Below are 57671 nucleotides of genomic sequence, written 5' to 3' on the forward strand. Positions count from 1 at the left end.
CGGCCCCGGCTTCGACGTCACCCTCCACCCCGACTCCCTCACCGTCCCCTACGGCTGGAAGAGCCCGCGGGTGGTGTTCGTCAACTCCATGTCCGACCTCTTCCACGCCCGCGTGCCGCTGGACTTCGTCCGACAGGTCTTCCAGGTGATGGCCGACACCCCGCAGCACACCTACCAGGTGCTGACCAAACGGGCCCGCCGCCTGCGGCAGGTCTCCGGCAGGCTTCAGTGGCCGGCGAACCTGTGGGTGGGCGTCTCGGTCGAGTCCGAGACCGAACTACCGCGCGTGGACGACCTGCGGCAGGTGCCGGCCGCGGTGCGGTTCCTGTCCTGCGAACCACTGCTGGGCCCGCTGCCGGAGCTGAACCTGGACGGGATCGACTGGGTCATCGCCGGCGGCGAGTCCGGCCCCGGCCACCGGCCGATGGGTCAGGCGTGGGTGACCGGCATCCGGGACGCCTGCCAGGAACAGAACACCTCCTTCTTCTTCAAGCAGTGGGGCGGCCGCACCCCCAAGGCCGGCGGCCGCGAACTGGACGGGCGCACCTGGGATCAGATGCCGCTGTCCGCCGCGGCAGTGTGACTCACCGCCGCGGCGGTTCGACGACCAGGTCCCGGATCTTCTCCCTGTTTCTGCTCACCCCGGTGCTGGGCGTCTTGCCCTGGTGGTGCAGGTGCTTGATGGCCGCGCGGGCGGCTACTTCGGTCACCTGCCCGTAGTAGTCACCGAAGACCTCCAGCGTGTGGTCGACCAATTTGACCGGTCGGCCACAGCGCAGGAGCCGTTCCATGTTCTGGGCCATGGCTGGCACCGCCGCCTTGGCGACCACCTCCGGGTCGGGACGGATCAGCGAAGCGGTGGAGAACAGCACGTCCGGATCTCCCTGTTCCTCTACCACTTCCAACTTCTCCCACCACGCGTCACGGGCCCGGGCGGCTGCGTCGCCGAAGACCCACAAGCCGTGCTGGCGCCAGGTGCCGTACACCAGGTGGTAGACCGGCTTGTGGTGCGGGGCCTTCGCCACCGGCACCGACCGCACCAGCATGCCGGTGGCGGCCGCCAGCCGGCGGGCGTACTCGGCGGCCACCGCCTCGTCCGCATCCGGGGCCGGCTCCTTCCCGGCAGGGAAGAAGTCCCGCCACCACCGGCCCCCGCACACCTCGTCGAACCGTTCCGAGGACCGCTCCACGCCTTTGGCCGACCGGGCGTTGCCGCCCAGACGGCGTACCGCGACCATGCTGAAGTTCATCAAGAACTCCGTCGGCCGCCGGTTCGCCGTCCGGCGCAGCGCCATAGCCTGCGTCAGCCGATGCCAGGGCAGACCCAGCCCGCACGGATCGAGGAACAAAAACAGCGGCAGGCCGGCGGCGGTGCGCAGCACCTCGTCCAGGACCTGGTCGACCTCGCCGTGGTGCACCCGAACGTCCACACCCTGCCCCCGGTAGATCGCGGCGATCTCCTCCAGACGGGTGACCGACTTGCGTTCCCGCTCGGTGAAGAAGCAGGTCCAGCGCAGCCCGTGCCGGGACAGGTGCTTGGAAGCCACCCGCATCGCGATCTCCGCCGACCCGGCCTCGCCGCTTTCGTACCGGCCCTCCCCGGCGTATCCGTCCAGGTACACCACCCGGCCGTCCCGTGAGCCGGTCATCCCGCCGAACTGCGGGATGTACCGCCCCAGAAGACTGTGCTTGAACACGCTCGGCAGCGCTTGCTCCGCCCAGTACGCCCCGCTCGTTCCCGTCGACATGCCAAGCCCCCCTCAGCCCTTCGACACCTCGGTTACCGATGGTGAATGCTTCGTTGTACTGCGTAAAGAGCGCGTCGGGGTGTCACCTCGCCCCCGCGCGCCTGGCGCCTTACGCGGTGCCCGGGCCCGCTGTCCAAAGTGACGCGCTGACCACTTTGTCCTCACCGGCGATGAACGTTGACGGTGACCTGCAGGGTCCCTCCTGCCAACGCGGTCACACCGAGCGTGGCCACCGAAGCGATCTCGTCTGTGCGCCCCACCGCGATAAGGAGCACTATCCCGATCGCCGACATCAGAGCCACCATGCCGGGCAACCATCGAAGGACGCGCGAGAGTCGGTGTCCGCGAGTTACCGCACCATCGTTTGTTGTCTGGTCAACCACTTGTGCTCCACATGCTGCTGGATCTGTAGACCTTGAGCCGGGGACGGTCCTGCTGCAGCGGCACCCTTCGTGTTCCAGAGGGTTCGAGAAACAGGAGCCGTCCCACCGGGGCTCTGAGAAGGTAATGAGAGGGTTCACCTTCAAGCTTCGCTAGCTGGATAGTTGGGCTTTATCCCGGAGACAACGCAGGGTTGTTCGGCGACAACCCGGATAGGGGAACGGCAGACGTGGGGGGAGAATCGAGGCGTCGGGGTCGCCCATGGGCGCCAGCACGAGGTTCGTGTGTGGAGATCAACGAGCTGGTGCACCTCGTCAGATCGTGGCTGGACCATGCCGCGGTGTCGGTTGCGGTCTTACACCATCGGCTGACTCCCGATCATTTCCATGACGGCAAGGTGCCCGAGCTCCGGAAGCTGCGTGACCTGCTGGCGGGCGACGGGCTCGCCTGGGACCTGGTGGAAGCGATCGCGGACGTCTGTTTCCCGCACGAGATGCACCAGGAGGCCACCCGACAGCTCTCCCGGGCGAGAAGCCTGTGGGAAGCCGCGCAGAACGAACCGACCCCCCTGGTGGCCGGGACAAACGAGCCTGCGGTCACCTCCCGGGAACTCATCGAAGCGCAAGAGCGCACCATCGCGGCCTACGAGGAGATGAACCGGGCCAGGCAGGCCTACGAGGCCAGCGAGCGGGGGCGTGCGCAGGCTCTTCAGGTGGCCACCTGGGTCTTTGCCCTGCTGGGTCAGGCCCAGGCCACGATTGCCGACCTGACTCGCCAGATCGACGCGCTGCGTTCCAGGCCCGCCTCCGCCACCGGGGAGCTGGGGATCCTGCAAAAGCGCCTGCAGCGGGCCAAGGACCAGGAACACGGCCTTCGCGAACAACTGAGCCGCGCCGAGCAGGAGCGGGATACCGCCCAACAGGTGGCCGACCACGCCGCGCGCCGCATCCAGGCCCTGGAGGAGGAACTCTCACGCCTGAAGGTGCGCACCGGCCAAGCGCAGGCCTCAACGCCTCCTCCCGGACCGGCGGCCGATCTGTCCATGCCCACAGCCTGGGGCCCCGACCCGGACGATGTGGCTCTGGACAATGTCGACAGAGCCCTGCAGAAGTTCCGCTCGGTCTTGGACCAAGAGCACGAGGCCGTCCAAGAGGCCGCCGACGAAGTGGGCTGGCACGCCACACCGCAGTCCGCCACCGGCCACACGACCATCGTCCCAGGCGAGGTAGTACACCACCACGAACCATCCGCCGCCTCTGCCGCCGGCCCAGCGCATACGGCAGGCGAGTCGCCTGCCGCCGGAGGGTTGTCCGGGACAACCTCGAACAACCTCCAAGAAGGTCGCGCTCCAGGGGACAGGTCACCCGTCCTGGCCCGAGAAGCCAAGTGGCAAAACCACATGCGGTTCGCGAGTGCAGCCAGCCGCCGCATCGCCCGCGGCGTCGATCTGGACGAGACCGTGCTCGGGCTGTGCCGTGCCAGCGTCCCGGCGTTCACCGACGAAATCCTGGTCTATCTGCGCGATCCGCTGCCGGTGGGGGACGAGCGGCCCACCGGGCCCTTCCTGCTGCGGCTGCGCCGTACCGACCGGCTGGCCGACCATGACGTCGCCCCGGCCTCCGCCGACGGTGACCCCTCCGAGACCAACGAGCGTGCCATGCCGGTGCTCGTCGGCCCACCAGAGAGATCCTTGTCCGGGGTCCCGGAGATGATCGAGGTACGCGGCGGCGGCCCCCTCGCGGAGGTGCTGCGCGGAGTACGTCCCGTACTAGGCAGCTCAGCCGTCGGATCGGCAGCGCTGACTGAGCTGCTCAGCTCCCACAACTCCAAGCATCTGGGGCCACACGTCATCCTCGCCCCGCTGCGGGGCCGCCGCCGGGTCATCGGCGCGGCCGTGTTCCTGCGCCGCACCGACCGGGCCGCCTTCGAGGGCGACGACCTGCTGGTGGCCGCGCAACTGGCCACCCAGACCGCGCTGGGCGTGGACAAAACAGTGCTCTACGGACGCGAGACGTACATCGCCGACGAACTCCAGCGCACCATGCTCCCCAACGAGCTGCCCCATCCCACCGGGGTGACGCTGGCCAGCCGCTACCTCCCCGCTTCTCAGACAGCTCGGGTGGGCGGCGACTGGTACGACGCGATACCGCTGCCCGGCGGCCGGGTGGCCCTGGTCGTCGGCGACGTCATGGGCCACTCCATGACCTCCGCGGCGATCATGGGCCAGCTGCGCACCACCGCCCAGACCCTGGCCGGACTCGACCTGCCGCCGCAGGAGGTGCTGCACCACCTCGACGAGCAGGCCCAGCGCCTGGGCAGCGACCGCATGGCGACCTGCCTGTACGCCGTCTACGACCCCGTGGCCCACCGGATCGTGGTGGCCAACGCCGGGCACCCGCCGCCGGTGATGCTGCACCGCGACGGCCACGCCGAGGTGCTGCGCGTCCCGGCCGGAGCCCCCATCGGGGTGGGGGGCGTGGACTTCGAGGCGGTGGAGCTGGACGCCCCGGCCGGCGCCACCCTGCTGCTCTACACCGACGGCCTGGTGGAGTCCCGCCACCGGGACGTGTGGACCGGGATCGAGCAGCTGCGCGAGAAGCTCACCGACACCGCCGGGCTGACCCGCCCCGACACCCCGCCGCCGCTGGAACCGCTGTGCGACGAGGTGCTGGACATCCTCGGCCCCGGCGACCGGGACGACGACATCGCGCTGCTGGCCGCCCGCTTCGACGGCATCCCGCCCAGCGACGTGGCCTACTGGCACCTCGACCCAGACAACCGAAGCGTGCCCAAAGCCCGTCGCCTGGCGCGGTGCGCGCTGGAGCGCTGGGAGCTGACGGATCTGATGGACTCGGTGGAGCTGCTGGTCAGCGAGGTGGTGACCAACGCCGTCCGCTACGCCGAGCGGCCCATCACGCTGCGGCTGCTGCGCACCGACATGCTGCGCTGCGAGGTCGGGGACGACGTGCCGCAGCTGCCCAGGCTGCGGCAGGCCAGGGCGACGGACGAGGGCGGCCGGGGCCTGTACCTGGTCAACCGGCTGGCCCGGCGCTGGGGCGCGACGAGGCTGAGCACCGGCAAGGTGGTCTGGTTCGAGCTGGACCTTCCTTTTCGGCCTCGTGCGCGATAACGACCTCATGCCTGCTGAAGTGCGATTGGTGGTGTTTGCCGTCTTCCGGTCGGTCCTTCAGAAGCGCGGGAGGCGTCGGCCGGCTACTGCAAGGGCGGGCCGCCTGCCAGGCTGCCCGGCCCGAACACCGGGCGGGCCCGGTCATCGCGGCCGTGCGGCAACGGCAGACCAAGGCCTGCTGGAGCAGCGCGATGCCGCCTTCGCTTGGAGATGGGCAGTGGAGTACTGAACTTGAATTCGTGATGTCGGTCAGTCGTTGAGAGTCAGGCCGGTGCCGGCGAGGCAGCCGTCGACCACGTCGAGCCGGTACTGGACCTTCTCCTCGGCGCGCTCGGGGTAGGCCGCGAGGCCGTGGCCTTCATCGAGGACCAGGAGGGCGACCCGCCCGGCTGACCCCTTTCCCGCCTCCGGCGGCGCACGGCCACAGGGCCCCGACCCTTTTTGAGGGCGGCCCTGCGCAGCAAGGCCTGCCCCCAAAGCGCTCGCAAAGCCCGCAGACCACGATGGCGTGGGACGACCAAGGCACCACTCCGGCCTTCGCCACTACGGCCGGGCCGATCGAGGAGGTCAGTGCACTGCTGCGGTCTCCAGTGGCTGCCAGTGGGGGCCGTCCGGGTCGCCGCTCCACATCCACTGCTCGTGTTCGGTGCGGGTGAGGCCGAAGTCGTACAGCCCCGGCGCCCCGCGCTCCTCCCACACTGTCCAGGCGCGCAGTACTTCGTCGGCCAGGCGGCGGGGGCCGCCCTGGCGGGCCACTACGCCCGCACCCGGGCCGGCGTCGGTTCCCGCGCGGGGGGCGAGGGTGGCCCAGGAGGTGTGGCCGTCGTGCAGCCACGCGGTCACTCCGCCTCTGTCGCCGGTTTCGGTGGTGATGTGTACCTCGGGCAGAAGTACCCGCAGGGCGAACAGCAGGTGCCCGCCCTCCGGCCCGGCCAAGGCATCCAAGGAGCGGGGGAACGGCCCCTCCACCTCCAAGGGATGCCGGTCGCGGATGCGGTGGAACGGGGCGCCCTGGCCGGTGCCGCGGGCGGGCATGAACATTCCCAGCCCCTGCATCCACCCCGACGCCGCCCGCCCACCGTCCGCGACGGTGAGAGCGACGTGCCCCAGCCGCCCCCAGGGGGTGACGATCCGCCCACCCGGCCGCGTCTGCTCCACCCACGCCCACGGCACCTCCTCGACGGCGTAGGTGGCGATCACCCGGTCATACGGCGCGTCCTGTGCCCATCCGGCCGTACCGTCCCCGACCTGGACGGCCACCTGCGCGCCAGCCGCTACCAGCCGTGCCTCGGCGCCGGCGGCCAGGGATGCGTCGACCTCGACGGAGGTGACCCGGCCTGGTCCGGCGCGGTGGGCGAGCAGGGCTGCGTTCCAGCCGGTGCCCGTCCCCAGCTCCAGCACCCGCCGGCCGGGTTCCAGCAGCAGCGAGTCGAGCATGTCCACCACGACCGCCGGACACGACAGACTCGAGGACGCCCGGCCGCCGGTGATCTGGGTGACGGCCGGGGCGTCCGGCCCGGCGTAGACCTCGGCCGCCCACCGCCCCGGATCGGCCGCCCGGTCCACCGGCACGTAGACACCGGCGGACCCGTCCCAGGACCACAGCCGGTCGGGGGCGAACCGGTGCCGGGGCAGGTCCTCGACGGCCCGGCGGATCCACGGCGCTCGCTCGGGCCACAGACCACGCTCCGCCATGGCCTCGGCCAGATGGGCGTGCTGCTCGTCGAGGCGCACCGGGTCAGTCCTTCTTGTGCTTGCCGCCGCCCGGCGGCGGGGTGGGCACCTGCCCGTCGGCGTTCCCCGGCGGCGGAGTGCCCTGCCCGGGGTCGGGCTCCGGCTTCCGGTGATCACCCACAGCAACCTCCCATGTTGGAGAAGTGACGCACCATCATGGCCCAGTGTCCGGCCCCGGGGCCGCCGTATCCGCAGATCCGGCCGAAAACCCCACCCCGCCGCGCGGCTCCGACCCCGCCGCGCGTCCGGCAAGGCGGGGCGGCCCTGCCGGATGCGGGGCAGACCAGCACGGCTGGACGAAGTGCGGGCAGGAGCACCCGTGCGGCCGCAGGAGGACTGCGACACCAACCGCCGGAACATCACCGGCCCGGCGGACGTGTCCGCCGGCGGCTGCGAGCGAGCTGCGTCTGCTCGCGCAGGGTGCGGGTCCAGGTCTCCATGAAGCCGGTGGCGCGGGTGTTGTCTCCGGGCAGGCAGAACGGGTCCGGGTCGGCCTGGAGCTGATCCGTCAGGGCTTGGTGGAGGTCGTGCCATATCGGGTCCAGGCAGGTCAGGAGCGTGTCGGCGAACTGCCGGGGGCCGGTGTCGGTGGAGATCATCTGGGTGAGGAGCGGGCCCAGGCCGCGTTCGTCGATCCGGGCGCGCAGGGCGGCCAGGGCGGGGGTGTCGGGCATGAACAGGCCGTGCATCACATACAGGGCGTAGAAGGGCCGCAGCCCGGTCAGCACGGTGCGGGCCTGTATCAGCTCTTCCCAGCTCGCCTGCCGGGCCTGCTCCAGCGGGAGGGCCACGCGGCCGAGCGGGCTCCAGTCCACCGCGGGCGCCTCACCGAGCTCGGCCGCGCCCAGTATCTGCGTCCAGTCCTCCGCGGTCAGGCCGAACATCCCCATCGCGGCGAACGCCTCGGCCAGGGCGTCTGCGCCGACTTCTTCCGGGCCCAGGCCGATCGCCGCGGCCAGGTGCACGATCGCCGCCGGCAGCGGCCCGTCGTCGGGCAGGTCCTCATCGGCCCACAGCGCTGCCCGCACCCGGCCAGGATGCGGCGGAAGGTGATACGGCCGGGAAGCGACCAGCTCCTCGGCGACTGTATAGAAGGCATCCGGGCCCTCTTCGCCCCTACCGGCAGCCTTCCGGGCCAGTTCCATCAGGTACTGCGACGGTGAGGTGGCCGCCGCCCAGGTGAGAGCCTGACGGACCGCGGCCTCGGGCGGCTCGGGCACCACCGCCGCACCGGGCAGCCGGGGCGCGCCGGCCTCGGCGAACCAGGCGAGCACCGCCAGCCGCCGGTCACGCCCCTGCCGGGTGTGCCGGGCCAGCGCGGCCGCACTCTCCACCACCATCGGGTCAATCGCGTCCACCGCGCTTCCCCGCCCGCGCCCCAGCCCCCGCCGCCGGTGCCGCTGCAGCAGCCCTTCCCGACGCCAGCCCTCCAACCGCGATGCCGTCACCACCAGCTCACATGCGGCGAGTTCATCGATGACCTGCTGATCGGCCCAGCTCGGCGCTCCCCGTACCACCTGGCCATTACAACCCCGGGAAGTGCCCCCGCGCAGCAGGAAAAGCATCTGGCTCACTGGTGCCCACCAGCAGCCCCGCCCCCGAGATGGGCCACGACCGCAAGGGAGCCATCCCATGACCGACCGCCAGCGCAGGCGCATCCGCACACGGGCCGCCGCCGCCCTGACCACCATCACCCTCGCCCTGCTCCTGGCCGGCATCACCCACCCCGGCCACCTGATGCGACTCCTGCTCGCCCTCACTGCCCTGCTGGGTGCCATCACCGCCGTCATCGCCCTCGCCTCGGCCTTCGCCCGCACCCCCGCCACCCGCACCGCGGCCAGATGCACCCTCGACCTCCTGCTGCGCCTGGTGCCCTGGTACACCCCCCGGAACTGACCCCACCTCACCCCGGGACACGGAAGCGAGCCCGGGCAGAGACACGGGCTCCATACCCGGAAACACGGAAACTGACTGACCCGTCCTGGCCCGGGCATCGAGGGCGGTTACCGTGTACGAAGTGACCCTGCCCCGGACCCGCCACGGTGGGGCTGGGGTGAGGCCGGAAGGGGACTGGTGCGGCAGGTGGTGGAGGGCTGGGTGTGGGGCCGTAACGTGCGGCCGCTGATCGTGGAGGCGGCCCTGTCCGCCACCGACGACGAGCGCGACGACGGCTGGTACTCCTACCCCCTGGCCGGCCCCGACCGGACCGTGCGGGTGCGGTTGGCCACCGCGGTCGGCAGCGACGTGGTTTGCGTCGAGATCTCCGGTGTGCAGACGGCGGAGCTACGTATCAGGGCCGACACCCTGCTGTCCGCCTTCGCCACCACCTGAACTCCTCGCGGGCCGTCAGGCGCGTATCCGCGTACTCCTGAACGGCCGCCCCACCGCTGTCGGCTCGGCGCCCTCGTGAAGACCAGCAGCTGCGCGTCATCGCTGCCGAGGGCCTCGGTGAGGCGGTATTTCCGCGACGGAGGCCGCCGCGCCCGCGGCTTGGACGTGGAGTTCACCGACGTGGAGCATCTGGAGTTCGAGCTGCAGCAGCCACACCGCACAGTTGTGAGCCCCGGACGAATGGGTGTTGTGGTCCGGAGCTTGCCCACGCATGTGCGGTGATCGGATGTCATGCGGCTGCGCGACGACCTCGGAGCCCGGCTTGTCTTTGTCTGGTTCTGAGTTGCCGGTGCATCCACGCCAGTCCCGCGTGGGGATGCTTCTTCATGAGCGGGGTGGTGGCGCGGGGCGGGTGGCGAGGTGGTCCTGGAGTTCACGATGACGGAACTGCCATGCCGTTCCGGACACGCGCAGGATGCCGAGTTCGTAGCAGATGTCCAGGAAGCGGCCCAGTCGCCACGGCAGCTTCCTGCGCGTGTGCAGGAGGAGCACGAAATACCGCAGGGCTGCCGACCCTCCTGCGGCAGGGATGCCAAATATCAAGATGCCGATCATTAACCCCATGAAAAAAATACCCAAAGACCGAGCATTCCAGCTGCCGGACAGGAGTCGATCTGCGGACAAGGGCATAAGCACGACCCCGGACCATGTCACGGGACCGGACACGATTGCGGCGGTGAGGTCCATGCGGATGAGATGGCGCGGACCGGCTCCCACATGATCCTGCTTGGTCATGATTCCGCGAGCGAGACCAATCACAAGCCCGATCGGGAGCCCGAACAAGACCCCGAAATATAAACCCGCTCCGAGGGCGTATTCGGGCATCCGTTGAGTATCAGCCATCGCGACCAGGCCGCCGATGATCAGGAAAACGATAGCGAAACCGACCGTGGAGCTCACTGTGAGAGCGCGTCGGCCGGCAGAGGTGCGAAGACGGCCAAGGTCGATCCGCCGTGGCTTGGGCCATGCTGGTCTGTCGAGCACCGCGAAGCAGAGGAGGAACGACACCCCGCCAGTCACCACGACGGAGGATTCTCCCCACAGCAGCGGCCCGAACAGCGCCGTGAGTAGCGCTGTGATCAGGGCTCGTTCGGTCACCCGTGGTCGGTACTTCCCGGCCAGGGGCCACAGTTCGTGGAGGACCAGGTCGGTGCTGCTCAGCGCGCGGCCTGCGACGCGGCGGGGTGAGCCGTCTGCCGGGCCGTTGTTGTCGTTGAGGTAGCGGGCGAGGAGTGCCAGGCGGCGCCAGGTGGCGTCGGCATCCAGGCGTGGACGGGTGTCGGTGCCCGGCGGCCGGGAGATGTCGTCCGCTCCCCAGTGAGGTGCGGCCACCGCGGCACCGATGTACTGGTTTAGAAGGTACTCGTAGAGGTGCCCGCCCGTGGCCAGCGCGAGGAGATCGGCGGGGTCACGCACGTATCGCCCGTCGGTGGTGCGCTCCTCGAAGACGGTGGCGGCCAGGGTCAGTCGCCAGGGCGTGTCCAGCGTCTGGGCCAGCAGGGTGTGTTCCGCTGGAACGGGGCCGGCCGGATCTGCCGCCACGGTGTCCAGGGCGGAGAGGACCGGCTGCCAGCGGGCCCGGCCCCGCTCCGTGCCGGCGACGCGTTGCGACAGGTAGCGGTGAGCGCGGGAGGCATCGACGCGGGCCACGGCGATGCGTGCCACGATCCGAGGTTCCGTCCCCGCTTCCACCAGGGCCTGGTAGTGGGCGTGCCGGCAGGTCACGACGACCGGGCAGTGTGCACCACCGTGCTCGAACCGCTCCATGCAGCGCAGGAGGTCGGCGGCACGTGAGGTGTAGCCGGGAGCCGTACCCCGGTCCATTTCGTCCAGACCATCGATGACCGGCAGGACGAGATTGGCCTCCACCAGGCGGGCGGCTTCACGGCGGGAAAGACGGTAGACATCGGCCAGGTGCGTCCGTAACCAGTCACGGATCTCATTGCCGGGCCAGGACGCCGCGGACAGTCGTACCGGCACCGGCTCCTGCGGGGAACGCTCCCTGGCCAAGCCCAGGATCAGGGACAGGGCGAGCACAGTCTTACCCGTTCCCGCGTCACCGCCACTCCGCCCGCCCCGGCCACCGGACGGCGTACCGGTGATGACCATCCGCCCAGGCCGCAGACCCCGGTAATAGTCAGCGATCCCCTCCAACGTCCCCTCGGCCCGCGAACCGCTCACCCCCGTGGCCGTGGCCGTGAAAGCGAGATCGATCCGCCCGTCCGGCGCCGCCAGCCCGCTGCCCAGCAACTGCCGGTACTGCGCACCCTCCGACCGCGCCACCAGCCCGGCGAGTCCCTCCGCGATCACCAGGGCCGTGCGCTGGGACTGCAGGGCCCGGATTCCCGCCCACACTCCCCACCCGCCGAGGACCGCACCCACCAGGCTGGGCAGGAAGGCCAGCACCCCCGCCGGGTCGGACTCCTCCTCCGCCCCCGACAGCGCCTTCACCGTCCACCACAGGCCGGCCAAGCACACCGCAACGCTGAACACCACTGCCGAGACCACCCCGGCCCGCCCCCGACGCATCATGAGCACATCCTGCCGCAGAGAACAATCGCTCGCCCCGGCGAGGGCTTCACCTATGCCACCGCCGAATGCATCGGCAGGCTATCCATGGGGAAGGGTTCGAACCCGTTGGGTCCGGGCCCCCTCGGCTACAGCACTCCCAGTTCCTCCAGTACGGCGGCGTGTTCGGCGTTCAGCCGGTTCCGTCGTTGGCGTTGGTTGCTGATCCACACCCCGAGTCGGATCGGGTGTTCCTGCCCGGCTTGGTCGTGGATGGTTTCGATCCATTTGCGGGGCACCCTCACGTGTCCTTCCCGTGCCTGGTATTGGCGGAGGGCGGCGAGTGCGCGGTCCCAGGCAGAAGCACCGGCGGGTACTACCACTACCGCCGTCCCCGCTGTCTGGTCTCCGGCGCCGGCCTGGTCGCCCGGTGCTGTCGCGGTTGGCTGGGCGCCCAGCGCTTCCAGGCGTTCGCGTTGTCCGTCGGCCAACTGCTCCCACTGGGTGCGCTGCCGGGCCAGCCAGAGTCCGACGTCCTCTCCGCCGACGGTGACGCCGGGCCGGATCTCCTCCAGGGTGGCGCCGCCGTGGATACAGGCCCGCACGGCTGCGTACTGCCGCTGCCAGTCGACCGTCCAGCCGTTTTCCGCGGGGTTCCAGTCCGGGTCGATCTGGGCCAGCCGGGCGGCCCGCTGCGCCGCCCGCTGCGGGTCTTTGCCGAGCCCTTGGGGTCGGCGGCAGTTGGTGAGCCACTGCCCGATGGGCCGGCCCTGCGCGACGGCGGTCCGGGGCGCGCACAGGGTGCCGTGCACGGCGTAGTAGGCGCGGGCGGCGGCGAGGTTCTCCTCGAAGGCGGCGTCCGGCACCGACCACACCATGCCGGCTTCCTCCAGCAACTCCACCCGCCATTTCGCCAGCGTCCCAGCCCGGTAAGCACGCCGCTGCTCGCTGATCCATGCCCCCAGGGGGAAGGTGCCGACGCGGACATCGAGCGGCACCGCTACCGGTGTGCGGGCCGCGCCGGCGGCGCGGCCCTTTCCGGCTTCCTCGCCCTTCCCACGGTTGTGGTGTTCCCGGTTCCCGTTGTCGTCGTCGTGTTCGCACGGGGCGGTCTGGTGGTCGCCGTGCTGCTCCTGGTCCCTGCGCACGCTGTCCTGGCCCTGCTCGTGCCCCTTACCACCCTGGCTCTCGTGCTCGCCGCCGTGCTCGAAGTCCTCGTTCCCGTTCCCGTCCCTGTCCCCGTGCTCGTTTTGTTGTTGGTGCCATTTCCGTAGGGCGTTGAGGCCGGTGAGCCAGACCTGGGATTCGGGCCGGATGACGCGGGTGCGCACGAACTGCGCGACCAGCTGCGGGTCGCGGGGCGTGGAGAACCGCAGCAGTGGCACCTCCTCCAGTGCTCCCTCATCCCCACTCTCGCCACCACTGCCGCCGCGTGCGGGGTCGAGGTCGGCCACCGACGCGGGCCGGCCACGGCTGGGCGCGGACGCGACCGCCAGCTGCTCCACGACCGCCTCCGAGTGACTGCGCAGCCCCTGCAGAACAGCCACCAGCGGTTTGTAGGAGGCGGAGGCGAGCATGTCGTCGGGTGCCTCCCCTGGCTCCAGGAACACCGGCACGACCAGCCGTGCGACCTTGCCCTGGCCGGGCTTCTGGCGTAGCGCCCGGCCGACGGCTTGGACGATGTCGACGGCCGAGCCGCGCACGTCCGCGAAGAGGACGCCGTCGACACCCCGCCTGCCGGTGATGTCGACGCCTTCGCCCAGGACGCGGACGTTGGCCAGCACTGCCAGTTCGGTCTCCCAGCCCTGCTCATCGACCCCGTCGGCGAACCGGCCCAGCACCGTCCGGCGGTGGGCGGGCTCGTGTTCTCCGCACAGCCAGTCCGCCCACACCCGCCGCGGATAGGTCGCCGGATCCTCCTCGTGCAGCCGCGCCGCGGTCTGTGGCAGGGCTCGCGCGAACGCCATCGCCTCCACGGTGCGGTGGTGGAAGCTGATCAGCGACCGCACCCCGGTGGCGGCTGCGTGTTTGACCAGCGCGGCCTGCAAGGCGGCCAGGCGCCGGCCGCGCTTCTCCTCCTCGCTCCCGCCTACACCCAGATCTGGCGGGCGGATCTCGAGGACGTCGATCTCGAACCGCGCCAGGACACCCCGGTCGATCGCCTCGGTGAGGGAGAACGTGAAGACGTGCGGCTGCGGCCCGTAGAGCCGCTCATCGTCCATGCTCGCGACCAACTGCCCGGGGACAGCCGCAACGGCCTCCGAGCGGCCTTCTGCGGCCTCCTGGGCTCCGTTCCCGCCCTCTGCGGCCTCTGTCCCGCCCGAGCGTCCGGCAGGCTCCCAGATGCGTGGTGTGGCGGTGAGGTACAGCCGTCGCGCTGCCGGGATCCGTGCTTGGTCGTGGATGGCGGCCCAGGGCTTGGCCAGATCCCCACTGGTTCGGTGCGCCTCATCGACCACCGCAAGCCCGAACGGTGCCAGTTGCTGCCCGTACGCGCCCTGGAGGGCGGCCTCCAGTGGTCCGGGCACCTGGACCGGCTCCCCGCCCGGATCGTCCGGGCTGGGGTCCTGGCGGGGCGCGAGAGAGGCGTAGGTGGCGAACACCGTGACCGGCCCGCTCCCGGCCCACAGCGCCAGCCGGATCGCGTTCGTGGTGCACCGCACCCCCAACGCCTCCAAGGCCGTGTCTCCTTCCAGGGAGCACACCGCGACCGCCGGGCCGGTGTGGCCGGCCATCCGCCACGCCTGGACGGTCTGGGTGAGCAGGTCCAGGGTGGGCACCATGACCAGCACCCGACCCCGCGGCTCCAGGCGACGGGCCGCCTCGGCGGCGATCAGGGTCTTGCCCGCCCCGGTGGCGGCCACCGCGGTGGCCCGCAGCCCCTCCGCCGGCACTTCGCGTCCTGCGCGGTATTCCAGCGTGCGGACAATCGCGTCGACCGCTTCCACTTGATGCGGCCGAAGCCTGATACCCGCCACGAAGATCCCTCCCGTCCTTTTCCTTTTCCCCTTGATGCGCTCTGCGTTTTCCGTGTCCGGAAGTCGATGCGAATGCGTTCTTCGAAAGAACAGGCTTGAATTCCTGTCAGGTCACCTCTCGGTGTCACTCGCGGCGAACGGCGCCACCTCGATCAGCCCTTCGCTGGTGGTGCGGGCGCGCTCGGCGAGCAGGCCGACCAGGCGCTGCGGGGTGACGCCCTGAGCGGCGGCATAGGTCCGCAGCCGCCGGGAGGTCTCCGCATCCAGCGGGAAATCCAGCATCAGCTCGTCGACACGATCCTGCCGGGCCTGCGCCCGGCGCTCCCGCTCGGCCTCCTCCCCTCGAGCCCGCTCCAGGCGAGCGGCCTGCCCCTCGCGCGCCCACCGCACCGCCGTGGGATCACGCTCCGGCTCGTAAGTCCCCAGCCCCTCTTCCTCCATCACGTATCCGACGCGGCGCCATTCGGTGTGCTCGGCCACCGCGATACCGATAGCGCGGGCATCCTCGTCACTCTCGCAGACCTTTGAGCGAATCCGCTCCCGCATGCACGCCTCGTCCGTGGCCTTCTCGACCTGCTCCACCGTCAGGCCCGTCGCCCTGCGCCGCACCGCAGTGCGTGCGCGGATTTTCGGTCCCTCCCACCTGTCGTGCACGGTGCCGTTCCTCGCTCTTTCGGGGGTGGTGTGTTTTCCCAGACTCTACACACTGATGCATCCCCAAGCATCGGGAACCCGCCAACCCAACCAGCCTCACCCCCGCGCCCCGTGACCACCCGTCACCCACACCACCGCCCCCGCACCCCTCCCTCCCCGTAGCCAGCCCGGCCCGCGCAGCGGGCCCAACCCCCACTCACCCGCTGACGGCCACCCACCCCAGCCACCCCGCGCGGGTGGCTGGGGGTGGAGCGCAGCGGAACCCCCTCGGCCCGCAGCGCGGGCCGCTCTTGGCCGCCGGGAAGCGCAGCGGCGGCGGCCGGCCCTGGCGCGCAGCGCCAGCCTTCGGCTCCCGCAGCGAAGCGGAGGGAGCCACCCGTGCGCAGCACGGAGCCGAAGCGCAGCGAAGGCCCGACGCGAAGCGTCGAGCGGCGAGCGCAGCGAGCCGCAACCGCGGCGCGCAGCGCCGCGGTTCGCTGCTCCGCGCGCCAGCGCGAGGGTACCTCCGCGCTGGCGCGCGGAAGCAGCGAACCGGCGGCTGCGCCGCCGCGGTTGCGGCTCGCTTGCGCTCGCCGCTCGACGCTTCGCGTCGGGCCTTCGCTGCGCTTCGGCTCCGTGCTGCGCACGGGTGCTCCCTCCGCTTCGCTGCGGGAGCCGAAGGCTGGCGCTGCGCGCCAGGGCCGGCCGCCGCCGCTGCGCTTCCCGGCGGCCAAGAGCGCCCCGCGCTGCGGGCGAGGGGTTCCGCTGCGCTCCACCCCCAGCCACCCGCGCGGGTGGCTGGGTGGGTGGCCGTCAGCGGTGATGTGGGGTTGGGCCCGCTGCGCGGGGCCGGGCTGGCACGGGAGGGAAGGGTGCGGGGGCGGTGCTGGGTGACCGGGTGGTCACGGGGCGCGGGGTGAGGCTGGTTGGGTTGGCCGGTTCCCGATGCTTGGGGATGCATCAGTGTGTAGAGTCTGGGAAAACACACCACCCCCGAAAGAGCGAGGAACGGCACCGTGCACGACAGGTGGGAGGGACCGAAAATCCGCGCACGCACTGCGGTGCGGCGCAGGGCGACGGGCCTGACGGTGGAGCAGGTCGAGAAGGCCACGGACGAGGCGTGCATGCGGGAGCGGATTCGCTCAAAGGTCTGCGAGAGTGACGAGGATGCCCGCGCTATCGTATCGCGTGGCCGAAGGCACACCGAAATGGCGCCGCGTCGGATACGTGATGGAGGAAGAAGGGCTGGGGGACTTACGAGCCGCGAGGCGTGATCCCCACGGCGGTTTGCGGTGGGCGCGCGAGGGGCAGGCCGCTCGCCTGGAAGCGGGCTCGAGGGGAGGAGGCCGAGCGGGAGCGCCGGGCGCAGGCCCGGCAGGATCGTGTCGACGAGCTGATGCTGGATTTCCCGCTGGATGCGGAGACCTCCCGGCGGCTGCGGACCTATGCCGCCGCTCAGGGCGTCACCCCGCAGCGCCTGGTCGGCCTGCTCGCCGAGCGCGCCCGCACCACCAGCGAAGGGCTGATCGAGGTGGCGCCGTTCGCCGCGAGTGACACCGAGAGGTGACCTGACAGGAATTCAAGCCTGTTCTTTCGAAGAACGCATTCGCATCGACTTCCGGACACGGAAAAACGCAGAGCGCATCAAGGGAAAAGGAAAAGGACGGGAGGGATCTTCGTGGCGGGTACTCAGGCTTCCGGCGCATCAAGTGGAAGCGGTCGACCGCCGATTAGTCCGCACGGCTTGGAACTACCGCGGCAGGACGCGAAGTGCCGGCGGAGGGGCGCTGCGGGCTCAACCTGCCGGGTGGCCGCCGCCCCGGGGCGCGGCAAGACCCTGTGATCGCCGCCGAGGGCGGCCCGTCGCCTGGAAGCCGCGGGGTCGGGTGCTGGTCATGGTGCCCACCCTGGACCTGCTCACCCAGACCGTCCAGGCGTGGCGGATGGCCGGCCACACCGGCCCGGCGGTCGCGGTGTGCTCCCTGGAAGGAGACACGGCCTTGGAGGCGTTGGGGGTGCGGTGCACCACGAACGCGATCCGGCTGGCGCTGTGGGCCGGGAGCGGGCCGGTCACGGTGTTCGCCACCTACGCCTCTCTCGCGCCCCGCCAGGACCCCAGCCCGGACGATCCGGGCGGGGAGCCGGTCCAGGTGCCCGGACCACTGGAGGCCGCCCTCCAGGGCGCGTACGGGCAGCAACTGGCACCGTTCGGGCTTGCGGTGGTCGATGAGGCGCACCGAACCAGTGGGGATCTGGCCAAGCCCTGGGCCGCCATCCACGACCAAGCACGGATCCCGGCAGCGCGACGGCTGTACCTCACCGCCACACCACGCATCTGGGAGCCTGCCGGACGCTCGGGCGGGACAGAGGCCGCAGAGGGCGGGAACGGAGCCCAGGAGGCCGCAGAAGGCCGCTCGGAGGCCGTTGCGGCTGTCCCCGGGCAGTTGGTCGCGAGCATGGACGATGAGCGGCTCTACGGGCCGTCAGCCCGCTGTTGGGTGTGGTTTGGGTGGGTTTGGGTTGGTAGCGGAGGGTCTTTGCGTCTTCCGTTCTCCCCACCGAGGTCGATCGACGGGGTGTCCTGGCGTCGGTTCGAAGATCGACGTCCTCGTAGATCCGCCCGCCAGATCTGGGTGTAAGGCGGGAGCGGAGAGGAGAAGCGCGGCGCCGCGCTGGCCGCCTTTGCAGGCCGCTGCTTGGTCTAAGACACGCACCCGCCACCGGGTGCGGTCGCTGATCAGCCTTCCACCACCGCACCGTGAGGCGATGGGCGTTCGCCGCGCGCCCTGGCCACAGACCGCGGCGCGCGTGCACGAGGAGGATGCCGGCTTGACCTATCCGCGGGCGGGTGTGGGCGACTGGCTGTGCGGAGAACACGAGCCCGCCCACCGCCGGATCGGTGCCTCGGCCGGGTTCGCCGACCGGGGGTCGACTATAGAGCAGGGCTGGGGAAGATCCGAACTGGCAAGTGGCCTGGCCAACGTCCGCTGTCTGGGCGAAGGCGTCGACATCACCGGCAAGGCGGGTGTCGACGGCCGTCCTCTTCGCGGACGTTGCGCGGTCTTCGGCCCGTCGACATCGGTCCCAAAGCCGGTCGGCCGGCCGCTACGCCAGAGAAGCTCTCGGCCAGGGCTAAGGTCGGGCACGCGGTCGTGCCGGTGTTTCCTGGAGCCAAGGGGAGTGCACCCGAGCGACATCGCGTCGCCTCCGCCTCTACCAATACCGCTTGGTGGGCTGTTCTGCAGGGGCTGCGCAGTCTACTCGGAGGCGTCGTGGGGAGCAGGCTGGCCGGTCGCGCTCCGCGCACAGCCGCTGGCCGGCCCGCGTCGGTGGCCGACTCGGACCCCCTACGCGCGGCAGTGGGTGGCGAGAGTGGGGATGAGTGGAGCACTGGAGGAGGTGCCACTTGCGTGCGGTTCTCCACGGCCGGGTAAGAGTGGCGCCCCGCGAGCCCGCAATGCTGGTCGCGCAGTTTCGTGGCGCACCCGCGTCAGCCGCCCGAATCCCAGGTCTGGCTCAACCGGGGCCTCAACGCCTACGGAGAACTGGCAACCAACAACAGAAACGCAGCACGGGGGAAGCAGGGACGGGAACGGGAACGAGGCCTTCGCGCACGGCGCGAGCACCGAGAGCCAGGGTGGTAATGCGGGCATCGTATGCTAGGCCAGGGACAGCCGTGCGCAGGGACCATGGAGTCAGTGCACGTGCGACCACCCAGGAGCCGCCCGTGCGAACCACTCGTACGAACGACAACTGGGATATCCGGAGAACACTCACCAACCGTGGGAAGGGCGAGGAAGCCGGAAAGGGCCCGCGTCCGCCGGCGATGGCTCGCACACGCCGGTTAGCGGTGCTGCTCGATGGCCGGCGTCGGCACCTTCTCCCTGGGGCAGTGGATCAGCGAGGCAGCGGCCGTGCCACTCACCGGCCCTCCCGGACGCTAGGCGAACATTGGCGGCACCTGGGCCCCCAGTTGGCTGGAGAGCCAGGCCAGGGCACATGGTGTTGGTCGTGCCCGGGACCGCCGCCTTCAGGGAGAAACCTCGCCCGCCGGCCCGGCCCAACTTACCGCCGATGACACGGCACCCTGTGCGCGCCCCGGACCGCCGTCGCGCAGGGCCGGCCCATCGGGCAGTGGCTCCCAACTGCCGCCGACCCCAAGGGCTCGGCAAAGACCCGCAGCGGGCGGCGCAGCGGGCCGCCCGGCTGGCCCAGATCGACCCGGACTGGAACCCCGCGGAAAACGGCTGGACGGTCGACTGGCAGCGGCAGTACGCAGCCGTGCGGGCCTGTATCCACGGCGGCGCCACCCTGGAGGAGATCCGGCCCGGCGTCACCGTCGGCGGAGAGGACGTCGGACTCTGGCTGGCCCGGCAGCGCACCCAGTGGGAGCAGTTGGCCGACGGACAACGCGAACGCCTGGAAGCGCTGGGCGCCCAGCCAACCGCGACAGCACCGGGCGACCAGGCCGGCGCCGGAGACCAGACAGCGGGGACGGCGGTAGTGGTAGTACCCGCCGGTGCTTCTGCCTGGGACCGCGCACTCGCCGCCCTCCGCCAATACCAGGCACGGGAAGGACACGTGAGGGTGCCCCGCAAATGGATCGAAACCATCCACGACCAAGCCGGGCAGGAACACCCGATCCGACTCGGGGTGTGGATCAGCAACCAACGCCAACGACGGAACCGGCTGAACGCCGAACACGCCGCCGTACTGGAGGAACTGGGAGTGCTGTAGCCGAGGGGGCCCGGACCCAACGGGTTCGAACCCTTCCCCATGGATAGCCTGCCGATGCATTCGGCGGTGGCATAGGTGAAGCCCTCGCCGGGGCGAGCGATTGTTCTCTGCGGCAGGATGTGCTCATGATGCGTCGGGGGCGGGCCGGGGTGGTCTCGGCAGTGGTGTTCAGCGTTGCGGTGTGCTTGGCCGGCCTGTGGTGGACGGTGAAGGCGCTGTCGGGGGCGGAGGAGGAGTCCGACCCGGCGGGGGTGCTGGCCTTCCTGCCCAGCCTGGTGGGTGCGGTCCTCGGCGGGTGGGGAGTGTGGGCGGGAATCCGGGCCCTGCAGTCCCAGCGCACGGCCCTGGTGATCGCGGAGGGACTCGCCGGGCTGGTGGCCGTCGGTCGGAGCGTGCGCAGAACCGGCAGTTGCTGGGCAGCGCTGGCTGGCGGCGCCGGACGGGCGGATCGCGCCTCCCTTTCACTGCCCACGGACGCGAGCGGGGTTGAGGCCTGGTGTCGCGGCCGTAAGGGGACGGTGGGGGAGACTCGCCGGCTATTCTACCGGGGTCTGCGGCCTGGGCGGATGGTCATCACCGGTACGCCGTCCGGTGGCCGGGGCGGGCGGAGTGGCGGTGACGCGGGAACGGGTAAGACTGTGCTCGCCCTGTCCCTGATCCTGGGCTTGGCCAGGGAGCGTTCCCCGCAGGAGCCGGTGCCGGTACGACTGTCCGCGGCGTCCTGGCCCGGCAATGAGATCCGTGACTGGTTACGGACGCACCTGGCCGATGTCTACCGTCTTTCCCGCCGTGAAGCCGCCCGCCTGGTGGAGGCCAATCTCGTCCTGCCGGTCATCGATGGTCTGGACGAAATGGACCGGGGTACGGCTCCCGGCTACACCTCACGTGCCGCCGACCTCCTGCGCTGCATGGAGCGGTTCGAGCACGGTGGTGCACACTGCCCGGTCGTCGTGACCTGCCGGCACGCCCACTACCAGGCCCTGGTGGAAGCGGGGACGGAACCTCGGATCGTGGCACGCATCGCCGTGGCCCGCGTCGATGCCTCCCGCGCTCACCGCTACCTGTCGCAACGCGTCGCCGGCACGGAGCGGGGCCGGGCCCGCTGGCAGCCGGTCCTCTCCGCCCTGGACACCGTGGCGGCAGATCCGGCCGGCCCCGTTCCAGCGGAACACACCCTGCTGGCCCAGACGCTGGACACGCCCTGGCGACTGACCCTGGCCGCCACCGTCTTCGAGGAGCGCACCACCGACGGGCGATACGTGCGTGACCCCGCCGATCTCCTCGCGCTGGCCACGGGCGGGCACCTCTACGAGTACCTTCTAAAAACCGAGTACATCGTGCCCTGCGTTGGCCCGCACCTCACTGGTCGGGGCGGACGACATCTCCCGGCCGCCGGGCACCGACACCCCGTCCACGCCTGAGATGGCCGGACGCCACCTGGCGCCGCCTGGCCACTCCTCGCCCGCTACCTCAACGACAACAAACGGCCCGGCAGACGGCTCCCACCCCGCCGCGTCGCAGCCCCGCCGCTGAGCAGCACCGACCGGGTCCTTCCACGAACTGTGGGCCCCTGGCCGGGGAAGTACCGACCACGGGTCGACCGAACGAGCCCGTGATTCACAGCGCTACTCACGGCGCTGTTCGGGCCCGCTGCTGTGGGGAAGAATCCTCCGTCGTGGTGACTGGCGGGGTGTCGTTCCTCCTCTGCTTCGCGGTGCTCGACAGACCAGCATGGCCCAAGCCACGGCGGATCGACCTTGGCCGTCTTCGCACCTCTGCCGGCCGACGCGCTCTCACAGTGAGCTCCACGGTCGGTTTCGCTATCGTTTTCCTGATCATCGCGGGCCTGGTCGCGATGGCTGAATACTCAACGGAATGCCCAGAAGTACTGCCCTCGGAGCGGGTTTATCATTTCGGGGTCTTGTTCGGCGTCCCGATCGGCTTGTGAATTTGGTCTCTGCTCGCGGAATCATGACCAAGCCAGGATCATGTGGGAGCCGGTCCGCGCCCATTCTCAATCCGCATGGACCTCACCGGCCGCAATCGTGGTCCGGTCCCGTGAGCATGGTCCCGGGGTCGTGTCTTCATGCCCTTGTCCCGCAGATTCGACTCCTGTCCGGCAGCTGGAATTGCGTCGGTCTTTGGGTATTTTTTTCATGGGGTTAATGATCGGCATCTTGATATTTGGCACCCTGCCGCAGGAGGCGTCGCAGCCCTCGCGGGGTATTTCGTGCTCCTCCTCGCACGCGGCAGGAAGCTGCCAGTGGCGACTGCGGCCGCTTCCTGGGAACATCTTGCTACGAAACTCGGCATCCTGCGCGTGTCCGGAAACGCATGGCAGTTCCGTCATCGTGAACTCCAGGACCACCTCGCCACCCGCCCCGCGCCACCACCCCGCTCATGAAGAAGCATCCCCACGCGGGACTGGCGTGGATGCACCGGCAACTCAGAACCAGACAAAGACAAGCCGGGCTCCGAGGTCGTCGCGCAGCCGCATGACATCCGATCACCGCACATGCGTGGGCAAGCTCCGGACCACAACACCCATTCGTCCGGGGCTCACAACTGTGCGGTGTGGCTGCTGCAGCTCGAACTCCAGATGCTCCACGTCGGTGAACTCCACGTCCAAGCCGCGGGCGCGGCGGCCTCCGTCGCGGAAATACCGCCTCACCGAGGCCCTCGGCAGCGATGACGCGCAGCTGCTGGTCTTCACGAGGGCGCCGAGCCGACAGCGGTGGGGCGGCCGTTCAGGAGTACGCGGATACGCGCCTGACGGCCCGCGAGGAGTTCAGGTGGTGGCGAAGGCGGACAGCAGGGTGTCGGCCCTGATACGTACTCGCGTTGGCACAGCGTTGAGATCTCGACGCAACACGTCGCTGCCGACCGGGTGGCAAACCACACCGCACGGTCCGGTCGGGGCCGGCCAGGGGGTAGGAGTACAGCCGTGTCGCGCTCGTCGTCGGTGGCGGAACAGGGCCGCCTCCAACGATCAACGGGCGCACGTTAACGGCCCCACACCCAGCCCTCACACTGCCGCCCAGTCCTTCGGCCTCACCCAGCCCGTGGCGGGTCCGGGGCGGGTCCACTTCGTACCGGTAACCGCTCGATGCCGGGCCAGGACGGGTAGTCAGTTTTCGTGTTTCCGGGTATGCGAGTCCCGTGTCTCTGCGGGCTCGCTTTCCGTGTCGCGGGGTGAGGTGGGGTAGTTCCGGGGTGTAACAGGGACAGGCGCAGCAGGAAGGTCGAGGGTTTTTTGCAGTCTGCGGGTGCGGGTGGCGGGGGTGCGGCGAAGGCGAGGCGAGGGCCGATGACGGCGGTGATGGCCAGCAGGCAGTGAGGGGAGCAGGAGTCGCCATCAGGTGGCCGGGGTGGGTGATGCGGCCAGGAGGGGCGAGGGTGATGGTGGTGCATAGGGCGCGGCGGCCCGTGTGCGGATGAGTGCGCTGGCGGTCGGTCATGGGATGGCTACTTGCGGTCGTGCCCATCTCGGGGGGGGCTGCTGGTGGGCCCAGTGAGCCAGATGCTTTTCCTGCTGCGCGGGGGCACTTCGGGGTTGTAAGGTCAGGTGTACGGGAGCGCCGAGCTGGGCCAGATCAGCCAGGTCATCGATGAAGCTCGCCGCATGTGAGCTGAGTGGTGAGGCATCGGTTGGAGGGGTGGCGTCCGGGAAGGGCTTGCTGCAGCGCACCGCGGCGGGGGGCTGGGGCGCGGGCGGGGAAGCGCAGGTGGGACGCGATTGAACGATGGTGGTGGAAGAGGCGGCCGCGTGGCCGGCACACCCGGCAGGGGCGTGACGGCGGCTGGCGGTGCTCGCCTGTTCGCCGGGCGGGCGCGCCCGGCTGCCCGGTGCGGCGGTGGTGCCGAGCCGCCGAGGCCGCGGTCGTCCGGGCTCTCACTGGGCGGCGGCCACTCACGTAGCAGTACCTGATGGACTGGCCGGAAAGGCTTGCGGTAGGGGGGAGAGGGCCCGGATGCCTTTAATACAGTCGCGAGGAGATGGTCGCTTCCCGCCCGTATCACGCTTCGCCGCATCCTGGCCGGGTGGCGGGCAGCGCTGTGGGCAGATGAGGACCTGCCCACGACGACGGGCCGCTGCCGGCGGGATCGTGCCCTGGCCGCGGACGATCGGCTGGGCCGGAAGAAGTGGCGCAGACGCCTGGCGAAGGCTTCGCCGCGATGGGGATGTTGGCCTGCACGCGGAGGAACTGGACAGCAGATACTGGGCGGCGAGCTCGTGAGGCGCCCGCGATGGGACTGGAGCCCGTCGGCCGCGTGGACCTCCCTGGAGCAGGCCGGCAGGGAGCTGGGAAGAGCTGAATACGGCGCACGTGCTGACGGGCTGCGGCCCTTCCTACGGCCGTGTAATGTGATGCCGGCCTGTTCATGCGGCCCGACAAGCCCCCGCCCTGGCCGCCCTGCGCGCCCGGATCAGACGAACGCGGCCTGGGCCCGTCCTCACAGATGATCTCACACGGGAAAACAAAAACCTACCCCGGCCCCCGGCAGTTCGCACGACAGCTCCTGACCTGCTGGACCCGATATGGCACGACTCACAGCCTGACGGATCAGCTCCAGGCCGAACGGACCGTTCTGGCCTGGCCCGGGACAACACCGCGCCAACGGCTTCCCTGGAGACCTGGACCGCACCTGCGCGAGCAGACGCAGGCTCGCATCGCAGCCGCCGGCGGACACGTCACGCCGGCCGGTGATGTTCGGCGGTTGGTGTCGCAGTCCTCCTGCGGCCGCACGGGTGCTCATGCCCGCCACTTCGTCCAGCCGTGCTGGTTGCCGCATCCGGCAGGGCCGCCCGCCTTTGCCGGAACGCGCGCGGGGTCCGGAGCCGCGCGGCGGGGTGGGTTTTCGGCGGATCTGCGGATACGGCGGCCCGGGCGGACACTGGGCCATGATGGGCGTCACTTTCCAACATGGGAGGTTGCTGTGGGTGATCACCGGAAGCCGGAGCCGACCCGGGCAGGGCAACTCGCCGCCGGGGAACGCGACGGGCAGGTGCCCACCCCGCCGCGGGCGGCGGCAAGCAAAGAAGGACTGACCCGGTGCCCGCTCGACGCAGCCAGCCCGCCATCTGGCCGAGGCCATGGCGGAGCGTGGTCTGTGGCCCGAGCGAGCGCCGTGATCGCCGGGCCCGTCCGAGGACCTGCCGGCAACGGTTCGCCCCCGACGGCTGTGGTCTGGGACTGGGTCCGCCGGTGTCCCTACGTGCCGGTGGCCGGGCGGCCGAAATCGGGGCGGTGGGCGGCCCGAGGTTACGGGGCGGACGCCCCGGCCGTCACCCGATACCGGCGGCCGGGCCCGTCCTCGAGTACTGTCGGTGTCCCGGGGTCGTGGTGGAATGCTCGACTCGCTGCTGCTGGAACCCGGCGGCGGGTTGCTTGGAGTGGGGACGGGGCACCGCTGGAAGCAGCCTGCTCGCGCCACCGCGCCGGACCGGCCGGGATCACTCGTCGAGGTCGACGCATCCCTGGCGCGCCGGCGCCTGAGGACTCGGCTGGTAAGCGGCTGGCGCGCAAGGCTGGCCGGTCCAGGTCGGGGAGGTAACGGCCGGATGGGCAAGGACGCGCCGTATGACCCGGGTGATCGCCAAACTACGCCGTCCGAGGAGGTGCCGTTGGGCGTGGGTGGAGCAGACGCGGCCGGGGGGCGGATGTCACCTGGGGGCGGCTGGGGCTACGTTCGCTGCTCACCGTCGCGGACGGTGGGGCGGGCGGCGTCGGGGTGGAATGCAGGGGCTGGAGAATGTTTCATGCCTGCCGCGGCACGGCCAGGGGCCGTTGTCACGCATCCGCGACGCATCCTTGGAAGGTGGAGGGACCGTTTCCCCCGTCCTTGGATGCCTTGGCCGGGCCGGAGGGCGGGCACCTGCCGTTCGCCCTGGGGTACTTCTGCCCGAGGTAACTCACCGAAACGGCGACAGAAGGCGAGTGAACGCGTGGTGCACGACGGCACACTCCCTGGGCCACTCGCCCCCGCGCGGGAACGCGACGCCGGCCCGGGTCGCGGGGTAGTGGCCCGCCAGGGCGGCCCCCGCCGCCTGGCCGACGAAGTACTGCGCGCTCTGGACAGTGGTGGGGGAGCGCGGGGCGCCGGGGCTGTCGATTCGGCTCACCCGCACGAACACGAGCAGTGGATTGGAGCAGGCGACGCGGACGGCCCATGGGCAGCCAACTGGAGACCGCAAGCCAGTGCACTGACCTCCTCGATCGGCCGGCCGTAGTGGCGAAGGCCGGAGTGGTTGCCTTGGTCGTCCACGCATCGTGGTCTGCGAGGCTTTGGCGAGCGCTATTGGGGGCAGGCCTTGGGCTGCGCAGGGCCGCCCTCACAAAGGGTGGGGCCCTGTGGGCCGTGCGCGCGCGAGCCACGGCGGGGAAACGGGGTCAGCCGGGCGGGTCGCTCCTGGTCCTGATGACAGGCACGGCCTCGGGCCTACCCGGCGGGCCGAGGGAAGGTCCCGTACCGCTCCGAACGTGGTCGACGGCTGCTCGCCGGCTCACGGCCCTGACTCTCAGACTGCACGACATACGAATTCAAGTTCACGTACTCCACTGCCATCTCCAAGCGAAGGCGGAATCGCGCTGCTTCAGCAGGCCTTGGTCTGCCGTTGCCGACGGCGGCTGACCGGCACGCCGGTGATTGGGCGGGCAGCCTGCAGGCGGCCGGCGCCCTTGCGCAGCTAGCCGGCCGACGCTTCCGCGCCTGTCTGAAGGACCCGAGCCGGCAGAGGACGACGGCAATATCACCACCGGAATCCTCGCAGCTTCAGCAGGTCAGTGGTATTCGTTGCGAATGGCCGTGCGGTTGCCGCAGGTGGGCACGACGCCCCGCAAAAGAGCGGGGCAACGGTCCAAGCTCGAACCAGAACCACCTTGGCGGTGCGCAGCTCAGTCGCGCCCCGAAAACAGCGCCGGGCAGCCCGGGTTGACCAGGTAGCAGGCCCCGCCCGCCCTCGTCCGGTCGCCCTGGCCTGCCGCAAGCCTGGGCCAGCTGCGGCACGGTCGTCCCCGACATCGCAAGGCGCAGCATGTCGGTGGCGCAGCAGCCATGCGAGCGGTGCATGGGCCGCTCGGCGTTAGCGGAACGGCGTTGGACCCACCTCGCTGACCAGGCAGCTTCCACCGTTAGTCCATCAGATCCGGTCAGCTCCCAGCGCTCCAGCGCGCACCGCGCCAAGGCGACGGGCTTTGGGGTGCACGGCTTTCGGTTTGTCCGGGTCGTACGGTGCCAGTAGGCCACGTCCGCCTGGGCAGGGATAGCCGTCGAAAGCGGGCGGCCAGCAGCCGCGGACATGTCGTGCGTGCCGGTCGCCGGGCCGTAGGGATGTCCAGCACCTCGTCGCACACGCGGTTCCAGCGGCGGCGCGGGTGTCGTTTTTGGGCGGGTCAGCCCGGCGGTGTCGGTTGAGCTTCTTCGCGCAGCTGCCTCGATCCCCGGTCCACACGTCCCGGTGGCGGGACTCCACCAGGCCGTCGGTGTAGAGCAAGCAGGGGTGGGCCGCCGGCCGGGGCGTCCCAGCTCCCCGCGCTCGAAGTCCCACGCCCCCACCACCCCGATGGGGGCTCCGTGCCGGGACGCCGCAGCACCTCGGCCGGTGGCCCGTCGCGGTGGCAGCATCACCGCGGCGGGTGCCCGGCGCTTAGGCCACCCCCCCCACGATCCGGCTGGGGCCACGGGGTCCCGTAGACGGCGTACAGGCAGGTCGCCATGCGGTCGCTGCCGCAGGCGCTGGGCCTGCTCGTCGAGGTTGGTGCAGCACCTTCCTGCGGCGGCAGGTCGAGTCCGGCCAGGGTCTGGGGCGGTGGTGCGCAGCTGGCCCATGAATCGGCCCCGCGGAGGTCAATGGAGTGGTCCCATGACGTCGCCGACGACCAGGGCCCACCCGGCCGCTCGGGCAGCGGTACGCGTCGTAACCAGTCGCCGCCCACCGGGCTGTCTGAGAAGCGGGGAGGTAGGCGCTGGCCAGCGTCACACCGGTGGGATGGGGGCAGCTCGTTGGGGAGCATGGTGCGCATGGAGTTCGTCGGCCGAAATGTACGGTCTCGCGTCCCGTAGAGCCACTGTTTTTGTCCACGCCCAAGGCGCGGTCTGGGTGGCCAGTTGCGCGGGCCGCCAAGCAGGTCGTTCGCCCTCAGAAGGCGGTCCCGGTCGGTTGCGGCGCCAGGAAACGGCCGCGCCCGATGGACCCGCGGCGGCCCGCAGCGGGGGCGAGGAATGACGTGTGGCCCCAAGGAAAATAAAATGCTTGGAGTCTGTAGGGAGCTGAAGCAGCTCAGTCAGCGCTGCCGATCCGACGGCTGTAGCTGGCCTAGTAGCGGGGACCGTACTTCCGCGCAGCACCTCCGCGAGGGGGCCGCCGCCGCGTACTCTCGATCATCTCCCGGACCCGGACAAGGATCTCTCTTGGTGGGCCGACGAGCAACCGGCATGGGCACGCTCGTTGGTCTCGGAGGGGTCACCGTCGGCGGAGGCCCGGGGCGACGGGTCATGGTCGGCCCAGCCGGTCGGTAACGGCGCAGCCGCAGCAGTGAAGGGCCCGGTGGGCCGCTCGTCCATCCACCGGCAGCGGATCGCGCGCAGATAGACCAGGGAATTTCGTCGGATGAACGCCCGGGACGCTCGGCACGGCAAACACGCCCGAGCAACGGCCTCGTCCAGATCGACGCCGCGGGCGATGCGGCCGGCTGGGCTGCACTCGCGAACCGCATGATGGTTTTGGCCACTTGGCATTCTCGGCCCAGGAGGGACGGGTGAACCTGCTCCCATGGAGCGCCGACCTTCTTGGAGGTTGTTCGAGGTTTGTCCCGGGAACAACCCTCCGGCGGCAGGCGACGTACGCCTGCCGTAAATGCCGCTGGGCCGGCGGTCAGAGGCGGCGGATGGTTTCGGTGGTGGTGGTACTACCTCGCCTGGGACGAGATTGGGTCCGTGTGGGCCGGTTGGCGGACTGCGGTGTGGCGTGCCAGCCCCACTTCGGTCGGGCGGCCCTCTTGGACGGCCTCGTGCTCTTGGTCCAAGAGCCGGAGCGGAACTTCTTTGCAAGGGCTCTGTCGAACATGTACCAGAGCCACCTCGTCCCGGGTCCGGGGCCCCAGGCCTGTGGGCATGGACAGATCGGCCGCCGGTCCGGGAGCAGGCCGTTGAGGCTGCCGCTTGGCCGGGTGCGCCACCTTCCGGCGTGAGAGGTTTCCTCCAGGGCCCTGGATGCGGCGCGCGGCGTGGTCGGCCACCTGTTTGGGCGGTATCCCGCTCCTGCCCTCGGCGCGGCTCAGTTGTTTCGCGAAAGGCCGGTGTTCCTGGTCCTTGGGCCCGCTGCCAAGGCGCTTTTTGCAGGATCCCCAAGCTCCCCGGTTGGCGGAGGCGGGCCTGGAAGCAGCGCGTCGATCTGTGGCGAGTCCAGGTCGGCAATGCGGTGGCCTGGGCGCTGACCCAGCAGGGCCAAAGACCAGGTGGCCACCTGAAGAGCCCTGCGCACGCCCCCCGCCTTCGCATTGGCCCTCCGTAGGCCTGCCTGGCCCGGTTCACATCTCCTCGTAGGCCGCGATGGTGGCGCTCTTTGCGGCTTCGATGAGTTTCCCGGGAGGTGACGCAGGCTCGTTTGTCCCGGCCCACCAGGGGGGTCGGTTCGTTCTTGCGCGGCTTCCCACAGGCTTCTCTCGCCCGGGAGAAGCTGTCGGGTGGCCCTCCTGGTGCATCTCGTGCGGGAAACAGCCGTCCCGCGGATCGCTTTCCACCAGAGTCAAGGCGAGCCCGTCGCCCGCCAGCCAGGTCACGCAGCTTCCGGAGCTCGGGCACCATAGCCGTCATGGAAATGATTCGCGGAAGTCAGCCGATGGTGTAAGACCGCAACCGACAGCCGCGGCATGGTCCAGCCACGATCTGGACGAGGTGCAACCAGCCATCGTTGATCTCGCACACCGGAACCTCGTGCTGGCGCCCATGGGCGACCCCGACGCCCTCGATTTCTCACCCCCCACGATCTTTGCCGTTCCCTACTCCGGGTGTCGCCGAACAACCCTGCGTTTGTCTCCCGGGATAAAGCCCAACTATCCAGCTAGCGAAGCTTGAAGGTGAACCCTCTCGAATTACCTTCTGCAAGAGCCCCGGTGGGACGGCTTCCTGTTTCTTCGAACCTCTGGAACACAGAAGGGTTGCCGCTGCGCAGGACCGTCCCCCGGCTCAAAGGTCTAACAGATCCAGCAAGCATGTGGAGCACAAGTGGTTGACCAGACAACAAACGATGGTGCGGTAACTCGCGGACACCGACTCTCGCGCGTCCTTCGATGGTTGCCCGGCATGGTGGCTCTGATGTCGGCGATCGGGATAGTGCTCCTTATCGCGGTGGGGCGCACAGACGAGATCGCTTCGGTGGCCACGCTCGGTGTGACCGCGTTGGCAGGAGGGACCCTGCAGGTCACCGTCAACGTTCATCGCCGGTGAGGACAAAGTGGTCAGCGCGTCACTTTGGACAGCGGGCCCGGGCACCGCGTAAGGCGCCAGGCGCGCGGGGGCGAGGTGACACCCCGACGCAGCTCTCTTACGCAGTCACAACGAAGCATTCCACCATCGGGTAACCGAGGTGTCGAAGGGCTGAGGGGGGCTTGGCAATGTCGACGGGAACGAGCGGGGCGTACTGGGCGGAGCAAAGCGCTTGCCGAGCGTGTTCAAGCCACAAGCTCTTCTGGGGCGGTACAAATCCGTCAGTTTTTCGGCGGGAATGACCGGGGCTCACGGGACGGCCGGGTGGTGTACCTGGACGGATACGCCGCGGGAGGGCCGGAACGAAAAGCGGCGAGGCCGCGGTCGGCGGAGATCGCGATTGTCGGGTGGCTTCCAAGGCACCTGTCCCGGCACGGGCTGCGCTGGACCCTGGCTCTTCCACCGAGCGGGAACGCAAGTCGGGTCACCCGTCTGGAGGAGATCGCCGCGATCTACCAGGGGCCAGGGTTGTGGACGTTTCGGGTGCATCCCACGGCGAGGGTCGACCAGGTCCTGGACGAGGGTGCATGCGCACCGCCCGCCGGCCTGCCGCTTGTTTTTGGTTCCTCGATACCGTGCGGGCTGGGGTCCCTGCCCTGGGCATCAGGCTCGACTGCAGGCTATGGGCGCTGCGCCGGACGGGCGTAACCGGCGGACCGTTACGGAGTTCTTGATGAACCTTCAGCATAGGTCGCGGCTACGGCCGTCTGGGCCGGCGAACGCCCGGTCGGCCAAAGGCGTGGAAGCCGGTCCTCGGAACGGTTTCGAACGAGGTGTGTGCGGGGGGCCGGCTGGGTGGGCGGGGACTTCTTCCCTGCCCGGGGAAGGAGCCGGCCCCGGATGCGGACGAAGGCGGTTGGCCGCCGAGTACGCCCCCGCCGGCTGGCGGCCGCCACCGGCATGGCTTGGTGCGGTCGGTGCCGGTGGCGAAGGCCCGCCCACAAGCCGGTCTACCACCTGGTTGTAGCGGCAGCCATGGCGCCAGCAACGGCTTGTGGGTCTTCGGCGACGCAGCCGCCGCGGGCCCGTGACGCGCTGGTGGAGAAGTTGGAAGTGGTAGAAGGAACAGGGAGAGTCCGGACGTGCTGTGTTCTCCACCGCTTTCGCTGATTCCGTCCCCGACCCGGGAGGATGGTCCGCCAAGGCGGCGGTGCCAGCCCATGGCCCAGAACACTGGAAACGGCTTCCTGCGCTGTGTGGCCGACCGGTCAAATTGGGTCGACCACAGCGCTGGAGGTCCTTCGGTGAACTACTACGGGCAGGTGACCGAAGTAGCCGCCCGCGGCGGTTCCAAATCAAAGCACCTGACCACCACAGGGCAAAGACGGCCGCAGCACCGGGGTGAGCAGAAACAGGGAGAAGATCCGGGCCGCTGGTCGTCGAACCGCCCGCGGCGGTTGAGTCCACACTGCCGCGGCGGACAGCGGCATCTGATCCCAGGTGCGCCCGTCCAGTTCGCGGCCCGGCCGGCCTTGGGGGTTGCGGGCCGCCCCACTGCTTGAAGAAGAAAGGAGGGTGGTTCTGTTCCTGGCAGGCGTCCCGGATGCCGGTACCCAACGCCTGACCATATCGGCCGAGTGGCCGGGGCCGGACTCGCCGCCGGCGATGACCCAGTCCGATCCCGTCCAGGTTCAAGCTCCGGCAAGCGGGCCCAGCAGTGGTTGCCAGGACAGTGGAACGCGCACTCCGCGGGCCGGCACCTGCCGCAGGTCGTCCACGCGCGGTCAAGTGTCGGTATCGGACTCGACGGAGACGCCCCACCCACAGGTTCCGCCGGCACTGAAGCCTGCCGGAAGGACCTGCCCGCAAGGCGGCGGGCCCGTTTGGTCAGCACCTGGTAAGGTGGTGCTGGCGGCGGTGTCGGGCCATCACCTGGAAGACCTGTCCGGACGAAGTCCATGCGGCAACGCGGGCGTGGTAAGAGGTCGGACATGGCAGATTGACGAACACCAACCCGCGGGCTCTCTTCGCAGCCGTCAGGGGACGGTGAGGGAGTTCGGGGGTGGAGGGGTGACGTCGAAGCCGGGGCCGGAGGTGCGCGGGGTCGCCGTCGTTCTGGTTATTTGGGTGCTCCCGATGGCCCTTGAGGTCCCGTTTGGCCAGGGTCAGGGCGTAGCAAGTTTGTCGCAGCCGGCGGAGAACGCCGGTTCGCATCCGGTGGTGGGGGTTTCCAGGTGGCCATCGGTCCACTCGATCGCGCTTCGGTCGCGTCACTCGACTACCTCCTGCTGACGAACCGCGCCCCGTCAAAGGTGGTGCGGTGCGCTGTGCCCAACCGATCCGCGGCAATGTGCGGAACGACCGGCCATCCACACTGCAGCCACGAGTCTTTCACCGTCCTTCTTTTCCGCAAGCTCTCAAGGAATCGTTGAACAGCAGATGGCGGAAAGCCTAGTGGGTGAGCTCCGAGATAGTCGATGTCGATGAACATCCACCATCAGCCTCCTGGGGGGTGCGTGGCGGCGGGCCCCGTCTTTGAAGCAGCTTCTTCCCGCAAGCCCCTTTTTGGCGGCTCGCGCCCCGGAGCCGGGCGCCGGGGCGCCGACGGACCTGAGCGCGAGCAAGGTGCCGAGCGTAGAGCGGGTGCCGCTGAGATGATGCGGTGCGTCCGGCCCGCGCCGCGGCTCTGTCGCCCCCTGGGAGGGAAGGGGGCATGGCCTGCCGAGAGTTCGTGGGCGGACCGCATGATGTCTCCCGTCAGCCCGCCAGGTGTGGTGGGGAACGAAGAGGGAGGCACTCCCGCTGTGAGGGATGGGAAGAAGGTGCGCGGTGCGCCGGCCGGGCAGGCAGCGCTCACCGTGGCACCGGCGGGGCAGTTGGTCCGCCGAGGGTGCACTACCCGCCGCTGGACAACGGCCTGGAACTATCTGGTCAGCTGTGGGTCGATCACCCTGCGCGGTGAGGAGGTCGGCCCGCCGGGAGCTGAAGTACGCCGTGGTGCACCTGCAGGCCGCTGTGGAGTGCCTGCTGAAGTACCGGCTGGAGCTGGAGCACTGGAGCTTGGTGTTCAAGAACCCCGGTGATGCCAAGTACAGCAAGCTGGACGACGGCAGCCTGGACAGCTGCACCGTGGACCAGACGGTACACGCCGCCTCGTCACACTCGCGGGCGTCGCCATCGGCCGAAGGAGGAGAGATGAAGCCTCAAGGATCTTGGGCAGGCTCCGCAACCAGCCTCCAGCACTACGGGCCGCCCGCAACGACGCCAAGGTCAACCGGTACGTGATCGGGGCGAACGCCGTGAGCGTGCTGGAGTTCCTGATGCACTTCGTGGACTCGGAGCTGCTGCCCCGTATCGGCCCGCCGGGCGGGGATGCCGCCGCGTCGCTGGCTTGGATCCGCGAAGGGGCTCGACGAGATTCGCAGGCTACGTCGCGGCGGCGGGATGCGGCGGCTGCGTCCCCGTCTCGGCCCTGTGACGTCCCGTACCGTCGTGTGCTGGGAGTGCGGCCAGTTCGCTCTGGTCGTCGGGGCCGGGGAGGGCGGCTCCTGTCTCTACTGCCACCAGCGGCGCGGGCCTGAAGACATCGCGCTGGCCTACGCGTACGAGGTCCTCGGCCGCACCACGTGGTCGGCGGTTTCCGGCGGGCTGGAATCCGGTGTATTGGGTGCCCGCTCTGCGACGTCGAGGCTCTGGTGGCGTACGGTGCTTCAACCGCGGCCGGCCACCGAGAACCCGGATCGATCTGTGCTTTCCACCTGCGGTGAGACCGTCTTCTGGGCGTGCGGGAGTGCGCCCGCCTGCGAGAACGCCGTTTGCCTGCGGTCGGCGTAGGAAATCCGCCGCGACGACTGCCTGCACGCGCGGTGGATCGCCACTGGGTAGCGCCGGAGCCGTGTGTGACCCGTCGGGTGTCCGGTTGTCGGGGGGGGCGGCCCTGCCCTTCTCCGCCGCTACGGTCAAGTGGCCCATAGCGGCGCGAGAAGGGGTTTTCGGGTGGGGTTCTGTTCACCCGGCCGCAGAGGAAGTGCGTCGGGGGCCCCTGGCGGCACGAACGGGACCGCCGACGGTTTCGGTGGTGCCGCACGGACGCGGTGGGCGCAGCCGCTGGGGGCCGGCAGTATCGGCCGCTCGGTGGAGGTGGACAATGTGCCGGGCCGCGCTTGCGGGGCTGCTGTTTGCCCCTATCGAGGGGGCGCGCCGATGCAGAATGGTCCTTCCTCCGGTGATTGGCCGGGGCCGATCCGGCCGAGGCCCTGAAGCTGCTGGGGCTGTACCGGCGGGTGCTGGCCGGAGGCGCGTTCGCCGTCCGGGCCGAGGGGAGGACCGCGGCGTCCGGGTACCTGTCCCCCGGCCAGGACGCCGCCGTGGTGGCGCAGGTGGAGCAGCTGCGGCTGTACGCGCAGGACATGGAGGTGCTCCAGCGGCACTGCGAGCAGTACTTCCCCCTGCCCGAGGAGATATCGGCAGCTGAGCGGGTCACCGTGCGCGCCGCGCGGCTGGTCATCGAGGGGCACTGCGTGGCCCTGCCCTTCGCCCGCACCCTGACCATCACCCTCAGCGGAGAGGACGGCCCTGATCTGCGGTCCCTGCTCGGGGGCGAGCCGCGGTCGGTCCGCGTGGTCACCGGCGAGTACCCCGTGACGGTGGCCGGGCGCGGCCTGGACATCGGCCCCGTGATCGTCTTCCACCCCCGCGTCACCGCCGAGGACGGCCACGCCGCGCTCGCCGCGCTCGATGCCGGGCGTGCCGCCGGGCACCGCGTGGTGCTCCGCCCCGCCGGCGGCGAGCACTACCGCATCTGCCGTCGAAGTGGCGACGACCGGCCGCTGGCCCCGGTGCCACTCGGCTTGGACGGCTACCCAGAACCCCGCTGACCTGGGCCAGGCAGCGCCTGCGCGGGTATCGGGGAAGCCTGTCGTACTCTCCCTGGGGCTCCTCGACAGCATTCAGGCCGGGTGCGTGCCGACGTCTTCGCCGGAGTCGCTCGTATCCAGGAGCGCCACTACCTCCAGTGCTACCGCCACCAGCTGCACAGCGAAGGGGATGGCCATGGCCGGGTGCATCGTCCGGCCGTGTGAATACCGGTTCCGGATCTGCCGCCCGGCGTGCAGCCGGTCGGCCTGCTCGGCGGTGAGGGTTCCGTCGGCCAGCGCCGTGCCGATCATCTCGTTGAGGTTGCGGCCCTGGTAGCGCTCCCTCAGGGCGGCCTCGACCGCGGTGATCGAGGTGTAGACGGCGGCCGGGCCGAACTCCAGGTGGTAGTAGCTGAAGCGGAGCAGTTCCCGGCATGTCTCGAACAGCCGCTGGACATTGACCGGCAGGCTCTGGGGGACCTTCAGCGGCTCGACGATGGTGTGCATGTCGGAGAACTGGCCCGCCCAGTGCCGGGCCCGCGGGTCCGGCACCGGCCACGGCAGGTCGGCGGAGCTGGTGTACATCCCGGAAGTGTGGCACCGGTCCGCGGCCGGCCGCACCGGCTTTGGGTGCTCGTTGCCGACGGCGTGCTGGGCAGTACGTGTCCTTGAGTACGGGGCGGCGCCGGTGGCTGGGGCCCAAACCATCGACGTGGATGACCGGTCGATCGGCGGTGCGGCCAGCACCGGCGCCTTGTGCAGGGCACAGCATCTGCAAATGCCGGTGCCCGCCCGTGGCGGAATCGGGATCATGAGGGTATGAACGACGAGGACACCCCGGGCGCAGAAGACGGCGGAGAAGGCTTCGGCCGGGAAGCGGGGCCGCGCCAGACCCGTAGCGCCGGCAGCGACCTGCCCGGCATCATGGAGCAGTTCAGGCAGACCTCGGCCTGGCTCACTTCCGTCGACAAGGCGCTTGAGCCCGCCCGCCGTCACATCCGGATGCTGGAGTCCGCCCGCCGGACCGTCGAAAGCGTCATGGGGCCGGGCACGGTCTATCAGGTCGCGCTGGACGCCCAACGACAGTACCGGGCGGTTACCGAGCCCGTCCTGGCACTCCAGAGCAGCCTGAGCGACATCTACGACTGGCACAGCCGCATCAACGACGTCGTGCGCAGCGTGTCGCTCCCCCGCGCACTGCTGGAACGACTCGCAGCGACAGCGGCCCTCTTCCTGCCCGCCAACCTTGGTGGTCTGGACACCGAGGAGCTCCGCACCATCCTGGAGATGGGTGGGGACGACGGACTGTCCCTGGCGTGGGCACCACGGACCGGGATCGTCAAAGCCCTGCTCCCCCTCGGGACGCGCCAGGAGCGCTACGCCCTCCTGGCCGAACGCCGCGACGACGTTCTCGACGACATCGACGCCAGCCTCCGGATCGTCACCCATCCCGAACTCACCGGCATGGTCGCCATCCTGAGCGCCGCCACCCGCACCGCGCGGGCCGGTTTCGGCGAGGGCGCCCAGGCCCTGGCGGGCAACGTCCTCGAGAGTGCGATGAGCAGGCACGGCAACGCCTGGATCCGGCGTTCCTTCCCCCAGGTGGCCTACCCGTCGAGGGCCGGGCATCACGGCACCATCGGCAGTGCCCTGGACGATGCGGAGGACTGGGGCGATCTCACGCTGCTGCAGTTCAAGCACTATCTGGTGGTGGCGGGCATGCGGAACGCCTTCGGACCCGGCGCCACTCAGGACACCTTCAACCGCCACCTCGGAGCGCACCAGGCCTCGCCCGACACCTACCGTCCGGAGTTCGTTCTGCCGGCGATCCTCCTCGCCCACGCCCTGCTGCGTGCGCTGAACCAGGACCTCGAACGGCCCGGCGACGACGAGGACGGCGACGCGTAGCTGCTCTGCGACCGGCGTGCTCGCATCCCGGAGGCGCCCACCTTCGCCGTGCTCAGCCGCCAGGCTGAGCACCTGCGCACGGCCCTTCGCGCAGGACGGTGTCCGCGTCAGGCAGTGCCTGACCGGCGGCGAGTCCGCCTTCGCGGTGCCGGCCCGCGCCACGAGCAGCAGGCGGCCATCGGCGGGCCCGCCGGTGAGAGCGAGCGGGGCAGAGAGTTCTGTCGGGCGGGGTCAGGCGGGCGTGGGCCGGAATGCCCTGCCGTGCTCCGGCTGCGTATCACACAGGGCGCCCAGGACCTGGGCGGGGCCGCGCAGCATGGTGCGCTTCCCCCGGCGGCCCGGCCCCGGGTGGCGCGGGTCCGGTTGCCCCCAGGGTGCCGGCGGTTCCCGGTGGGGTGGATGAAGTTCGTTCCGGCCCCCCGGACAGGCCAAGGCTGCGGGCTGTGTCAGCGGCGGGTGACGGTGAAGCCGGTGTCGTTGACGGCGCGGGTCCACACGCCGCGGTCGAACCACTTGGTGATGTCCGGCTGCATCTCGGTGATGGTGCGCATCCGGGCCTCCCAGTCGTGTCCGGCCGGGCCGCGGCTGCCGTCGCATCCGGGGCAGCCGTCCTCGCCGTGGATGTGGCCGGCCATCCAGGCGTTGACGGCCACGTTGATGATGACCGCGTACAGGTCGCCGCCGGTCTGGGCCAGGGAGTCCGGCACCCCGGCGAGGACCAGGGCGAGTTCGGGGTTGTCGATCGGCGGCATCGGGGCCTGCCCCACACCCGTGTTGCTGCTGTGCTCGTGGGAGGACAGGCTCTGCGCCAGGCGGTCGGCTGTGCTCTTGGCGTCGAAGTAGCGCCAGGCGGAGCGCGTTTGGATGCCGAGCCGCCCGGAGATGGTGGTGATCTGCTGCTCGATGGTGTCCTCCACGGTCGCCGGGGCGAGGGTCACCCCCTGGCGGGCCAGCTCCGCGAGTGTCTGGGCAACGGCTTCCTTGAACGCCTTGGTGTTCCGCACGGCCACAGCCTAGAGGCCGGGTTCGGCCCGGTGTCCGGCCGTTGCCCACAGCAGGGCCAGGGAGCGGGGGACCGTACTTGTGGGGTATCGGTCTCGCCGCCCGGCGTTGGCGGCCCGGGGCGGGGCGGGCGGCGGGGGGCCGCCCCGTTGTGGCCGTGTGCTGTGGGGTGGAGTGTGGCCGGGGCCCGGCGGTGGTGGTCAGGCGGTGTGCGGGGCCAGGGCTCCTGCCGCCGCAAGCCGTCCGCTGTGGCCCCCGTGGCCGTGCGTTGCCGGAGACGGGAAGGGGTCAGCCGGGCGTGCCGGACGGGTCGCCCTCCTGGTCCTCGATGAAGGCCACGGCCTCGCGTCCCACCCCGAGCGTGCCGAGGAGGAGGTCCAGGGCCGTCTCGATGTCGCGCTGTGAGCGGTTCAGCCACACGAACAGGTGGGGATCCTGGCGGTGCGCGAACCGGCTGAGGGCGAACTCCGTGCCCTGGATGCGGAACAGGGCCACATCCACCTCGCCCAGTTCCTCCCAGGTGCGCTCCACTTCCAGGCGCAGCCGGGCCGCGACCGTCTCCAGCGGCGGTGTCAGTCCGGCGACGATCCGGTAGAAGCTCGCCGCGTACTGCCACGGGCTCACCTGGGAGACGGGGTTGTTGCCCACGTGGTACGGCGGAACGGTCGCGGGCTGCCAGTCCGCCTCCGGCCCCGGCACCCGGACCACACCCGTGCCAGGTGCGGCTGCGGGCTTCTCTCCCCCACCGGGCCCCGAGGGTGCGGCGTTCCGGTGCGGTTCCTGCTGGGCGGCGTGCCACTGGTCGGCCAGGCGCTGCCTCCAGCCCTTCGGGGGCGGCCAGGGCACGCCCCAGGCGGCGAGCTGATCACGGGTCCAGCCGCCCGCCAAAGTACGCGCGGCCTCGACTTCGTCCGGGGAAGGCATCGTCACCCGCCCCATGATGGGCCAGGGCGGAGCACACCAGTGCCTATGCGGTGGCGTCCTTGGCGGTCATGCGGTCGTCGAGGTAGATGACGGCCGTTGGCCCGTTCGCGTCGGAGGAGGGAACCACGTGGTCCAGGGCCTGGGAGATCGCGGCGCCGACGCGGCGGGCGATCGACCGGTCCAGGGCGGTCCAGGGGCTGCCGAGGGTGTTGGGCTGGATGTTGTGGCACCAGCTGAGTACCGCCGCGAGGGTGGTGCCGGACAGCGGCACGGTGACCAGTCCATCCTCCTCGGAGGTGATCTCGTCCTGGGCGGGCGGCTTGAACGCGGCGCTGAGGCCTCGTTCGGTGCCGGTGATGGTCGTCTCGGTGTCCTGAGGGACGTTCTCCTGGAGGTAGGCCCAGGTGTTGCGGTGGCAGCGGACCCGTGCCACCGCGACGCCGGCGGCCTTGGCCATGTCGCCGCAGAAGCTGTCGTAGCTCTTGGGCCAGTCGCTGTAGGGCGGTTCCCTGCCCAGCAGCTTGGCAAGGACGTCCAAGAAGCCCCCTCCCCCTCCGGGTGCGCGGTCGGCGTAAGTGCGCTGAGAAAATCCTGCCACCCCGAGGCTGTGTCCATTCACCCGGCCGCAGAGGTGTCGGGGGGTCTGCGGCACGACGGGGCGTCGACGGCGGTGGTGCCGCACGGCGCGGTGGGCGCCGCCGCGAGGGTTACCAGTTCCCGGTGCTGTCGCGCCACGCCGTCCCCGGCGCGGTGATCTCCTCCAGTCTCTGGGCCAGAAGGCCGTGGGGGCGCTGCTGCCGCACCTCGGCTGCCTCAGGTGCGGGGTCCGGCAGTGGGGAGGGCTGGCAGGCGGTACCGCGCCGGGCCGGGTCACCGGTCTGCCGTGCTCCGTGGGGACGTTCGTATCCGGTGCAGCCATCGTCGGCAGGTCTCGGCGGTGACCGGTTCGAACAGCTCCGGGGTGGAGATCTCGAGCAGGAACTGCGTCAGCAGGTCCTGGTGCGCCTCGTCGATGTCGACTTCCTCCTGGAAGTGCACCGCCTGGGCCCAGGCGGTGAGCTGGCCCGGGCCGGCCAGTCCGGCGAGGGTCTTCTCCAGGGCGGCGGCGGCGTGGCCGCGGGTGAAGATGGCGGGAGTCGACGTCCTGTGGCGCTGGGCCGCCCGGAGGAGCTCGGGCAGGTCTCCGCGCCAGTACAGGAGATCCTCGGCAGGGCTGCATCGGTCGGCGTCCACGGCTCCCATCCTGGCCCAGCACACCGGTTGGCACCGGCCGGTGCGGCGGGGGTGTCCGTCCGGGTCGGGGCGGTTGCGCGGGCCCGGGGCGGCAGGCCCCGGGAGGTCAGGGGGCGGTCACCGGGGTGCGGTCGAGTTCGGCGGTGATGTGCCAGGTGCCGTCGGGCTGGTCGGTGACCTCGGCGCGCAGGAGGACCGGGGCCAGCGGGCCGCCGGTCTCCTCCACCCAGGGGCCCAGCTGGTGCAGCAGGCGGGCGGCGGGGTCGTCGGTCCAGTCCAGCAGGAGCATCTGGTGGGGGGCACATCGCTCCAGGTCCCAGGCCAGGACGTCCAGGGCGGTCAGTGACTGGATGTGGTGCCAGGGGCGGGCGGCGACCTCCAGCGGCCACCATGCCGACAGGCACACCGTCAGGTGCAGGGTGCCCGGGGCCTGCCACCAGGCTCCGTCGGGCAGGCCGGTGCCGCGGCCGGCGGTGATGCCGGTCAGGTCCGGGCGCAGCGGGTCGTGGAGGACCAGGTGCTGTACCGGGGGGAAGACCGCTTCGTGCAGGTCGTCGTCGTGGCGGGTGGCGGCCCGGCGCTGGCAGAACCGGTCGTCGTCCGCGTCGGGGTGCAGGTCGGGGACCGGTCCCCAGTGCATCGCCGCCTCCTCCCAGGGGACGGTTTCGACCTCGTGGTCGGTGAACCAGGTGGGGGTGAAGTACCGCAGGGGCCCGGCGGCGTCCTGGGCGTCCTTGACCGCGCGCAGGTGGGGTGAGCGGTGGCAGGCGGCGGTCTGCCAGGTGCCGTCGGGGTGGTCGGGGTGGGTGATGCGGCCGCGGTCGAAGACCACCCGGTGCACCGTGCCCTGGCAGGCGGCGCGGGAGATGGCGTGTGCGGTGGTCCACCGCCACGGGTCGGGGCGGTGGGCGGGGGTGTCCGGCCGGGCCGGGGTGGTGGGCAGGGAGCGGTCGGGGGCAGGGTGGAACTCGTGGTCGGCGGCCTCGGGCCAGCCGTGGTCGCGCAGCACGCGGTTGACGGCCGCCCGCCACAGGGCGCGGCCCGGGTCGTGGTGGAGGGGGCGGGGTACCGCTCCTGGGCGTCGCAGCCGGTCGTTGACCGCGGCGACCGCGCCTACGCGGCCGTCGCGGCGTGCTCCGGCGGCCGCGTGGGCGGCCAGACGCTCGGCGTGGTCGTGCGGCGTCGTCGGCTGGGAGGTCATGGCCGCTGAGGATGGCAGCGTCCGCTCTGGTGCGGGGCCGGAAGCCGGGAGGGTTCCCCCCGACGAGGGAACCGGGCAGAGCACTCTCCTTCGCCTGGGGGGCGGGCCCGGTCTGGGCGCCCCGGTGTGCTGCCGCGCGCCGGGCAGGGCACGCCGGCCGCCGGAGGGCGGCCAGAGGACGGGCCGCTGCGCGGCCGGTGCGGGCCTGGGTGCTCCGGCCTGCCAGGCACACCCCGGCGGGGCAGGGCCGCCCACGGTCCGCGTCCTTGCTTTCGAAAGCGCCAGTCGGCTTGAAGCCTTGCCATCGGAGGTGCGGACGGGTCAAGGAACGGGCGGAGCGCTGGCGGCGGGGGCGTCCGAACGCCGCCGCCGAGCGGTGCCGTCAGCGCCGGAACGCGGATGCTGCGCGGTGATCTACGGGGCTGCTGCGGAGCATTCCGGGGCCGGCGGCCTGGACGGCGGGGGCATCGGCATCCTGCACACGGGCCGAGCGGACTCGAGTCGAGCGCCCCGCCCCGGAGGCTGTCCGCCGGTGTTGTCGCCTCAGTCGCTCCGGGACGGTTCCTCGCGCCCGTCGGCGAGGGCGTTCATCGCAACGAAGTCCTCCTCCTCACTCGCCGTTGCCGCGCCCGGGTACAGGGCCGGCAGGGCGGGGTCGACGCCGTTGGCGGCGGCCATCTCGGCGTAGCTGCCGTACACGGTCGTCCCGTCGGGCAGTTGGGGCGTGGGCAGCGCGCCGGAGCGCAGCAGGTCCAGCACGTCGGGGTTGCCGTCGGCCCCGGCCAGGAGCCAGCCCGCGCAGAGCAGGGGCCGGGCGGGGGTGCCGGCGTGGCAGCCGAACCGGCCCGTGGGGCCGCCGGTGCGGTTGCCGGGCGCGGAGTGGAGGAAGGCCTGGGGCGGGAACTGGCCGCGGGGGGCGTCCCGGCGCCATGGGCAGGGTTCTGCGCCTGCGCAGGGGCGGCGGGGTGCGGCCGGGGGGCCGTCGTACGCCACGCCGGTCACGCCCCAGGTGTCGTCGGCGGGCCGGTGGGCCACCACGCGTGGGCTGGGCCGCGGGGCGGGGTGTGCCGCCGGGGCGGGCGGCGCCTCGGAGGTGGGGGGCTGTCCGGCGGCCAGGCGGGCGTTGATGTCCTGGAGGACTTCCTCGGCCGTCATGCCGTGGCGGGCGGCCAGTTCGGCCAGGCGGGCGCGCACCCGCCGGTTGTGTTCGTGGTCTGTGGCGCAGCGGGGCGGGCCGCCCGGCTGCCTGGTGGTGGCCGGGGCGTCGATGCCGCTCACGAGTGGTTGTTCTCGGTGGCGTTGCAGCGGCGGCACCGGGCTTCCCCGGCGGCCGGGTAGGCGTGCTCGGGGTAGGTGCGCTCGCCGGGCGGGCGGCAGGGGTCGGTCAGCTCGGGAAGGGTGTGCTTCATCCCGCCGATGGGCGGGGCGTATGCGCTGTGGTTGTGGGTGCTCATGGCCGGTTGTCCTCGATGGTGTTGGCGCGGGCAGGCAGGGCGGGGGTCAGGGGGCCGGGGTGGTGGGGATGGGGTGGTGGGTGAGGCCGCAGGCGCGGTGGAGGCGGTTGCGGGCGGTGACCTGTCCGGCCAGTGCCTCCAGGTGCACGGCGTGGGCCAGACCCGCGAGGCCGGTGTCGTCGAGTTGGAGGCGCCACCGGTTGGTGGCGGTGTCGTAGTGGGCCTCGGTCAGGGCCTCCCACAGGGTGCCGGCCGCCGGGGGCTGTCGGTTACTGGCCGGGCGGGACCGGTACCGCCTTCGCGTCGGTCAGACCCTGTTCTTTCAGTTCGGCGACGCGTTCGGCCGCGCAGGTCCTGCTGTAAGAGACGACCGACCGGCGGGGGGCGCCGTGGATGTCGGTCCACTCGACTTTGAAGTTCTCCACCGCTGCTCCTGTGTGTGTTCCGGCACGGCTCTCTGCGGCAGGAGAGTGCTGGTGTCTCCTGCCGCCGGGTGACAGCTTCATCGTTGCAGGAGCCTGTGACAGTGCGCCGGGGCGCGGCCCCCTCGTGCCCTCCGGGGGCGGACACGGCGGAAAGTCAGCGGCGCGCGGGAGTTGCCGCTTCTACGCTTACCGGCGTGAGGTGGGACGAGAGCACCGGGATGTTCAGCAGGCCGTTCTTCGACTGGCGGCGTACCGATGAGGAGAACCGGGCTTTCCTGGTTCTCTCCGCCCGCTGGTCGGCGGAGGCTTACGACCGCGAGCAGAGGAAGGCGTTGGAGACCGCCAACCAGTTCTTCGATCCCGACCGGCACGACGGGGACGAGCACGTCGAGGTGTTCGACCGGGCCGTGGGCGGGCTGTGGCCGTCCTCCTACGCCTGGATGACGGAGTCCTTGGTGGTCCGCAACGGCGTGAGCGCGTTCGAGGTGTATCTGGAGAAGGCCGTCTTGGAACTCACCCGCCGCTTCCGGGTCACGGTCGGCGGCCGGCGGCGCGCGCTGCGGCTGGAGACTCCGGGGCACTATCAGTCCCCGCCCTGGTCGACCCTGGTCAAGGCGCACCGGGCGCTGGGCACCGTCGTCGACACCGACGCTGTCAGGTGGGCCCGGGATCTGCGGCACCTGCTGACCCACCAGAACGGTGAGCTGCGCTCGCAGAAGCTGGTGGAGAAGTTCCGCGACGATCAGGCCGAGAGCGGGCTGGAGAGCTATGAGCGCTCCGAGGTGGGCGGCAGAGTCCGTCTGGGGGCCGGCCGTGTGCTGGCCACGCTCGACATGCTGGCCGAGGTGGTGCGCGCCGCGGACCGCGCCGTGTGGGAGCTGGAGCGCGAGCAGCCCTCCTACGCCGAGCTCGGCCTGGACGCGTATCTCGAGCCCGCTCCCGAGTGAGCCGCGGCCGCCTCTCCCCCGGGGGTTTTCTCCTGGGCGGTCGGCCGCGGCGCGGCCAGGGGGCGATGGTTTCTTCCGTCTCCGGTGCGGGTCTTGCCGCATGGCGCGCCCCGGTCCGGGCTGTCCGCGCGGCGGCCGGGGAGGGGTCAGGTCTGCCAGTTCACGTAGCGGGCGAAGGCCCGGTCGGGCAGGTGGGAGGCGAGCCGGTCCCGGCCGGTGCCGGGCAGGCCCGTGAAGGCGCACACCGTACCGGACAGGGCGAGTATGCCGGTCAGTGTCACCAGCAGCCCCACCTCGTCGACGCCCTGCTGCTGGTAGCCGCCCGGCGCCACGGTGCGGACCCGTACGGTGTCGCCCGCCTCGCCGCCGTGCCACACCATGCTCGCCCGCGGGTCGGTGGAGTGGCCGTCGTCGGAGACGAACACCCCGGAGCACACCGTGCTGTGTCCGCCTTTGCCGTTGGACTTCTGATGGCATTCCCGCGCGGTCAGTGTCCCGGGGGTTCCGGCCCAGCCGGCGGCCGAGGCGGTGAAGGTGCCGGTGGTCGCCGCTCCGGCCAGCAGGGCTGCGGCCATGCACCACCACAGGGCCCGTTTGATCCGGCCGGGCGGTGTCCGCCGACTACGCGCCCGGCGCAGTTGGTGCTCCAGATCGGCGCGGCTGCCCGCCGGCGCCCGGTATGCGGCGGCCGGAGCGCGGTGTCCGCCCCGGTGTGCGGCCGCGGTCTTTCTGCGCCGGGCGGCCCGCCGTGCCCGCATGCTCTTGCTTCTCGTCTTCGCCATCCGCCCGCCCCGTGCCTGTGCCGCTCCTCACCCGCAGGGGCATCGCCCTGATGTGCTCGGCCCCCCGGGCGGGCCTGATGCTTCCACGCGGCCGGACGGGCGGCACTGCCCGATTCCGGCAGCGTCACCGGGCCGGTGCCTGCCGGGCCGTTGTGCCGGCACAGCGGCGGTACGGGGGTGCACCCCGCCGTGGGGCGCGCGCCGGGCCGGGCGGCCTGTCCGGCGGTGCGGGCTCCGCCGGCCTGTGCCGTGCCGCGGCTCTTCTCGGTGGTGTTCCTCGACAGCGTCTCCGGATCCGCCGTTGGCCCTGCGGCCACCGGAAGCGAACGGATCTTGTCCAGCGGCGCGCTGCTGAGCGCCGCCTGCGCCGACGGGCAGCGGCGCCGCTCCCGTCTGGGCGGTCTGTTCCAGCTGGCCGTCGACCAGGCCGAGACGCACGGACGGTGTGCCTGCTGTTCCTTTCACCGTCGTTCGGCAGCTGAACGGATCGGTCCTGCAGGAAAGGCTGAGGAAGGCGGACTGGAACAGGCGAGCCCGCGGGATGCGCGCCTGTACGCCCCCCAAAACGCAACGCCGCGCTGACAGCGAGGCGTTGTCAGCGTGGTGCTGTGCGGGGAGGGTGAGGGGCATGACGAACACCGACAAGCCACCCCGTGCGCCCCGGCCGGTCCCGTACGTGATGGACGAGGAGCAGGCCGGGCTCCTCGCCCGGCTCTCCGAGGCCTACGCCAGCGCCCTGCCCGAGGTCCGGGACCGTACGCCGCAGGCGTCGGTGCCGGTGCTGCTGCACGCGGTCCACGCCCACCAGGCCCGCCGCCTGCTCGCCTCCGACCCGCGCTGGCGGGAGACCGCCGGCGTCACGGACATGCCCGAGGACCGCGCGGAGGACGTCGCCGCCGCGCTCGCGCTGCTCCAGGTCGCCCGCGACGACCTGGAAGACCTGGAGGCCGCCCTGCTGCTGGCCGCCCGTACGGCCAGCACCCGCACCGGCAAACCGTTGCTGACGTTCAAGCAGATCGCCGCCGCGCTCGGCGTGGAGTCCGAGCAGGCCGCCCAGGGCCGCTACCGCCGCAAGGTCGGCATGCCGAACGCCACGGCATCAGGCGCCGGCGGCACCCCGTAAGCAACGGCCCTGTCGGGCTCCCGCCTCGCGCACACCCCGCACGGCGCCACGGACGTCCAGGACCATCACACCGTCGGTCTTCTCGATGCTGCCCTTTTTCCGGAGCGGACCCACGGCGGGAAGGCACCGGCATCGCGGGCGAGGAAAAGGAGCTTCTTGGCGGAAGCCGGGGTCGGTGCGGAGCCGGTCTCGATCACGGCGTTCGGTCCGCCGGGCACCCAGACCGCCACGTCCGTCCGTCCGTGGCGGCTCTTGCCGTCAGGGACCACGGGCAGCCGCGGTTCCCTGTGGGCGCGGGCGCAGGGGGGCGGCGGGCTGCCGCGCATCGGCCCGTCCTTGAGGGAGAGCACGACCGGGGTCAGGGCCCGGGTGACGTCGGCGGTGGCGGGCGGCCCGTGCCCTTCCGCACGGTCGGCGGCGACGGCCCCGGCGGCCCGCTGCGACCAGTCGGCGAGGATCTCGCCCAGAAGCCAGGCCATGGTGTCCAGGGTGTTCAGCAGTTCTCGGTGGTGTACCTGGTCGCGGGCTCGGTACCGCTGCCTGCGTCCGTTTCGGGGAGTTGCCAGCGGGCGACGCCACCGTAGGCGTCCTCAATGATCAGAGTTCCGCCCTTCGTTGGCACGTTCATGTCGGTGATGGCCTGGTACTCACGGTTGGGTTCGATCTCGGCGTAGGGGGTGTAGGCGTCGATGCAGCCCTGCCACGGCGCGTCCGTGTAGTCCCGGCCCTCGGCCGTGTCCGCGCCGTGCGCCCACTTGATGTGGTTGTCGGTTTGCTCTCCGAGCATGCCGCCGGTCTTGGACTTCATGGTGAAGGCGATGGCCAGGGCGTATTGGCCGGTCAGGGCGAGAGTCTCGTCCTTGGCGAATGCGTCCCGGTAGGCGATGCCGGTGAGCGTGACCTGCATGGGGCGCCCCTCGGTGTCATCCAGGGTCACGGTCTGGCCGATCGATCGCGTCGTTGGATCCCCATCGTCGGTTCCCTGCGGCGCCTGGCTCTGGGGCCACGCCGGCTTGGCGTCAGCGTTTCCGCTGGCGTCGTTGTCGGCACAGCCCGCGACAGAGAGGATCACCGCGAACACCGCGGCTATGGTCGCCTTTCTCATGGAACTGAGGTACTCCCTTGTGCTCGTGCGATGGAGGACTTCGATGTCCTGCTTGACGGCTGCTGACGCGACACGCACCAGACGCCGCACCCCGGTACCACTGACTGTCACACGAACGCTACCAAGCGCGCTCGCCCGGCAGTGTCGCGCCGTGAGGCCTGCCCGGCTCCCCCGTGAACTCTTCCTGAGCGAACTCAAGAACAGTCGGTATGGCCGGGCCGGCGGTTCTCAGCTGTCCGCGGTCTTCTTCGCGGAGGGCGGCAGGGCCAGGTCGAGCAGGGTGTTGATGGTTGTGCCGTCCAGTTCACTGTCGAGGTGCAGGGACCGCCGGATGAGACGGCCGACCTCCAGGGGAGGCAGGGCGAGACGGAGGCGGGCCAGCAGGCAGATCTCGCCGAGGAGTCCGGACGTGGCGCCGGGGTCTCGCTGGATGTACCAGTCGATGAGCTTGACCACGTCGGGTCTGATGTCCCCCAAAGAGAGCTCGGCCTTCTCCCGCCCCCGGGTGTTTTCGACGTCCTGGGCGAGGCCGCCGAGGACGGCCTCGATCACCGTGGTGCGCAGCGCGGCGGTGGGGAAGAGACTGTCGGTGCCTTGGGCGAGGGCGACCGCCGGCCACCAGGCCAGGGTCTCGGCGGTCTCCCGGGGGTGGCCCCTGCCGGTGGAGGTGGAGCGTCGTTTGCCGCTTCTGTTGTCCTCGAGGCTGTGGCGGATGATCTCGGTCAGACGGTTGTGGTCGGCGACCAGGCCGCGGGGCTGGGTGGTGCCGAAGGTGGTGGTGGCGGCCAGAAGGGCCTTGGGACCGTGCGTGCTGTGGTGCTGCTCGGCCCAGTCCCGGGCGACGGGCTCCGACCAGCGCGGGCCGTCGGGTGTCTCGGCCTGGGCCGGGGGGAGCTTTTGCGCTTCGTACTGGGGGTGCGGCAGGTCCTCCGGGGCGATGCCGGCGATCTTCGCCAGCCCGGCCCGGCCGACCAGGCGGGCCGGCTGGAGTTCCGGGGCCCGCAGGTCGACGACGCACTTCTCCAGCGGCCGGGCGTCCCGCGGGCGCCGCTGGGCCCACAAGGCGAGGTGGTCGCGCCAGTTGGGCAGCGGCTCCTCCGAAGCGGCGAAAGCGGCGATCTTCGCGATCTGGGCGTTGCCGGGGGTGCCGGGGCGGGCCAGGAGGTCGGCGGCGGTGACGGTGGCGGCGTCGTGGACGGGGCGGGGATCGAACCGCTCGAAGGCGCGGTCCAGTACCTGGCCGGGCCGGTGCCAGGCGGTGCCGTCCCACCAGTAGCCGCCGTGCCGGTAGAGGAACCCGCTGCGCCCGTACACCCAGTCGTGGTGGAGGGAGCTCAGATCCCGGTCGTGGATCAGCAGCACGGTGCGGCCGTGCTCGGGGTGGCGGTGGACGGCCCAGGCGTAGGCGGGGTTCTTCGGTTCGGTGGTGAACGCCACCCAGCCCCCGCCGGGTAAGGAGTCGGTGCGGCCCCACAGGCCTTCGCCCTGGTTCCGGCCGGTGCGCTCGATCGCGTCCGGGTTGTCCAGGGGCAGCCGCTCGTCGTTGATGAACGGCAGGCCCAAAACAGGGTGATCGGTGCGCAGACCGTTGGCAACCGGACGGACCTGACTCACGGTGGCTTCTCCTTCGCTGTGTCGGGCCGAGATGGGCCGAGGGTGGTTTCCCTTTCCATCCCTGCGGCGCAGCAGACGCCGTCAAACCCGGGGTGTGCAGCAGGGTGTGCCTGGCCGAGCCCGGTCAGAGGGGCAGCGGCAGGCCCTGCAGGGGCGAGGCGAGGAGGGCGTCGAGGCCGGAGACGGCGGTGAAGCACACCAGTGCTGTCTCCGGCCGCCCCAGCCGGCCGGTCTGCCACCGTGTGCCGCGGGAGGAGGCGATCACTTCCCGGCCCCGGCCCGTCTCCAGCACCAGGTGCCGGTGCAGGCGGTGCGCGGTGAAGACCAGAGCCCGGCCGTCGTCCAGGGCGACACGTATCCCGCGGCGGGACGGCCGCATCGCCCGGCGCTGTGCCCGCGCGGTGAAGGGCACACCGTCGAGCCGGCCGTGCATCCCGCTGCGTGCCCTGGCCCGGACTCCGTGCCACGGCATGGCCGCGTCCTGGACCTCCAGCATCGCCTCGCTGTCCAGGGTCAGCTCCCACCGCTCCCACGCCTCGGCCTCCGCCGTGGCCCCGAGCCGCGCGCCGGGCTCCCGGAACAGGACGCAGTCGCCGTAGGGGGTGGGCACTCCCCTGCGGCGACCCGCCATCGTGGTGTTTGCGGCATGGAAGCAGGAGACGGGGACGTCGACGGTGCGCGGGTTGCTGGGTGGCGGTACGCGGCCTGCCCTACCCGTCCACCAAGTGCACCGGTTCTACAGCCACAGGCCGACAGGGGCGCGCCGTTGATGACGCCGATGAGCAGCTTCGAGGTTCCCGCAGCGGACAGCGTCCTGCCGGCACGGCCACCGGCCGGGATTCCCCCTACCGCGCCCCTGCCGCCGCTGTCCGGCCGTGCCCCGGGCGCGCGGGGCGGTGCCTGCCTGCTGCGTGCGCGTCCGGCCAGCCGGCATCCGGCGGTGCGCGGATCAGTGGCGAACACGGGAGAGCAGCGATTCCCACGCATCGGCGACGCCTTCTCCTTGATCGAATTTGGTGTCGAGGCAGTACAGATCATCGGTGTACTGCTCCGCCCACAGCACGCATCCTGCTGCTTCCAGGAGAGCGGTGTCTGTCTCTGCAGGGGCCGCTCTGGCAGGGAAGACGAGCAGGAAGTCGCCGGGGGCCGCGCGGGAGGCCACGGAGGAGATCACGCAGGCTGCGGTGGCGGGGTCGTTCCAGGGAGCCGACAGCGTCAGCTGGTCGAAGACGAGCACATGGCGCGATCCCCATTCCCTCAGCCCCACCTCTTGATCGCTCAGCAGCTGGTCGGCGACCACGGCGCACAGTCCTCCCTGCGCGGAGAACCGGGAGCGGAGGTCGGCCAGATGCTCGTTTCCCTCGAAGAGGATCTCCTGGCCGTCGGTGGCTACCCAGTGCGCGTCGGGCGTGCCGTCCATGAGGGAGCACCCTTCGTTCCACGTGTCCGTCCCTTCGGGCGGTCCCCCGTACAGTCCGCGGACGGCCCGGAGACTGCCCACGGAGGTTTCCCCGGCCTGTATCCGCACTTGCCAGATGTCCAGCGCGGGAGAGTCCACAAGCGAGGCGGTGTACTCGACATGCAGCCTCAGAGCGGAGGGGTCGCCGTTAGGCGGGAGAGCGGGCTGAGCGGCCATAGGAAGCTCCTTGTCAGGGTGACTCGTCCCTCGGATTCAAGGCCCGAGACCAGGACGGGCCCAGTCTCCGGGAGCCTGACCTGACCCGTCTGTCTCGACGGGCGGGCGGCGGGCGGGAGTTCAGGACAGGTGGTAGGCGGTTTCCCTCACCCGGAGCGGGGCGCCGGCCGGGCCCTGGATGTACGGGCCGCGCCAGCGGATCTTGTGGCGGCCGATGCTGGGGTACCACTGGTTGACCTTGTGCATCTTCACGGGCCACCGGTGGGTGTAGTGGCGCGCGGAGGACGCGGCATCTGTCCCTGGATGACGCTCCGTGGGCCGGCGCAGGTCGACGAGACGGATGCCCGTGGAGCCCTCGAAGGACGCGGCGTTGCCGGAGGACGGCTGGTGGCGCGGGTCCGGGTCCGGGTCCGGGTCCGCAGTGACGGTGATGCCTTGTGCGGCGAGCCGCCAGAACGCGAAGAGGTACCGTTCGGAGAAGTCGTTGTGGGGGTCGGCGACCGGCTCGCCGCTCCACTGAGCTGTCTCCGGCGCCCAGAGGGCGTCGTCGGCGCGGAGGAGGTCCGCGACGTCTCTGTGCAGCATGTGCCGCCTCCGGATGTGCTCGATCGCTTCCGTGCGCGCGGAGATGCTCCTGGTGGAAGCATCCGCACGCATGCCGTTGGTGCCTGCGGGGAACCACGGGGGCGCTGGGTAACCGTCGGCCTGCGCTTCGGCCAGGAACTCCTTCCAATCGGGTGTCTGGATGGGGCCGTCGGGGCGGAGCATCGCGCTGACCCCGACCGCGGCGTACTCCTGACCGGCGGAGCCGTAGATCGTGCTGTGTCTCCAGCCGAGCACGCTGAGGTCGCCCGCAGCACCGTTGTGGCGGTTCAGGACAACCGGCTCGGGCATGACGACGAGCGCGGCCCGCAGGGGGATGTCGGTGTCCCGGTCGAGGGTGAGCAGGTCGTCGGCGTCCAGGGTCAGCGCGGCTGCGATGACGGCCGCGTGGGCGGCCGGGGAGATCACGCAGATCTCGCCGTCGCGGAGCAGTGCGAGCTGCTGTTCGCGTTCGAAGACCGCGTAGTCGGCGATGAACTGAGTGTCGTGCGGCCAGGGACGCGGGAATCCGGCTTCGCCCATCATCCAGGCAGCCGTCTCGTGCCAGGCCTGCGCGGGCGCCAGTCCCAGACGGATGTGCTGCCACATGGCCTCCTGGAACACTCGCTCGGTGGCCCCGGCGAAGTAGGCGGCCGCGTAGGGGTTGCCCTCCAGGAGCCGGATGGTGGCCTTCCGGTCGCGAAAGGCGTCGCGCGCTGCGACAGCGGGGTCCCATCCTCGGGCGTCCTTGCGCCTGCGTTCCTTCTTGTTCCTGCTCGCCTTGCCCATCGTCCACCCGCCCTAGAGGTCTGCCGCAGCTGACGCCCGCCTACCGAACGCCGGGAAGCGTGCCACGGCGGCATGGGGCAGGACTGGCGTGCGCGTCGCCGTTCCGCCTGGCGGGACGACAGCCGGATGCTGCGAGCTGCCGCTCCCGGCCTGCGGGACCATGCTCCCGGCAGACACCCGGCGCACAGACTGGAGCAGCTATCCCGAAGACGGGCCAAGGGCCCGATACCGAGGCGGGAGCAGCGAATGCCCTCTCCTGCCCGGCAGGCCCAGCGGTGCCTTGGCGAGTTGCGATCTTGGAGGGCCCGCACAGGCGGAGGCATAAGCGGGCCGCCCGTCTCCCTGACCGTCCCGCCGCTGGTCCGCTGCGGGCAGGGGCGGGGAGTGGGGACGGCGCACCGGGACAAGAGCATCTGCTCACTTCACCGCAGCCGTACGGCTTGTGAAGCCGTGTCGCCTGCACTGTTCAGAGCTCTGCCGTGGTGCTGTCCGGCGGGGCGCCCCTGTCTGGCCTGCCGCGAGTTCTGGTGGTCGCGTTCGGCAGCGGCCGCGGCCTGCCGGAACACGTGGCACTGTTCGGCCTGGGCGTTGTGGGGTGCTGAGAAGTCCATCTCCTGCAGCACCGGGGCGCAGCGCGGCTCGGCGGTGCGCCAGCGGCGTCGGGCGTCGGGGTGCGTCGTCTTGCACAGTGCCTCGGTGTAGGCGGTCAGGCGTTCGACCGAGCAGGCGAAGCGGCCGGCGGTCAGGGCCTGGCGCGCCTTGGGTTCGCGCCGGGGTCACGGAACTCCGCGATCACCTGTGGCTCGGCTCTGGCATCTATGACGACGGCCAAGGTGCTGGGCGCGAGCGGGTCGACGCGCTCGCTGATTCCTTCGTCGACACGCTCGCACGCGGTGCGGCAGTGCTGTCCGGCGCCCTGATCCGGTTCGGTTCCGACGAGGACGACCCGGGACGGGCGCTGTCGCCTCTCACGCAAGGCCGGTGCTGCAAGGCGCTAGGGCCGCCCAGCACCTCCAGCAGTTCGGCCAACGACGACGCACGCCGTCGTCCACCGGCCCGGCAGCCCGCCCCCCTTCACACAAGCCCAACGGCCAAGGCGTCTTGAGGCCGACAACCGCCCCGGTCCACCCGAACACACCCTGGCCGAGCCGCCAAAGGGCCGGCTGTTCCCCCTCGAGAGTGCTGTGCGGGCGCTGAGGCCTCCTCCCGCCTCCCGGACCGAGCCCGCATCCCGCATCCCACCCCTTGGCATCTTCGCGCCCGTTCCCGTAAGTGGCCCCGGTCGCGGCCTCAGGCTGCAGATACGCACCAGGTCAGCGATCTCACCTGCGAACGGAGAACTCTGCATGCGAACCCTCCTGCGCCGCGCCGCCACCGGCGCCGCCACCGTGGCCCTGCTCACCGGCGGCGCGGTCGCCATGGCACCGTCGGCCGCCGCGGTCGGCTCCTCGGCCTGCACCAAGAACATCGCCAACTACAGCGGCGACATCACCGCCTCGGCCGTCCACCTGCGCAGCGGCCCGTCCACCGGCTACACCTCCAAGGGGCTCCTCTACCGGAACACCGACGTGTACGTGTACTGCACCGCCTCCGGCGGCTCCTGGTCCTACCTGAAGGCCACCTCCGGCGCCAACAGCGGCCGATACGGCTGGGTCGCCACCCGCTACATCAACGAGCCGGTCCGCACCTGCCTGCCGGAGTACCCCTCCTGCTACGACTGATGTCCCCAAGGCCGTCCCTCCACGCCGCGGGCGGCCTTCGAATAGCCCGCCTCTGCGCCGGTCCGCGTGTGGTGCCCGGGCGCGGCGCGAGGAGGGGGCGGGGTGCGGCCTGCCGCAGCGTTCCGTGGGGGGACGGCGGCGGGCCGCACCTTTGTGCGGCCCGCCGGGTCCACCACCGCAGGGCCAGAAGATAGAAGGCTCAGGCAGGGGCGGGCCAGCCGCCAGGGCAGCGGACAGTCGCGCCGCAGCGTCCGTACCGGGCCCGTAAGCACGGCGACCGGACCCGGTACGGACGGCGGCCAGGACGCGTCCCGCGACAACGGTGATCAGTGACGGTCAGGGGTTGGGGCAGCGGCAGGCGAGGGGGCCTCAGGCCGCCTGCGGGTGGCCGGGTGGGCGTCCGGGCAGTCGCCGGGCCCCGCATCTACTCGAACGCGCCGGCGGGGCGGTGGCCTGCTTGGAACGAGGGGCGAGGCCGGCAGCCTTGACGCCTTCGTCCTAGGGATGACGGGGGTCTGCCCGGGCTGTCGTATGCGGCCGTCGTCGCCGCTCCCGGCCGCATCGTCGCCAAGCTGGAGGCAGAGGAGGCCGAGCGTGGTTTGTGCGCCAAGCCACGCTTCACTGCCGGGGGCCGGGCCGATGAGCAGACGGCCCGAGCGCTGCTGCGCCAGATATACCCGCTGCTGCCCGGCGACAGCGACGACGAGCCGGGCCTGCCCTGCCGGGAAGTGCAGGAACAGCGACTGGCCCGCAGCCCGTACCGGATCGTCCCTTGTGCGGAGGGTGAGTACCTGCACCAGGCGGTCGCCGCTCTCAGCGACGGTCTTATGTGCTGGACCCGCGCGGTGAGTCGGCTCTTAGGGGAAGACGACTGGGCTGAAAGGCCCCCGCGGACCGCGCGGTGGTGGAACACTGAGGAGTCGGTGCCCTGCCGATTCCCCCGTGTCGGCAGGGCGCCTGCCGCTATGTGCCCGGGAGTACACCACCAGCAGTCGTCTACGCGGGAGTCGGAGGCGTGGTCCGCAGTAGCGTCGGTTGTGGCTGCGATCGGGTTCGTGATGTCCAACCGGTTCTGCGAGACAATGTTCATGCCTCATCCGGCTCGCGAGGTTAGTACGCGGGAGCGGTCAGCAGAATCCACTGGCCGTGCCCGGCCTGTCCGCTGGCCATGTGCCAGTCGGCGCCAATCGCTTGGTGTAGTTGCTCGGGGGCGACGTACAGGGGGGTGCCGGGGCCGAAGGAGGTGCACCACAGCACCTGTCCGGCGCTGGCGGTCACGCGCCGCAACTCGGGCGCGAAGAAGACTCCGTTGAGGGCGACGACCAGGGGCACGGTGTGGTCTGCGTACGGCAGGAAGCGCACGTCGGCGTTGCGCCACCGCACACCAGTCAGGTCGCCGCAGCGGGTGAGCATCTCGGTGTTGATATCGGTGGCGACTACGGCGGGAATTGCCTGGGCCAGGGCGGTGGTGGCCTCGCCGGTGCCGCAGCACAGTTCCAGTGCCCAGGGGGCGGGGCGGGTGCGGGCCAGTCCGGCGCGCACCGGCCAGTCATAGCCGTGCTGGGTCCCAGACCATGCTTTCCAGATGGGGGCCTGGTCGGCGTAGGTGGTGGTCAGGGTGCGCCAGGCGTCGGTGTCGTGGGGGTCGGTCAGGATGCGCTGTTGGGCCAGGCGGCTGGTGTGGGTGCCTGCGTTCAGGTCGGGGGCCTGGGTGGGAGGAAGGTCGGCGGGGCTGGGCGAGGAGGCGAGGGTGGTCACGGTAGGAGAGCTCCTGATGGGTGGTGTGGCGGAGGCTAGTAGGTCTGTGCCGAGTCGTCGTCGCGCAGGCGCCAGCTACGGTGCAGCACCAGGGTCTGGTGGCATGTCTGGCAACGCAGGATGCTGCCTGGAGTGCGGGGGCGAGGGTGAGACTGGACGGTGTGCCCGCAGCAGACGGGCAGGGCCGAGTGCAGTGGGGCTGGGTACCAGTGGTGGCCACAGGTGGCGCACATCTGGTCGCGGCCCCCGGTGGTGATGTCGATGGTCTGCGTGGTGCGCGGCGAAGTGCACGCGGGACATGGCGGGGCGGTATCGGTCACCAGGGGACGTGGCTCCTCTCCCGCCGGAAGGTCCGGCAAGGCTGTCCAGGGGCATGGGCTGAGTGTGGACGCGCGTGGGTTGTCCGGTGGCGGGCCGGGCGTGGATGTCCCGCCTGGCGGGAGAGGTGGTGCGTCGCGGTGCGGGGGCGGTCCCGGGGGCGGGAGAGGCGTTGAGCCAGTAGCGGTGAGTGCCTGGTGCGGCGGTGTGAACACCAGCTGGTCACGAGGGCATCGGTTCTGCAGGTCTCGTGTTTCGGGTCGGCTTCCTGCCGTCGCCGAGTGGGGCAGGTCGTCGGCGACTGGTGTTGCCGATCTGTTGGTGGGAGGTCGGCCGTGTCATCCGGTCGGTGGGCGTCTGTTGACGGCCAGGGTGGCGACGTGGCGAGCCATTTCGGTGGCAAGGTCGCGGCCGGTAAGTGTGGGCAGGCCTTGGGCGATACCGGAGTTGGTGTTGGCTTCCAGGACAGCGGGGCCGTATCGGTTGGTGATGCTGATGTCGATGCCGGCGATGTCGAGTCCGCAGGCGCGGGCGGCGCTGCGTGCCAGGCCGATCGTCTCGGCTGGGGGGATGCAGGTTTCCATGCGGGCGCCGGGCAGGGCGCTGTTGGTGCGGAAGTCTCCTGGTGGAGCGGTGCGCCGGTAGGCGGCGGCCACCTGGTCACCGATGACGACCAGTCGCAGGTCCTGGCCGCCGGTGTCGGCGAAGGGTTGCACCAGGCGAGGGCCGTTGGCGCGGGCGAGGGCGCGGGTGATCGTTTCTAGGCCGTGGGCCCGAGTGATCCCGTGGCCACTGTGTCCGGTAAGCGGTTTGATCACCACGTCATCGCCCAGTTGCTCGACCACAGAGGCTGCGGTGGTGTCGGAAGAGGTCAGTACAGCGGGGAGCGTCGCCACGTCGGCGGCAGCTAGTAGTTGGGCGCACAGTTGCTTGTCGCGGCCGACGCGCTGGGCGTCGGTGGTGTTGACGATGAGCAGGCCCTCGTCTTCCATCTGGCGTTGTAGGGGGAGGGCCCACAGGGATGAGGCACGCGAGTGCGCCACATCAGCTGGCCGCTGAGCTGGCGCCGGGCCGTTTCGGTGGCTGGAGGGTTTTCTGGTCAGGTGGATGAGGCGGGTGTGGTGCCCGAGGCGGTGGTGCGCGTCCAGCAGTTGCGCCACGCCGTCCTGGGGCGGGTCCTCTGCTACCAGGAGGTCCACACGCAGGCGGGTCATCTTGCCTCCGGGCGGGGTGAGGGGCGGCGGTGGTAGAGCGTCACGGTGTCGTGGGTGCCCCACCAGTTGATGTGGCCGGTGGGGTGTGCCACGGGCGTCCACTGTCGGTCCAGCGTGGTGAAGAAGGCGTCGGTGGCGCAGCTGTTTCCGGCGGGTTCGCCGATGTAGAGGACTTCCGGACCGCGGTAGGCGGTCAATGCGCGGGCTGCCATCTCGTTTACCGAGGGCGGCCAGCAGAGCATCAGGGTGCGGTTGGGGTGGGTGGCTGCCGCCTGTTCGGCGTCACACAGTCTTACCGGTGTCCAGCCTCCGATGCGGGCGACGGCGTCGGTCGGCAGGACGTCCATGCCCAGTTGCTGGAGTTGTCTGGCCCAGTAGCCGCCGCCGGCGCCTACCTCCAGGACGGGCCGG

40 protein-coding genes and 3 pseudogenes (2 of these 43 cut by a window edge) are annotated in these 57671 nt (G+C 70.9%); 16 read left to right on the forward strand and 27 right to left on the reverse strand.

Features of this window, described 5'->3' with window-relative positions:
* Positions 1 to 583, forward strand: partial view of a DUF5131 family protein gene (locus tag ACGRHY_RS26250; RefSeq protein WP_394637777.1) — the 3' portion only. The gene continues 167 nt to the left of window position 1, outside the view; only the last 583 of its 750 coding nucleotides appear in the window; its start codon lies beyond the left edge, outside the window; its stop codon occupies positions 581 to 583.
* Position 584: 1 nt separating this feature from the next.
* Here the strand turns inward: ACGRHY_RS26250 and tcmP are convergent, their stop codons facing one another.
* The gene (gene tcmP / locus ACGRHY_RS26255) at positions 585 to 1748 is read right to left on the reverse strand and encodes a three-Cys-motif partner protein TcmP (protein ID WP_394637778.1); all 1164 of its coding nucleotides are present in this window, start codon (positions 1746 to 1748) and stop codon (positions 585 to 587) included.
* 1591 nt (positions 1749 to 3339) lie between these two features.
* Here tcmP and ACGRHY_RS26260 point away from each other — a divergent pair.
* Positions 3340 to 5259: an ATP-binding SpoIIE family protein phosphatase gene (locus ACGRHY_RS26260; protein ID WP_394638206.1), complete on the forward strand. Its 1920-nt coding sequence runs from the start codon at positions 3340 to 3342 to the stop codon at positions 5257 to 5259.
* Between the two features lie 567 nt (positions 5260 to 5826).
* Here the strand turns inward: ACGRHY_RS26260 and ACGRHY_RS26265 are convergent.
* Both ACGRHY_RS26265 and ACGRHY_RS26270 read right to left on the reverse strand, forming a co-directional pair.
* Positions 5827 to 6993, reverse strand: a complete 1167-nt coding sequence (locus ACGRHY_RS26265; RefSeq protein ID WP_394637779.1) for a methyltransferase domain-containing protein — start codon at positions 6991 to 6993, stop codon at positions 5827 to 5829.
* A gap of 359 nt (positions 6994 to 7352) precedes the next feature.
* A complete protein-coding gene (locus ACGRHY_RS26270; protein WP_394637780.1) occupies positions 7353 to 8567 on the reverse strand; it encodes a hypothetical protein in 1215 nt (404 codons plus the stop codon).
* 58 nt (positions 8568 to 8625) lie between these two features.
* On the opposite strand from ACGRHY_RS26270, the gene ACGRHY_RS26275 reads away from it, so the two are divergent.
* From ACGRHY_RS26275 to ACGRHY_RS26285, 3 genes and pseudogenes are all read left to right on the forward strand, one after another.
* Complete coding sequence (locus ACGRHY_RS26275) at positions 8626 to 8889, forward strand: hypothetical protein (RefSeq protein WP_394637781.1); 264 nt, start codon at positions 8626 to 8628, stop codon at positions 8887 to 8889.
* 177 nt (positions 8890 to 9066) lie between these two features.
* Entirely contained in the window at positions 9067 to 9324 is a 258-nt protein-coding gene (locus ACGRHY_RS26280) for a hypothetical protein (RefSeq protein WP_394637782.1), read from the forward strand.
* 74 nt (positions 9325 to 9398) lie between these two features.
* Positions 9399 to 9528, forward strand: a pseudogene (locus ACGRHY_RS26285) (telomere-protecting terminal protein Tpg); the annotation flags it as partial.
* Between the two features lie 180 nt (positions 9529 to 9708).
* Here ACGRHY_RS26285 and ACGRHY_RS26290 read toward each other — a convergent pair.
* The 3 genes from ACGRHY_RS26290 to ACGRHY_RS26300 all read right to left on the reverse strand — a co-directional run bounded on the left by ACGRHY_RS26290 (position 9709) and on the right by ACGRHY_RS26300 (position 15524).
* Positions 9709 to 11916 carry an NACHT domain-containing protein gene (locus tag ACGRHY_RS26290; RefSeq protein WP_394637783.1) on the reverse strand — a complete coding sequence of 736 codons (2208 nt, stop codon included), beginning with the start codon at positions 11914 to 11916 and terminating at the stop codon, positions 9709 to 9711.
* A gap of 125 nt (positions 11917 to 12041) precedes the next feature.
* Positions 12042 to 14870 (reverse strand): DEAD/DEAH box helicase, encoded by a 2829-nt coding sequence (locus ACGRHY_RS26295; RefSeq protein ID WP_394637784.1) that lies wholly within the window; start codon positions 14868 to 14870, stop codon positions 12042 to 12044.
* Positions 14871 to 14981: 111 nt separating this feature from the next.
* Positions 14982 to 15524, reverse strand: coding sequence for a hypothetical protein (locus ACGRHY_RS26300; protein ID WP_394637785.1), 543 nt, complete (start codon positions 15522 to 15524; stop codon positions 14982 to 14984).
* Positions 15525 to 16899: 1375 nt separating this feature from the next.
* Between ACGRHY_RS26300 and ACGRHY_RS26305 the strand changes: the two genes are divergently transcribed.
* The 4 genes and pseudogenes from ACGRHY_RS26305 to ACGRHY_RS26320 all read left to right on the forward strand — a co-directional run bounded on the left by ACGRHY_RS26305 (position 16900) and on the right by ACGRHY_RS26320 (position 21661).
* On the forward strand, positions 16900 to 17070 hold the full coding sequence (locus tag ACGRHY_RS26305) for a hypothetical protein (RefSeq protein WP_394637786.1): 171 nt from the start codon (positions 16900 to 16902) through the stop codon (positions 17068 to 17070).
* 76 nt (positions 17071 to 17146) lie between these two features.
* Positions 17147 to 17986, forward strand: a pseudogene (locus tag ACGRHY_RS26310) (DEAD/DEAH box helicase family protein); the annotation flags it as partial.
* 1651 nt (positions 17987 to 19637) lie between these two features.
* Positions 19638 to 20240: a helicase associated domain-containing protein gene (locus ACGRHY_RS26315; protein ID WP_394637787.1), complete on the forward strand. Its 603-nt coding sequence runs from the start codon at positions 19638 to 19640 to the stop codon at positions 20238 to 20240.
* Positions 20241 to 20365: 125 nt separating this feature from the next.
* Positions 20366 to 21661 carry an NACHT domain-containing protein gene (locus tag ACGRHY_RS26320; RefSeq protein WP_394637788.1) on the forward strand — a complete coding sequence of 432 codons (1296 nt, stop codon included), beginning with the start codon at positions 20366 to 20368 and terminating at the stop codon, positions 21659 to 21661.
* Positions 21662 to 22824: 1163 nt separating this feature from the next.
* Here the strand turns inward: ACGRHY_RS26320 and ACGRHY_RS26325 are convergent.
* A pseudogene (locus tag ACGRHY_RS26325) lies at positions 22825 to 22954 on the reverse strand (telomere-protecting terminal protein Tpg); the annotation flags it as partial.
* A 10708-nt stretch (positions 22955 to 33662) separates the two neighbouring features.
* Here ACGRHY_RS26325 and ACGRHY_RS26330 point away from each other — a divergent pair.
* Together ACGRHY_RS26330 and ACGRHY_RS26335 are read left to right on the forward strand one after the other, a co-directional pair.
* Positions 33663 to 33953 carry a hypothetical protein gene (locus ACGRHY_RS26330; RefSeq protein ID WP_394637789.1) on the forward strand — a complete coding sequence of 97 codons (291 nt, stop codon included), beginning with the start codon at positions 33663 to 33665 and terminating at the stop codon, positions 33951 to 33953.
* 944 nt (positions 33954 to 34897) lie between these two features.
* On the forward strand, positions 34898 to 35545 hold the full coding sequence (locus ACGRHY_RS26335; protein ID WP_394637790.1) for a hypothetical protein: 648 nt from the start codon (positions 34898 to 34900) through the stop codon (positions 35543 to 35545).
* Between the two features lie 72 nt (positions 35546 to 35617).
* On the opposite strand, the gene ACGRHY_RS26340 is transcribed toward ACGRHY_RS26335, so the two are convergent.
* The gene (locus ACGRHY_RS26340; protein ID WP_394637774.1) at positions 35618 to 36109 is read right to left on the reverse strand and encodes a DUF4145 domain-containing protein; all 492 of its coding nucleotides are present in this window, start codon (positions 36107 to 36109) and stop codon (positions 35618 to 35620) included.
* Between the two features lie 234 nt (positions 36110 to 36343).
* Here ACGRHY_RS26340 and ACGRHY_RS26345 point away from each other — a divergent pair, with 234 nt between their 5' ends.
* Positions 36344 to 37432 (forward strand): hypothetical protein, encoded by a 1089-nt coding sequence (locus ACGRHY_RS26345; RefSeq protein WP_394637773.1) that lies wholly within the window; start codon positions 36344 to 36346, stop codon positions 37430 to 37432.
* A gap of 446 nt (positions 37433 to 37878) precedes the next feature.
* Here ACGRHY_RS26345 and ACGRHY_RS26350 read toward each other — a convergent pair whose 3' ends face one another.
* From ACGRHY_RS26350 to ACGRHY_RS26390, 9 genes are all read right to left on the reverse strand, one after another.
* A complete protein-coding gene (locus ACGRHY_RS26350) occupies positions 37879 to 38436 on the reverse strand; it encodes a hypothetical protein (RefSeq protein WP_394637772.1) in 558 nt (185 codons plus the stop codon).
* 286 nt (positions 38437 to 38722) lie between these two features.
* Complete coding sequence (locus tag ACGRHY_RS26355; RefSeq protein WP_394637771.1) at positions 38723 to 39364, reverse strand: hypothetical protein; 642 nt, start codon at positions 39362 to 39364, stop codon at positions 38723 to 38725.
* A gap of 37 nt (positions 39365 to 39401) precedes the next feature.
* Entirely contained in the window at positions 39402 to 39896 is a 495-nt protein-coding gene (locus tag ACGRHY_RS26360; RefSeq protein WP_394637770.1) for a hypothetical protein, read from the reverse strand.
* Positions 39897 to 40228: 332 nt separating this feature from the next.
* Complete coding sequence (locus tag ACGRHY_RS26365; RefSeq protein WP_394637769.1) at positions 40229 to 40591, reverse strand: hypothetical protein; 363 nt, start codon at positions 40589 to 40591, stop codon at positions 40229 to 40231.
* 106 nt (positions 40592 to 40697) lie between these two features.
* Entirely contained in the window at positions 40698 to 41792 is a 1095-nt protein-coding gene (locus tag ACGRHY_RS26370) for a hypothetical protein (RefSeq protein WP_394637768.1), read from the reverse strand.
* Between the two features lie 543 nt (positions 41793 to 42335).
* Positions 42336 to 43070 carry a DUF6283 family protein gene (locus tag ACGRHY_RS26375; RefSeq protein ID WP_394637767.1) on the reverse strand — a complete coding sequence of 245 codons (735 nt, stop codon included), beginning with the start codon at positions 43068 to 43070 and terminating at the stop codon, positions 42336 to 42338.
* The gene (locus ACGRHY_RS26380; protein ID WP_394637766.1) at positions 43067 to 43246 is read right to left on the reverse strand and encodes a hypothetical protein; all 180 of its coding nucleotides are present in this window, start codon (positions 43244 to 43246) and stop codon (positions 43067 to 43069) included. Before ACGRHY_RS26380 ends, ACGRHY_RS26375 begins: the two co-directional genes overlap by 4 nt.
* A gap of 46 nt (positions 43247 to 43292) precedes the next feature.
* The gene (locus tag ACGRHY_RS26385) at positions 43293 to 43490 is read right to left on the reverse strand and encodes a DUF6417 family protein (protein WP_394638207.1); all 198 of its coding nucleotides are present in this window, start codon (positions 43488 to 43490) and stop codon (positions 43293 to 43295) included.
* Between the two features lie 25 nt (positions 43491 to 43515).
* The gene (locus ACGRHY_RS26390) at positions 43516 to 43671 is read right to left on the reverse strand and encodes a DUF8636 domain-containing protein (protein ID WP_394637765.1); all 156 of its coding nucleotides are present in this window, start codon (positions 43669 to 43671) and stop codon (positions 43516 to 43518) included.
* Positions 43672 to 43865: 194 nt separating this feature from the next.
* Here ACGRHY_RS26390 and ACGRHY_RS26395 point away from each other — a divergent pair, with 194 nt between their 5' ends.
* The gene (locus ACGRHY_RS26395; RefSeq protein ID WP_394637764.1) at positions 43866 to 44618 is read left to right on the forward strand and encodes a hypothetical protein; all 753 of its coding nucleotides are present in this window, start codon (positions 43866 to 43868) and stop codon (positions 44616 to 44618) included.
* Between the two features lie 146 nt (positions 44619 to 44764).
* Here the strand turns inward: ACGRHY_RS26395 and ACGRHY_RS26400 are convergent, their stop codons facing one another.
* Complete coding sequence (locus ACGRHY_RS26400) at positions 44765 to 45400, reverse strand: hypothetical protein (RefSeq protein WP_394637763.1); 636 nt, start codon at positions 45398 to 45400, stop codon at positions 44765 to 44767.
* Positions 45401 to 45667: 267 nt separating this feature from the next.
* Between ACGRHY_RS26400 and ACGRHY_RS26405 the strand changes: the two genes are divergently transcribed.
* Positions 45668 to 45982 (forward strand): hypothetical protein, encoded by a 315-nt coding sequence (locus ACGRHY_RS26405; RefSeq protein WP_394637762.1) that lies wholly within the window; start codon positions 45668 to 45670, stop codon positions 45980 to 45982.
* Between the two features lie 46 nt (positions 45983 to 46028).
* Positions 46029 to 46523: a hypothetical protein gene (locus ACGRHY_RS26410; protein WP_394637761.1), complete on the forward strand. Its 495-nt coding sequence runs from the start codon at positions 46029 to 46031 to the stop codon at positions 46521 to 46523.
* 65 nt (positions 46524 to 46588) lie between these two features.
* Here ACGRHY_RS26410 and ACGRHY_RS26415 read toward each other — a convergent pair whose 3' ends face one another.
* From ACGRHY_RS26415 to ACGRHY_RS26440, 6 genes are all read right to left on the reverse strand, one after another.
* Positions 46589 to 47002, reverse strand: coding sequence for a hypothetical protein (locus tag ACGRHY_RS26415; RefSeq protein ID WP_394637760.1), 414 nt, complete (start codon positions 47000 to 47002; stop codon positions 46589 to 46591).
* A 14-nt stretch (positions 47003 to 47016) separates the two neighbouring features.
* A complete protein-coding gene (locus ACGRHY_RS26420) occupies positions 47017 to 47460 on the reverse strand; it encodes a hypothetical protein (protein ID WP_394637759.1) in 444 nt (147 codons plus the stop codon).
* A gap of 396 nt (positions 47461 to 47856) precedes the next feature.
* Positions 47857 to 49242, reverse strand: a complete 1386-nt coding sequence (locus ACGRHY_RS26425; RefSeq protein WP_394637791.1) for a hypothetical protein — start codon at positions 49240 to 49242, stop codon at positions 47857 to 47859.
* Positions 49243 to 49366: 124 nt separating this feature from the next.
* Positions 49367 to 49873 carry a hypothetical protein gene (locus ACGRHY_RS26430; protein ID WP_394637792.1) on the reverse strand — a complete coding sequence of 169 codons (507 nt, stop codon included), beginning with the start codon at positions 49871 to 49873 and terminating at the stop codon, positions 49367 to 49369.
* 318 nt (positions 49874 to 50191) lie between these two features.
* Entirely contained in the window at positions 50192 to 50662 is a 471-nt protein-coding gene (locus ACGRHY_RS26435) for a hypothetical protein (RefSeq protein WP_394637793.1), read from the reverse strand.
* 336 nt (positions 50663 to 50998) lie between these two features.
* Positions 50999 to 52249 carry a hypothetical protein gene (locus ACGRHY_RS26440; RefSeq protein WP_394637794.1) on the reverse strand — a complete coding sequence of 417 codons (1251 nt, stop codon included), beginning with the start codon at positions 52247 to 52249 and terminating at the stop codon, positions 50999 to 51001.
* A gap of 1346 nt (positions 52250 to 53595) precedes the next feature.
* Here ACGRHY_RS26440 and ACGRHY_RS26445 point away from each other — a divergent pair.
* Positions 53596 to 53970, forward strand: coding sequence for an SH3 domain-containing protein (locus ACGRHY_RS26445; protein WP_394637795.1), 375 nt, complete (start codon positions 53596 to 53598; stop codon positions 53968 to 53970).
* Positions 53971 to 55080: 1110 nt separating this feature from the next.
* Here ACGRHY_RS26445 and ACGRHY_RS26450 read toward each other — a convergent pair.
* From ACGRHY_RS26450 to ACGRHY_RS26460, 3 genes are all read right to left on the reverse strand, one after another.
* Complete coding sequence (locus tag ACGRHY_RS26450) at positions 55081 to 55728, reverse strand: class I SAM-dependent methyltransferase (RefSeq protein WP_394637796.1); 648 nt, start codon at positions 55726 to 55728, stop codon at positions 55081 to 55083.
* Positions 55729 to 56384: 656 nt separating this feature from the next.
* On the reverse strand, positions 56385 to 57260 hold the full coding sequence (locus tag ACGRHY_RS26455; protein ID WP_394637797.1) for an ATP-grasp domain-containing protein: 876 nt from the start codon (positions 57258 to 57260) through the stop codon (positions 56385 to 56387).
* On the reverse strand, positions 57257 to 57671 hold the 3' portion of the coding sequence (locus ACGRHY_RS26460; protein ID WP_394637798.1) for a class I SAM-dependent methyltransferase. 212 nt of this gene lie beyond the right edge of the window; the window shows 415 of its 627 coding nt (coding positions 213-627); its start codon lies beyond the right edge, outside the window; its stop codon occupies positions 57257 to 57259. The genes ACGRHY_RS26455 and ACGRHY_RS26460 overlap by 4 nt, the downstream gene beginning before the upstream one ends.

Source organism: Streptomyces shinuiensis, from assembly GCF_043660855.1.
GTDB lineage: Bacteria > Actinomycetota > Actinomycetes > Streptomycetales > Streptomycetaceae > Streptomyces.

What these genes read in the sequence shown, in the direction of transcription:
- ACGRHY_RS26275 (WP_394637781.1), top strand. Translation starts at nt 8,626, where the DNA reads ATGACCGACCGCCAGCGCAGGCGCATCCGCACACGGGCCGCCGCCGCC.
- tcmP (WP_394637778.1), bottom strand. Translation starts at nt 1,748, where the DNA reads ATGTCGACGGGAACGAGCGGGGCGTACTGGGCGGAGCAAGCGCTGCCG.
- ACGRHY_RS26400 (WP_394637763.1), bottom strand. Translation starts at nt 45,400, where the DNA reads ATGGCGAAGACGAGAAGCAAGAGCATGCGGGCACGGCGGGCCGCCCGG.
- ACGRHY_RS26445 (WP_394637795.1), top strand. Translation starts at nt 53,596, where the DNA reads ATGCGAACCCTCCTGCGCCGCGCCGCCACCGGCGCCGCCACCGTGGCC.
- ACGRHY_RS26290 (WP_394637783.1), bottom strand. Translation starts at nt 11,916, where the DNA reads ATGATGCGTCGGGGGCGGGCCGGGGTGGTCTCGGCAGTGGTGTTCAGC.
- ACGRHY_RS26370 (WP_394637768.1), bottom strand. Translation starts at nt 41,792, where the DNA reads ATGACCTCCCAGCCGACGACGCCGCACGACCACGCCGAGCGTCTGGCC.
- ACGRHY_RS26340 (WP_394637774.1), bottom strand. Translation starts at nt 36,109, where the DNA reads ATGTACACCAGCTCCGCCGACCTGCCGTGGCCGGTGCCGGACCCGCGG.
- ACGRHY_RS26345 (WP_394637773.1), top strand. Translation starts at nt 36,344, where the DNA reads ATGAACGACGAGGACACCCCGGGCGCAGAAGACGGCGGAGAAGGCTTC.
- ACGRHY_RS26430 (WP_394637792.1), bottom strand. Translation starts at nt 49,873, where the DNA reads ATGGCGGGTCGCCGCAGGGGAGTGCCCACCCCCTACGGCGACTGCGTC.
- ACGRHY_RS26440 (WP_394637794.1), bottom strand. Translation starts at nt 52,249, where the DNA reads ATGGGCAAGGCGAGCAGGAACAAGAAGGAACGCAGGCGCAAGGACGCC.
- ACGRHY_RS26320 (WP_394637788.1), top strand. Translation starts at nt 20,366, where the DNA reads ATGATGCGTCGGGGGCGGGCCGGGGTGGTCTCGGCAGTGGTGTTCAGC.
- ACGRHY_RS26410 (WP_394637761.1), top strand. Translation starts at nt 46,029, where the DNA reads ATGACGAACACCGACAAGCCACCCCGTGCGCCCCGGCCGGTCCCGTAC.
- ACGRHY_RS26455 (WP_394637797.1), bottom strand. Translation starts at nt 57,260, where the DNA reads ATGACCCGCCTGCGTGTGGACCTCCTGGTAGCAGAGGACCCGCCCCAG.
- ACGRHY_RS26435 (WP_394637793.1), bottom strand. Translation starts at nt 50,662, where the DNA reads ATGGACGGCACGCCCGACGCGCACTGGGTAGCCACCGACGGCCAGGAG.
- ACGRHY_RS26305 (WP_394637786.1), top strand. Translation starts at nt 16,900, where the DNA reads ATGCTGGATTTCCCGCTGGATGCGGAGACCTCCCGGCGGCTGCGGACC.
- ACGRHY_RS26380 (WP_394637766.1), bottom strand. Translation starts at nt 43,246, where the DNA reads ATGAGCACCCACAACCACAGCGCATACGCCCCGCCCATCGGCGGGATG.
- ACGRHY_RS26415 (WP_394637760.1), bottom strand. Translation starts at nt 47,002, where the DNA reads ATGGCCTGGCTTCTGGGCGAGATCCTCGCCGACTGGTCGCAGCGGGCC.